This window comes from Haladaptatus sp. CMAA 1909, from assembly GCF_043952005.1.
Taxonomy (GTDB): Archaea; Halobacteriota; Halobacteria; order Halobacteriales; family Haladaptataceae; genus Haladaptatus.
On the sequence record NZ_JBIOAV010000005.1, the window covers coordinates 57,672 to 115,342 of the forward strand.

Annotated in this window: 36 protein-coding genes, 1 tRNA gene and 3 pseudogenes (1 of these 40 only partly in view); 17 read left to right on the forward strand and 23 right to left on the reverse strand. The window is 51.8% G+C overall.

The window, feature by feature from the left end:
- Positions 1-797 precede the first annotated feature (797 nt).
- Positions 798-1,277 carry a winged helix-turn-helix domain-containing protein gene (locus ACGYLY_RS26355; RefSeq protein WP_395285777.1) on the forward strand — a complete coding sequence of 160 codons (480 nt, stop codon included), beginning with the start codon at positions 798-800 and terminating at the stop codon, positions 1,275-1,277.
- Positions 1,278-1,292: 15 nt separating this feature from the next.
- Here the strand turns inward: ACGYLY_RS26355 and ACGYLY_RS26360 are convergent, their stop codons facing one another.
- Together ACGYLY_RS26360 and ACGYLY_RS26365 are read right to left on the reverse strand one after the other, a co-directional pair.
- Positions 1,293-2,270 (reverse strand): hypothetical protein, encoded by a 978-nt coding sequence (locus ACGYLY_RS26360; protein WP_395285776.1) that lies wholly within the window; start codon positions 2,268-2,270, stop codon positions 1,293-1,295.
- A 45-nt stretch (positions 2,271-2,315) separates the two neighbouring features.
- The gene (locus tag ACGYLY_RS26365) at positions 2,316-3,683 is read right to left on the reverse strand and encodes a TraM recognition domain-containing protein (RefSeq protein WP_395285775.1); all 1,368 of its coding nucleotides are present in this window, start codon (positions 3,681-3,683) and stop codon (positions 2,316-2,318) included.
- A gap of 236 nt (positions 3,684-3,919) precedes the next feature.
- On the opposite strand from ACGYLY_RS26365, the gene ACGYLY_RS26370 reads away from it, so the two are divergent.
- On the forward strand, positions 3,920-4,141 hold the full coding sequence (locus ACGYLY_RS26370) for a winged helix-turn-helix transcriptional regulator (RefSeq protein WP_395291304.1): 222 nt from the start codon (positions 3,920-3,922) through the stop codon (positions 4,139-4,141).
- A 4-nt stretch (positions 4,142-4,145) separates the two neighbouring features.
- Positions 4,146-4,433 (forward strand): hypothetical protein, encoded by a 288-nt coding sequence (locus ACGYLY_RS26375; protein WP_395285773.1) that lies wholly within the window; start codon positions 4,146-4,148, stop codon positions 4,431-4,433.
- 12 nt (positions 4,434-4,445) lie between these two features.
- Here the strand turns inward: ACGYLY_RS26375 and ACGYLY_RS26380 are convergent, their stop codons facing one another.
- The 3 genes and pseudogenes from ACGYLY_RS26380 to ACGYLY_RS26390 form a co-directional block, all read right to left on the reverse strand.
- Positions 4,446-4,601, reverse strand: coding sequence for a hypothetical protein (locus ACGYLY_RS26380; RefSeq protein ID WP_395285772.1), 156 nt, complete (start codon positions 4,599-4,601; stop codon positions 4,446-4,448).
- Positions 4,598-5,812, reverse strand: a complete 1,215-nt coding sequence (locus ACGYLY_RS26385; RefSeq protein WP_395285771.1) for a hypothetical protein — start codon at positions 5,810-5,812, stop codon at positions 4,598-4,600. Before ACGYLY_RS26385 ends, ACGYLY_RS26380 begins: the two co-directional genes overlap by 4 nt.
- Before the next feature lie 306 nt (positions 5,813-6,118).
- Positions 6,119-6,828, reverse strand: a pseudogene (locus ACGYLY_RS26390) (phosphoglycerol geranylgeranyltransferase).
- A 372-nt stretch (positions 6,829-7,200) separates the two neighbouring features.
- Between ACGYLY_RS26390 and ACGYLY_RS26395 the strand changes: the two are divergent.
- On the forward strand, positions 7,201-7,569 hold the full coding sequence (locus ACGYLY_RS26395) for a helix-turn-helix transcriptional regulator (protein WP_395285770.1): 369 nt from the start codon (positions 7,201-7,203) through the stop codon (positions 7,567-7,569).
- Between the two features lie 191 nt (positions 7,570-7,760).
- Here ACGYLY_RS26395 and ACGYLY_RS26400 read toward each other — a convergent pair whose 3' ends face one another.
- From ACGYLY_RS26400 to ACGYLY_RS26415, 4 genes and pseudogenes are all read right to left on the reverse strand, one after another.
- Positions 7,761-8,948 carry an iron-containing alcohol dehydrogenase family protein gene (locus ACGYLY_RS26400; RefSeq protein ID WP_395285769.1) on the reverse strand — a complete coding sequence of 396 codons (1,188 nt, stop codon included), beginning with the start codon at positions 8,946-8,948 and terminating at the stop codon, positions 7,761-7,763.
- A 200-nt stretch (positions 8,949-9,148) separates the two neighbouring features.
- The gene (locus ACGYLY_RS26405; protein WP_395291308.1) at positions 9,149-9,835 is read right to left on the reverse strand and encodes an MlrC C-terminal domain-containing protein; all 687 of its coding nucleotides are present in this window, start codon (positions 9,833-9,835) and stop codon (positions 9,149-9,151) included.
- Positions 9,818-10,629 (reverse strand): annotated as a pseudogene (locus ACGYLY_RS26410) (M81 family metallopeptidase); the annotation flags it as partial. The pseudogene ACGYLY_RS26410 and the gene ACGYLY_RS26405, both read right to left, overlap by 18 nt.
- Positions 10,630-10,631: 2 nt before the next feature.
- Positions 10,632-12,083 carry an aldehyde dehydrogenase family protein gene (locus ACGYLY_RS26415; RefSeq protein ID WP_395291305.1) on the reverse strand — a complete coding sequence of 484 codons (1,452 nt, stop codon included), beginning with the start codon at positions 12,081-12,083 and terminating at the stop codon, positions 10,632-10,634.
- A 656-nt stretch (positions 12,084-12,739) separates the two neighbouring features.
- Here ACGYLY_RS26415 and ACGYLY_RS26420 point away from each other — a divergent pair.
- Entirely contained in the window at positions 12,740-13,324 is a 585-nt protein-coding gene (locus ACGYLY_RS26420; protein ID WP_395285767.1) for a helix-turn-helix domain-containing protein, read from the forward strand.
- On the opposite strand, the gene ACGYLY_RS26425 is transcribed toward ACGYLY_RS26420, so the two are convergent.
- The 6 genes and pseudogenes from ACGYLY_RS26425 to ACGYLY_RS26450 form a co-directional block, all read right to left on the reverse strand.
- On the reverse strand, positions 13,321-14,652 hold the full coding sequence (locus ACGYLY_RS26425) for a glutamine synthetase family protein (RefSeq protein ID WP_395285766.1): 1,332 nt from the start codon (positions 14,650-14,652) through the stop codon (positions 13,321-13,323). The two genes, ACGYLY_RS26420 and ACGYLY_RS26425, sit on opposite strands and share 4 nt — an antisense overlap.
- 262 nt (positions 14,653-14,914) lie before the next feature.
- Entirely contained in the window at positions 14,915-16,456 is a 1,542-nt protein-coding gene (locus ACGYLY_RS26430; protein WP_395285765.1) for an amino acid permease, read from the reverse strand.
- A gap of 301 nt (positions 16,457-16,757) precedes the next feature.
- Positions 16,758-17,027 (reverse strand): metal-dependent hydrolase, encoded by a 270-nt coding sequence (locus ACGYLY_RS26435; RefSeq protein ID WP_395285764.1) that lies wholly within the window; start codon positions 17,025-17,027, stop codon positions 16,758-16,760.
- Between the two features lie 68 nt (positions 17,028-17,095).
- Complete coding sequence (locus tag ACGYLY_RS26440; protein WP_231188432.1) at positions 17,096-18,337, reverse strand: Cdc6/Cdc18 family protein; 1,242 nt, start codon at positions 18,335-18,337, stop codon at positions 17,096-17,098.
- 809 nt (positions 18,338-19,146) lie between these two features.
- A pseudogene (locus ACGYLY_RS26445) lies at positions 19,147-19,437 on the reverse strand (TATA-box-binding protein).
- Between the two features lie 137 nt (positions 19,438-19,574).
- A tRNA-OTHER gene (locus ACGYLY_RS26450) sits at positions 19,575-19,633 on the reverse strand.
- 876 nt (positions 19,634-20,509) lie between these two features.
- Here ACGYLY_RS26450 and tbsP point away from each other — a divergent pair.
- Positions 20,510-21,304, forward strand: a complete 795-nt coding sequence (gene tbsP / locus ACGYLY_RS26455) for a transcriptional regulator TbsP (protein WP_395285763.1) — start codon at positions 20,510-20,512, stop codon at positions 21,302-21,304.
- A gap of 405 nt (positions 21,305-21,709) precedes the next feature.
- Here tbsP and ACGYLY_RS26460 read toward each other — a convergent pair whose 3' ends face one another.
- The gene (locus tag ACGYLY_RS26460; RefSeq protein ID WP_395285762.1) at positions 21,710-22,189 is read right to left on the reverse strand and encodes an acyl-CoA dehydrogenase; all 480 of its coding nucleotides are present in this window, start codon (positions 22,187-22,189) and stop codon (positions 21,710-21,712) included.
- Positions 22,186-23,184, reverse strand: a complete 999-nt coding sequence (locus tag ACGYLY_RS26465; RefSeq protein WP_395285761.1) for a ParA family protein — start codon at positions 23,182-23,184, stop codon at positions 22,186-22,188. The genes ACGYLY_RS26460 and ACGYLY_RS26465 overlap by 4 nt, the downstream gene beginning before the upstream one ends.
- Before the next feature lie 719 nt (positions 23,185-23,903).
- On the opposite strand from ACGYLY_RS26465, the gene ACGYLY_RS26470 reads away from it, so the two are divergent.
- The gene (locus ACGYLY_RS26470; RefSeq protein WP_395285760.1) at positions 23,904-24,314 is read left to right on the forward strand and encodes a TRAM domain-containing protein; all 411 of its coding nucleotides are present in this window, start codon (positions 23,904-23,906) and stop codon (positions 24,312-24,314) included.
- Between the two features lie 313 nt (positions 24,315-24,627).
- On the opposite strand, the gene lrp is transcribed toward ACGYLY_RS26470, so the two are convergent.
- A complete protein-coding gene (lrp, locus tag ACGYLY_RS26475; RefSeq protein WP_395285759.1) occupies positions 24,628-25,086 on the reverse strand; it encodes an HTH-type transcriptional regulator Lrp in 459 nt (152 codons plus the stop codon).
- Positions 25,087-25,920: 834 nt separating this feature from the next.
- Between lrp and ACGYLY_RS26480 the strand changes: the two genes are divergently transcribed.
- From ACGYLY_RS26480 to ACGYLY_RS26500, 5 genes are all read left to right on the forward strand, one after another.
- On the forward strand, positions 25,921-26,331 hold the full coding sequence (locus ACGYLY_RS26480) for a cupin domain-containing protein (protein ID WP_231188439.1): 411 nt from the start codon (positions 25,921-25,923) through the stop codon (positions 26,329-26,331).
- 177 nt (positions 26,332-26,508) lie between these two features.
- The gene (locus ACGYLY_RS26485; RefSeq protein WP_395285758.1) at positions 26,509-27,342 is read left to right on the forward strand and encodes a phosphoenolpyruvate hydrolase family protein; all 834 of its coding nucleotides are present in this window, start codon (positions 26,509-26,511) and stop codon (positions 27,340-27,342) included.
- 307 nt (positions 27,343-27,649) lie between these two features.
- Entirely contained in the window at positions 27,650-29,248 is a 1,599-nt protein-coding gene (locus tag ACGYLY_RS26490) for a YIP1 family protein (protein WP_395285757.1), read from the forward strand.
- A gap of 135 nt (positions 29,249-29,383) precedes the next feature.
- Positions 29,384-30,655, forward strand: a complete 1,272-nt coding sequence (locus tag ACGYLY_RS26495; RefSeq protein ID WP_395285756.1) for a substrate-binding domain-containing protein — start codon at positions 29,384-29,386, stop codon at positions 30,653-30,655.
- A 9-nt stretch (positions 30,656-30,664) separates the two neighbouring features.
- Positions 30,665-31,474, forward strand: a complete 810-nt coding sequence (locus ACGYLY_RS26500) for an ATP-binding cassette domain-containing protein (protein WP_395285755.1) — start codon at positions 30,665-30,667, stop codon at positions 31,472-31,474.
- A gap of 62 nt (positions 31,475-31,536) precedes the next feature.
- Here the strand turns inward: ACGYLY_RS26500 and ACGYLY_RS26505 are convergent, their stop codons facing one another.
- Positions 31,537-34,563: an FAD-binding and (Fe-S)-binding domain-containing protein gene (locus ACGYLY_RS26505; protein WP_395285754.1), complete on the reverse strand. Its 3,027-nt coding sequence runs from the start codon at positions 34,561-34,563 to the stop codon at positions 31,537-31,539.
- A 376-nt stretch (positions 34,564-34,939) separates the two neighbouring features.
- On the opposite strand from ACGYLY_RS26505, the gene ACGYLY_RS26510 reads away from it, so the two are divergent.
- Positions 34,940-35,818 (forward strand): GAF domain-containing protein, encoded by an 879-nt coding sequence (locus ACGYLY_RS26510; protein ID WP_395285838.1) that lies wholly within the window; start codon positions 34,940-34,942, stop codon positions 35,816-35,818.
- Positions 35,819-36,007: 189 nt separating this feature from the next.
- Complete coding sequence (locus tag ACGYLY_RS26515; RefSeq protein WP_395285753.1) at positions 36,008-36,775, forward strand: IclR family transcriptional regulator; 768 nt, start codon at positions 36,008-36,010, stop codon at positions 36,773-36,775.
- Between the two features lie 96 nt (positions 36,776-36,871).
- On the opposite strand, the gene aceB is transcribed toward ACGYLY_RS26515, so the two are convergent.
- Positions 36,872-38,185: a malate synthase AceB gene (gene aceB / locus ACGYLY_RS26520; protein WP_395285752.1), complete on the reverse strand. Its 1,314-nt coding sequence runs from the start codon at positions 38,183-38,185 to the stop codon at positions 36,872-36,874.
- A 614-nt stretch (positions 38,186-38,799) separates the two neighbouring features.
- Here aceB and ACGYLY_RS26525 point away from each other — a divergent pair.
- Positions 38,800-43,497, forward strand: a complete 4,698-nt coding sequence (locus tag ACGYLY_RS26525) for a PVC-type heme-binding CxxCH protein (protein WP_395285751.1) — start codon at positions 38,800-38,802, stop codon at positions 43,495-43,497.
- 151 nt (positions 43,498-43,648) lie between these two features.
- Here ACGYLY_RS26525 and ACGYLY_RS26530 read toward each other — a convergent pair whose 3' ends face one another.
- A complete protein-coding gene (locus ACGYLY_RS26530) occupies positions 43,649-44,869 on the reverse strand; it encodes a Tm-1-like ATP-binding domain-containing protein (RefSeq protein ID WP_395285750.1) in 1,221 nt (406 codons plus the stop codon).
- Positions 44,870-45,386: 517 nt separating this feature from the next.
- Between ACGYLY_RS26530 and ACGYLY_RS26535 the strand changes: the two genes are divergently transcribed.
- Positions 45,387-49,316, forward strand: coding sequence for a family 16 glycoside hydrolase (locus ACGYLY_RS26535; RefSeq protein WP_395285749.1), 3,930 nt, complete (start codon positions 45,387-45,389; stop codon positions 49,314-49,316).
- Between the two features lie 952 nt (positions 49,317-50,268).
- Positions 50,269-51,027: a hypothetical protein gene (locus ACGYLY_RS26540; protein ID WP_395285748.1), complete on the forward strand. Its 759-nt coding sequence runs from the start codon at positions 50,269-50,271 to the stop codon at positions 51,025-51,027.
- A 554-nt stretch (positions 51,028-51,581) separates the two neighbouring features.
- Here the strand turns inward: ACGYLY_RS26540 and ACGYLY_RS26545 are convergent.
- Together ACGYLY_RS26545 and ACGYLY_RS26550 are read right to left on the reverse strand one after the other, a co-directional pair.
- Positions 51,582-55,604: a malectin domain-containing carbohydrate-binding protein gene (locus ACGYLY_RS26545; RefSeq protein WP_395285747.1), complete on the reverse strand. Its 4,023-nt coding sequence runs from the start codon at positions 55,602-55,604 to the stop codon at positions 51,582-51,584.
- Positions 55,605-56,196: 592 nt separating this feature from the next.
- Positions 56,197-57,671, reverse strand: the 3' portion of a protein-coding gene (locus tag ACGYLY_RS26550; RefSeq protein ID WP_395285746.1) for a dockerin type I domain-containing protein. 160 nt of this gene lie beyond the right edge of the window; 1,475 of the gene's 1,635 nt are visible here — the last part of the coding sequence; its start codon lies off the right edge, out of view — the gene reads right to left on this strand; its stop codon occupies positions 56,197-56,199.

Sequence of the window (57,671 nt, forward strand, 5' to 3'; positions counted from 1 at the left end):
TGGCTGTCACCCTCTCGTAACGCTGCCCCATCCTTGCTGTCGGTACTGTCGCCTAGCTTGTTCCTCGTCGTACTGTGCATCTCTCGTTTTCAGCCACCCTTCTCGCTCCCGCTACACTGTCCGTGTTTGGCTCACTCTCATTGACTGTCCCTGGTTCTCAGTGTGGCTGTCCCTCTACCTTCTGTTGTCAGCACCACCTTTGGGAAGCTAGGTCGCTCGGAGTTTCGGTCTTCTATTCGCACTTCCGGACTGTCCCATCCCGCGTTGGTCTCTGTTCTTCGGTTGCTGTTTTCGCATAGGGACTGTCGTTCTGTTCTCGCCCTGGTCCGTCGTGGTTTGTCTCTAGTGGACTGTCCTTGGTCTCGCTGTGATGCCTGTCGTTGCGTCGCTCTTGGTGGACTGTCCGGGGTGCTTCTCCATGGTGCTTCCGTCGCTTTTCGTCACATCATTTGGATACTGCTGGACGCTTTCTGGGGTGCCCATTTTCTCGCCCATTATGGGGTGCTGTCTTCACTTTGTCTCGGGGTGCCTGCCTGTCGCGCTTCATCTGACTCTTCTATCTCTGCTGGTTGATAATTTCGGGGTGCCACTACCTATGTCACAGCTGGTTTCCGCTCTTGCTCTCGGCAGAGTTTCTTCTGCTGTTCATCTATGTGTATCTTCTGTTAGTTTCTCGTAGGCCTGGTTTCCCTCTATTTCTTCGCCCCCCTTGTTTGGTAGGTGCTTTACCGTCGGAGTGATGTAGTCACGCCATATAGGGGGCTATATTTATGGCCTCACAGGGAAAATAACGCCTCATGAGCAATAGTTCAATCACTGAGATTTCAGATGGAACGGTGCCTACCTTCGAGGAGATGCAAGACCGCCTCGGTCATCCCCGCCGCAACATCCTCCAAGTATTATTGTCCGCTGATAATACTGCAGTGAACACCTCAGAACTACGGGAACACGCTGGCATTCCAACTGGCAGCATGACCCACCACATGGATCTACTGGAACGGTGGGAGTTAGTCGAAGAAATTGATCGGGTTCACATCGGCCAAGGATCACGGGCGATCGTGTGGCAGTTGACGGAACGGGGTGAGCAGTTCTGCGAGGACGGGTTGGAACTCGCCGCCAGAGATCTCGCCCATCCTAATGATGTGGAAGTGCTCTGGGAACGGATCGAAGAGCTCGAGGAAGAAGTTGAGACGCTACGCACCAAGCACGACAACGATATTGAGGACCTGCGTACACGGACCAAGAAGGTAATTCAGAAACTCAAAGAGAATTTGTAGTCCGCAAGCAGCCACTTAGAGGAACTCCGCCGCTTCGTCAATCACGTCCTCTCTCGCATCATCGACCTGCTGTTCCTCCGTTTGTATGGGCGTCTCATGAGTAGTGTTTAGCTCTGCGTTGGCTGTCACAGAATCTTCTTCGTCTACTGTATGCTTGATGAGGTTCGGGAGGTGAATGTTCGACGCGCCTTCCCGATAGAGCATGATGTCCATCGGTGTCGTCGTTTCTGGCGGAACCACAACCACGTCCCACTCGACGGTACTGAGGTCACCATCCATCTCGTACTCGGGGATGACCGGCGGCTTGATATTCTTCGTGCCACCGTCGGGGTACGCACTGGCATCGGTAAAGATGGCCGCCGCCGACGTGAATCGGGCATGTACTTCCCCCTTTCCATCTCGAAGTTCGTACTTATCTGTCTGCTTGTCATGCACCCAGACGTTTTCGCGTCCACCGGGGCGTGTCATCGTTTCGCCGTCAATTGTCAGCGTCTGCGTGCCCGTATAGAACCGACGCTCGTCCGTCACACTATGGTTGCTTCGGCAGCAGAACGGCTCGTGGGCAACCGTATCGTACACCTTCTCAGCCACCTCCTCGCGGGCAAAGAACAAGCACCGATTCCCGTCGTTGTATGCTTGTGCAAGATTCTTTACCGTCTGCGACGGTTGCGTACTGCCGGTCGTATGTTCGCTTTCGATATAGGCGTCATTCGTCCCGGCAAGGCGATTCAAGAGCGGGTGGTCCTCCCGGTAGCTGTTGACCGTATCCGCCACCGTCTCCGGGTCGTCGTCCGGCTCAACCATTAGTACGTCATCCAGCCGGGCAAGACCGTCGGGCATGGCTTCTCCAGTCTGCTCAGGAATCTCGAAGACAAATCCGAGTTGGGTCATTGGGATGTAGGCATCGGCCATCGGTGCCCAATGCTCGGCCTTTCCGTCGTTCTCCGAATCACCGATATTCAGGAATCCGGTATCAAGCGGCTTCACTTCCATCTCGTCCTCAACCTCGCGATGATCAAGGTGCGTATCGGGGACTCGCTACAAGACTTTGCGCCATGCTTTCCCGGCGTCAGTCACGTCGTCGCCGGGTAGATACCGATTCAACCGCTCAACACACGCCGCGATTTTCACCCACCCACCAGGATCCCCCTTCCGAATGCTCTCGTCGTAGACCGCTTTGAGCGTCTGATTCCGTAAGTGCTCGTCTGTTCCGACCGGGAGGTCTGCCGGATCGTCTGCCGTAGTGCCCTCGTTCAATTCGCCATACGGCAGTTCACGCTGAATTTCCGCGTCGGTAATCGGCGGACTGCCATACTGCTCAAGACTTCGGTGAATCACGTTCTCGGCCTCCGCTTCCGAGCGAAGCGGTGGATATGGTGCAAAGGTGTGAATCTTGAGCGGATCAGAGTACTGCATGCCGCCCTTGATCGGGATTCGCGTCCACACCTGGAAGTTTTCCGTCTCCATCAAATCCTCCTCGTTGTATCCCTTGAACAATTTCGCAACGGGTCGGGCGTCTTCGTCGTTCGGGAGGCGGAAGATCACCGGATTGTTGCAGTTCGCTTTGACAGCACTCAACACACCCGCTTCCTTGAGCTGCTCAGGATACTGGCAGACAATCGTCACCGAAAGACGCATCGAGCGGGCCCGTGCGAGCATGTTTTTGACGTCGAGATTCTGACTTGCGATGGCGTCGAACTCGTCGAAAATCGCGAAGAACGGCTCGTTCTCACCGTCCTCGAACGACCGATTCTGGACGGCACTCCAAATCGGGCGCATCACGCCAAGGGTGATCATCTGTTTAACGTCCTGATTCGACACGGGCGTGCGAACAATCACAATCTTGTTATCGTCGATGATCTTCTGAAAGTCGATCGAGCTCTCACGCTGGGCGATAATCCGGCGAATGACACCGTTCTCGACCCAGTTTTTCACCCGCGACAGGAGGGGACGAACAGCGTCATCGTCCATCTGAGCGATCTCGTTCACGAACTCCTTGATGTACGGATCTTCGACTTCCTCGGCGAACTGTTCGCGACGTTCCTGATTCAGAAGGACGAAATAGAAATCGATCACCGAGTAGTCTTTGTCCGATTTCATCATTGCTCGGCCCATGCTCTCGGTGATCGCCCGCATGCGCGGTCCCCAATAGTCGTCGTTATCGAGAATCGCTTTCAGGTTCTCGAGGCGATCCTCGATTTCCCGCTCTTGTTCGACCTGGTTATCTGTCTCGGGGATTTCGAGGAAGTTGATGCCGATGTCTCGCTCAAAGTCTTCGTCACCGGGTTCAATCCAAATCACGTCGTCGAGGCGGTTTTCTGGCAGCAGCTGGAGGAGTTCTTTCGAGTCGCGTGCCTTCGGGTCGAAGTAGACGAAGCCGTGGCCAGCGTACGCTAACTGTACCATCCAGTTCAGCAGTTCTGTCGTCTTCCCCGCACCAGTTGTTCCACAGACCCAGTTATGCTGGAAGAGTGAGCCGAACTCAATCGGTACTTGTGCTCACTCTCACATCTAGAGGGCTAGATAAATACCTTACGCACACACTGAGATGCCGTCTACTACCGGATACAGTCAGTGTGTCCGTAATCTATTTATGTCATATCCTAGGGCTGTACTACATGCTCCCACACAGTTCTGATCGAATGGTCTCTCTCACCGATGTCGATAAGGAGATTCTCGAAATACTCCGAGGTGGGCGAGCGACACAATCGTACATCGTCGACAAGACAGGCCGCTCGCGCCAATACGTCCACAATCGGCTCGGAATACTCACTGCTGCCGGATATCTCGAGAATATTCATCGAAAAACGGCCTTATACGAGTTAGTCGGCGATCCGCTTGCTGACGAGGAAAATGGAGGATAAGACGATGCGAATACCACCGTTGTCGATCGAAGCGCCGAACGAAACTGCACGAGATACCCTCCGCCGTCATTTCGCGATACTCATCGGCCTTGGGAAAATCGTTCTCGTCGGTATCATCATCCAGATTGTCGACCTTGGAACAACGGGCGTGATCGCGATGTACGTGCTCGGTTTAGAGGGAGCGAACGCTGGCTGGCTGGTGATTCTCTCGTGGTTCATCGCTGCGTACTTGATCAAACTCTACGGGCGGAGTATCTTCCCAGTGAATGCCGACCAATTCACTCGAATCTGAACCGCAGAATCCTCACGCGATTTGTTCCCCATCGAGAAACACGTTTGTGAGTGTCGCTCCACCGTTCCGAATGACTTGCGTCTTTGTCGCATCCCACCCAGGTGTGTTGATCACGAGGTCTTCGACAGTTGCCTGACCGACACCATCGTCGACGACGAGCGCTGTCATCGGGGTATCTTGATGGTCACCTCCACATTTTTGACCAGGGCTTTCTCGACAGCGTGAATCACCGTGAGCGACCATCCAGTCGGGTTTTTCTGAACGATTTTCGTATTCGAGACGGTGCATGTGCCGTCGTCGATGCGAATCGGGCGCTGCTCGTAGTAGAACTCATCACCAAACGAGCGATCAGTCACGACCACGCAATTGTGAATCCGTGAGCCATCACCACCGATGCGGATATTCGATGCTTGACTGTTTGCCGCGACACAGTTCACCACGTCGACCGTCCCATCGCCTGCTCCAGGATGGCCACCCTTGACGTAGATGCCGTTGTCTGGCCAGCCACCAAATAGCGAGTTCTCGACACGGAGATAACCCTGTGTCGCCGGATGCATTGTGATTCCCGACGTCGCCCATGACCGGCCAGCATACGGGCCACCATCGTAGGTGTCGCGAGTGTTGATCGTCTTCTGGTAGGTGAGACCACCAAACCGGAAATCGACGTTGTTCACGTGGGCTCGTGCTTCTTCCGTGGCAGGATTTACTCGAAGTGGCCCTTGACACCCGAGCGAATGCATTCCGACTTGGCGAAGCGAGCGAATTTCGGATGTTCCCGCCGTGTGGTGATTCAACACCTGCATCCCCTGGTTCTTCCCACGCCAATCGAGTGTGAACCCACCGAACACGAATTTGCCCTGATGCGGATCGTCAGGAATTCCGATTTTGAAGTGCTGGGCGGGACCGTGGAACTCGCCCTCCGAGACGTCGAAGCCTTTGATCGCGTCGACGCGGCCGTGAACGAGCGTTGCGTTCTGGCCGATGACCCCGATGTTTCGAAGCCCAACGCGGCGAACCTGACTGTTCAACTTGTAGCGTCCTGGGGGGAAGTAGAGCAGTGTGTCACTCCCGATTTCATGCTGGATAACGGGAGAGACATCTTCCTCACCGGTTGGATCTGCACCTGCCTTCGCCATATTCACGACATTTTGGAACTCTCCACGCCACTGCTTGGGGTCGATCGCACGAAAGTGACCGCTCGTTGTGTTCGTGCTGTTATTCGTCGGTCCTGCTGGTGGGACACTTCCACCGCTCGTGCTAGCCGGGAGGAGACAGCCAGCGAGCGCCGTCACTCCCGCACTTGCACCAGTTGCGAGAAACGCGCGTCTGTGTGTCGAGACGTCACTGGAGTCTTGCGTACTGCTCTCACGATCGTGCATCGGGTTCACCTCGTGAGCGCCCAGTGCTGGGTGTTTATACGAACAAGCAATCCGTTGTACTGCTCTAAATCGTCTTGAGTGCGGTTCATATCTAGAAAAATAATACTGTTTATGACTAGATAGTATTTATGGACAATCTAGAAAACCAATATAGAAGTAAAAAAAGAGACACAGGTCACTCGAAACGGCAGCCGTAAAGCCCGCCTAGAAAATTGGCAGGTTAGTATTATATACTAACATAGAAGCGACCACTTGCAGATTCACACTCGATCTTCTCAACCACTTCTTGGATCTTAGGGTAGACGATTATGACTCGTGATGCGCATCCTTCGCGCCACGAACAGTTCCTCGACTGCCTCGATACCTGCGTCGTGAAGTACATCACCGACAACAACTGTGTCAGCGACACTCGCCATCTCGTAGGCCGAGTCGTAGTCGTGAATCCCGCCTCCATAGAAGAGCTGCGCTGATGAGAGTGCATCTCGTGTGGCAGCGACAACAGCTGGATCACCAAGCACGCCGGAATACTCGAGATAAACGATCTGCTGGCCGAGGATCTGTTCGGCGAGTTCAGCATAAGCAACGACGTCATCCGTATCAAGGTCACAATCCGCTTGCGTGTACGTGGCGACTGCCGACGCGGGATTTAGGACGATATACGCTTCTGGATGCACGTAGTCCCACTCAAGATCCGAAGAGCGAACCCATTCGTGGTGTGCTCCTGTGATCAACAGTGGGTCATCGGCATTCAGAACGATCGGCAGCAAATAGCCAGAGAGTCCCTCGATATGGGATGACGACGGGTGGTAGGTCGGTTCGACTAAGATGGGAATCTCGGTAGACGCGAGTGCATCGAGAATCGGTTGCACGCGTGCTTCTGTGACGTTCGTAGTTCCCCCGATGATGATTGCATCCGTTCCTGTGTTAGCGATGTCAGCGTAGGTATCCCCGCCGTGGAGTGCTTTATCCGGGTCGACCTTCGTGACGTGCTTCCACTGCGCCCACACAGCCACCATAGCTCACTGTAATGCGATGACACGCAAACCACTTTCTTTCCGCAAAAATTGATCCACTTATGTTCACCATCTTAGCTCTCTGAGATATCCGTGCTTCACTCCCCGTTGTCGAAATGGAAGTCGTGTGTATCAGTTTGTTCAGGATTCTCCCCTGTTAGAAGTATTAGTCTCTATGAATATCAATTGGATTCCACAAAGCACTGTGAGGCAATTCCGACTCACCCCGAAGGTTTTCTCGGGGGATCAAAGCAACCAATACGCTTCTCTTCTCTCAAATAGAGTGTGTTGAGCACCAACTCTTCTACTCAGCTAGCACCATTTTGCTGTCGTAGTAATAGTAGATTTTAAGTATTGATGATTAGTCACTCCAGTATGACTAATTCAAAATCCGACCAGGACAATAGTGCTGCCACTGACGAGAACGAATCCGCTCATGATTTTGCATCGTATAATCTCCCGACCGACCTCACTGCCTTTCAGGCACACCTTTTGTGTCTTATCTACCGCTTAGGGCCCGCTGAGGGTGTCGATCTGCAGAAGGCGTTGGAAGATATCTATCCTGAGCCGATCAATCACGGTCGATTATATCCTGGCCTCGATCGACTCGTGGAGAAAGGGTTGATCTCGAAGCAGACGAAAGAAAGCGATAAGCGACGCAATGCGTATGCGACTGTCGGGAGGGGGGATTGGGCGGTCGAAGAGTATCACCGATTCATGCACGATATTGTGACGCCGGAGTAGTCATCAAAATGGACCTTGGTTCAGGGCCGCTAAGGAGACAGTTTGGCAGAAAATTGTACAACTGAGTGTCATTATCAATGCGGCTGCAGCACGCAAATCAACTCACGATCGAATACTGATAGTCAAGCCAGAACCCTGATTGTCAGCAGCTTCGAAGTGTACTGTTTATCCGATCTACGTTAGTTACAGGTTCAGAGGCGGGATTCATACTCGAATTCACCGTTGAACGCCCGTTCAAGGATGCTTTCCATATCGTCCTGATCCGTAATACGTGGATTGCCAGTGAGACTTCCGTCATTGAGTGCTTGCTCGGCTAGTTTTGGAATCGCTTCGCGCTCTGCCGCCGTGGCGTCTAACGTCTCGGGAATTCGAACCGAGTTGCCGAGTTCACGTACTGCGCGAACAGCCTTGTAGGCCTCCAATTGCGTCTGGCGGTCGATGGACTCACCGAGAGCCTCGGCAATAGTGCAGAACTCCTCGGGAACCTGTGGCAGGTTGTATTCCATTACGTACGGAAGAAGGATCGCATTGACCAATCCGTGCGGGACACCGAACTGGCCGCCGACTTGATGAGAGAGTGCATGCACCGCACCTAGCCCAGCACCGTTGAACGCCATACCTGCCTGCATGCTCGCTCTCGCCATCGCCGTTAGTGCGGCTGGATCGCCATTACGATACTCAACGGCACGAGGAAGATTCTCGCCGACCTTTTCGATCGAGTCGAGCGCGAGTGCAGAGGTCTGACTTTGCGCCTTAATTGAGACGTATGCTTCGATTGCATGTGTCAACACGTCCATCCCGGTCGCGGCTTTCACCGGCGGTGGAGCGCTCGCTGTCAGATCTGGGTCGATGAGTGCAAGGTCTGCGAGAAGTTTCACGTCCCCAATCTCTTCTTTGATGTTGGTCTCGGAATCCTTCACGATACACCAATGGCCAACCTCACTCCCAGTTCCGGATGTTGTCGGAATGTAGATACTCGGTGGGGGTGCCTTGTGGACATTTCCGCTGCCCTTGAAATCGAGAATATGACCGTCATTTGCTACGACGATCGACATGGCTTTCGCAGTGTCCAGCGATGATCCTCCACCGATCCCAATGACGAGATCTGCGTTAGCGTCGTCGTAAGCGTCCGCTGCCTCGTGAACGACTGTATCTGTCGGATCGGGTCGAACGCCGTCGAAGATCGCATACTCCTTTCCGGCCGACTCGATCGAATTGAGGACGGGATCGAGGACACCTGCTTCGCGAACACCCTTGTCGGTCACAAGGAGTGTTCGTTCCGCGTCGAGCTGTTCAACATATGCGCCAACCTCGTCTGATGCTCCACGTCCGAACACTACCCTGTTCGGCACGTTCCATTCGGTCAATCCTTGGTTCATTGTTATTGCTTTGTTTTCCGTGATTATCGCGAGTGCATGACCGTCACTGGGTTCCGAGTTCCGGCTCTATGTGAGATAGTACCAGTATTTAATCCATACCTGTTACGCCCCACACCTATGAGTGTTTAAGTGATGTCCTCCCGGACGGAATTAGCGGATCCCCCCCATGTAAAAGGAGAACGAAAGCAATGATAGCTCACCTAAGCGTCCTCGTCGAGTGGGTACAACGGACGTGGGATATGATCGTACTCAAAGCGAGACAGATCCGGCGAACAAAGCCCGGGTGCGGCCACCTCGCGAATCGTCTCAACTAGTGGTTCGAAACCGGCACGGTAGTGAACCGTGCTCTTGAGGACGATCATATTCACCCGCTCTAGTTGGAGGTCGTGTGCTCGGAACACTTCCGGATCATATGGCTGCTGTCGGTGCGACCCGACGATAATCTCGACACCATCGCACTCGAGAACGACCGTCTGACCAAACGTGACCTCGAGACCCGTCGACATCGGCCCTTTGTTCCGATACGTCCCATCAGAGATGTTCTGGACGGTGGCTTCTACTTCGATAGGATTGCCGTTGTCTTCGATGTGACCACCCAACTCGACAGTGACTCGTTCGCCGACACTCGCTTCGACCACCGCATCGACTACCGTCGGGTCGATAAGTGTCGCAACTACAACATCCCCGACCTTTGCATCGAGCAGTGCTTCGAGGAGGACTGTTCCATCTTGTGCGCTCCCGCCCCCCGGATTGTCTGCGATGTCGGCAAGAAGTAGCGGTTGGTCGTGATCTTCGTCCGCCCATACCGAGGCTTCGGCCGCCGCATCCTCGACAGTACTATACGACCGATCGAACTCGTGGCGTCGCTCATACGCCGACGTGGCCAGCTGTGTGCACGTCTCGCGCGTTTCCTCGATGTGTTCCGCATCAGAGACGCCGACGACGCTGAATCCTGCTTCTGGAACGTCGGCGTACGCGAACCCACCGAAAACCGAGATATTCGGAATATGGTCGTCTTCAGCATCGATCGCGTCAGTGAGGAGAGATTGCATTGGCTCAATCTCAGTTCGTAAAGGGGGGAGGGGTGGAAGGAGTGGTGCCCGCTCTACGACAACTCGTGGATCTATCTCGCCATCGAACGTCGATGCAAGCACTCGAGCCGCCTCCTCGCCAGTCTCGCCAATATCGACATGTGGGTAGGTATCGTAGCCGAACAACCCGTCAGCGTTCGCAGCCATCCGTTCGGTGACGTTCGCGTGAAGGTCGAGGGTTGCCAAGATGGGAATGTCTCCCGCAACCTTACGAACGCGCTCCAGAATTGAACCGTCACCATCTCGTTCATTCTCACTCACCATTGCACCGTGAAGTCCAAGCAAGACGCCATCCGGATTGGATCGCTCGATGTCGTCGACGAGCTGCGTGAGGAATGAATCGAGTGCCTCGGTAGTCACGATCCCGCCGGGCGTCGCGTTCCCGCCACGGTGGAAACGACGTCCCACGCGTGGTCGTCGGCGACTCGGATAAAACCGCCAATGTCAGTATTTGTTTCTCGAAATTCGGGGATGATATCGTCGCCGAAGAACAGCGAGGTATTTACAAATGCTTCATAATCGGTGGTGAGCGACGAGAACGTGTTCGTCTCGTGTTTGATTCGACCGATGACCACCGTCTTCGTCGACATCGTCAGAATGTATCCTCCATCTCGTCGTGTTCGATGACGACGCTATCTACTGTCGTGAACGCCTCGACACCCTCGTAGCCACCTTCCCGTCCGAGACCGCTCTCCTTATTTCCTCCCCAGGGGCTCTGAGGCATCGACACGGGGAACGTGTTGATCGTGACGAGACCGTGATCAAGTAGATCGGCAATGCGAGTCGCATGCAATCCGTCAGTCCAGATGGACGCTGCCAGCGCATACGGCGAGTTATTTGCTATCTCAACGGCTTCAGTGATAGACTCAACGCTCAGTATTGAGAGCACAGGACCAAATATCTCTTCGCACGCGATTTGCATGGTCGGTGTGACGTCGTCGAACACGGTCGGTTCGACAAAGTGACCATCCTGTAGATTTGGATTATCTGGGATATCGCCGCCAGTCCGAAGGGTTGCTCCCTCCTCTTGAGCCGTTTCGACGTAACCGAGGATATCATCCTGCGCTTGTGCCGAAATAACTGGCCCCATATCAGTTGCCGAGTCGAATCCAGAACCGAGGGTGATCCGTTCTGCTTTCTCGACCACTAGGTCAGTGAACTCTTTTTTCACGTCCTCATGGACAAGGGCACGTGAGGTGGCGACGCAGTTCTGTCCGGCATTCGAGAAAATTCCCTGTGCGACACCACGTGCTGCGTTTTCAATGTCGGTATCAGGGAGGACGATCGCCGGTGCCTTCCCTCCGAGCTCAAGGTCGACCGGCGTGATATTCGCTGCCGCCGCCTCCAGCACCTGCTGGCCGACTCTGGTCGAGCCAGTAAAGGTGATCGCATCAACACTAGGGTGGTCGCTCAGGGTTGCTCCGATCTCACTCCCTGACCCAGGGACGATGTTCACGACACCAGCGGGAAACTCCTCGACAAGGAACTTCCCGTACCACATCGTGGATAGTGGTGCCTGGCTCGGCGGTTTCGCAATGACTGTGTTCCCCGTCACAAGCGCGGCCGCAATCCCCCGTGACCCGAGGAGGAGTGGGTAGTTCCATGGGATGATGTGCGCCGTGACGCCGTACGGGACACGTTTCGTGTAGTTGAAGCGGTTCGTCGGTGTGGGAACAGTGTCTCCCCGAATTTTGTCCGCGATGCCCGCATAAAAGCGGAATTGCTGGGCAGTCTCCAGAACCTCACCCTTCGCCGTCGCGAGACATTTTCCAGTCTCTGCGACGAGGAGTTCGCTGAGTTCGTCCTGATTCGCTTCGATACGCTCTGCGACGGTGAGCAGCGCTCGTTCCCGCCGGTTGGGACTGCTTTCTGCCCACTTCTTCTGTGCGTCCGCCGCCGCCTCAACTGCGTCGATCGCATCCGTGCGTGTCCCGATTGAGACAGTACCGACGGTTTCACCCGTGGCAGGGTTTTCAACGCTGGATTCCTCCCCGTCTCTGGGCTCACCCGCGATTTGCATATCAAATGAGTGCATGTCACTCATATTCCCCGTATTCCGCCTAAGCGTTACTCGGTTGATGTGGGATTGTTTATAACCGTTAAACGGTGCCTGAAGCTTGCCACACTAATGGTGCTAATGAGATCACCATACTTGGCGATGCGATCATGTCAAAAGACGCTGCTCCGATGCTCTTTATTTCTCTTAGCTCTCGATAGTGATCTCGAATACACTCGTTGGGGTCGCTACTCAGGACTGACTGGATCTGCAAAAAATGCAGTAAGAAATTGCCAGACGCCAATGTGAACCGCCTTGGAGCGTGGACCCTGAGGGACCCACTCTACTCCGCCTATAGGTTCCGACCGAAAGACGAGCAGTAACGAGTCCCCGACAAGTCCGTACTGATTTGCATAACATGCGAGGACGTGTAGCATGAGGAAACCCTCGATGGCGTATGCGATCATCTGGACAATTGAATAGTTTGATTCCAACTACACGTATGTTCAACCGATTAGGGCATACTGATCCAGAGGTATATAGTGTTCAAACGGAATCTAGTCTGATTGTGATGATACAAAATGATCGAGTATTCATTTCGGATTGAACACAAAGGTTGCTGGACCGAGGGAATCAATGATGATTTCCCAAACTTACAGGCATCGATAATCTACTCCTATCTTATTCGGAAAACGAGTATTACAATGATCGAGGTAACACAAGTTGAGGAAGATGAGATCGACAACATCGTTGACTGGCTTCAAAACCACCCGATCATGAACACGAGTCGGTTGGTCAGTTATACGAAAGCCAGCAACCGAGCTATCATCTGTCTAGAAGGAGACTATGACGTAGATACGGAGCCTGTCCTGAACGTGTTGCTTCGGAATAGTTGCTTTCCAACGATTCCGGCGACAGTTGCCCATGGCCGCGAACACTGGGACGTTCTTTCTCCAACGCATCAGCATGTGAGTCAAGCCCATGAGGAACTACAGCAACTGGGCACTGTGGACATAGACTCGCTCTACTCGACCGGCTTTGAACAGATGTTTACGGGTTTGCTCGAAGTCAAGAAGGCCATCCAAGATCTCTCTTCCCGGCAACGTGAGGTGCTCTCGCTCGCGATTGAAGAGGGGTATTACGATTCGCCTCGATCATGTAACCTCGAAGATCTCGCCAAACTGGACCCCACGAGCGTCTCAACGGTCGGCGAGCACCTTCGACTTTCTGAGTCAAAAATCCTGAAAGCGATCGAACCAATGCTCGACCAACCTACTGAGGATGTCTAGAACTCGTCCAGATATTCGTCGTGCTCCCATTCAGACACATAGTTCATCGAGCGGTTGAACTCATCACGCTTGAGTTGTATGAATTCCTCGACGAGCGTCGAACCGAGCGCATCTGCGATGACCTTGTCGTCTTCGAGATGGTCGAGTGCCTCCCAGAGTGTACGGGGGAGACTCTCGTACTCCTCCTCGTATGCGTTTCTGATTGTCGGTTCTCCCGGATCAATTTCATTTCGGATGCCGTCTAGTCCGGCGGCGTACGAGGCCGCAATACCGAGATAAGGATTGCACGCCGAGTCTGGAACCCTGTGTTCGATGCGTGTCGCCGATCCGAGTTCAGGCGGTAGGCGAAGTACCGTCGAGCGGTTGTCGGGCCCCCACGCGATATTGACCGGTGCCCAGATACCGGGAAGGAGCCGTTTGTACGAGTTGACTGTTGGCGCACAGATAGCCGTTAGCGCCTTCATATGCTCCAGAAGTCCGCCAACGAAGTATCGTCCCGTCTCGGAGAGCCCAGACTTACCCGATGGATGTGTTCCTGCGGGGAACTTGATATCGTCAGTATTGCTCTCGAATTTGTTTTCCGATCTGTCGTGGTTCCAGAGACTGAGATGGAAATGCATCCCGTTGGCGTCTTCATCCGAGTGGGGGCGAGGCATGAGCGACGCCTTGTGATCGTGCTGTCGCGAGACGGACTTAATCATATGCCGGAGGAACATGATGGTATCCGCCGTCGTTAGGGCGTCATCATACTCGATGTTAATCTCGTACTGCCCTGGTTGAGACTCCTGGTGAACACCAAGGATGTTAGTTCCTGCCGCTTCCATTGCTTTCGTCCAATCCCGGATGAGCTCCGACCCCATATCGAGGGCATCAAGATCGTAGGAGCAACGGTCGTTAAATGGGACCCATCCACCCTCATCATCGGGGCTTAGGAGTGAGAACTCGGTCTCGACGCCGACGCATGCCCTGTATCCTTCCGATTCGAGGTCATCGAGAACGCTCCGTAATGCGCTCCGACTGCAGAGGTCGAAACGTGACCCGTCGACGTTGGTTAGTTCAGCAAAGACAGCAGCTGTATCATCGGCCCATTTCACTGGCGTCACTGAGTCGATGTCAGGCATGGCCATCATATCACCGGCTTCGGAACCGTATTTTGGATCGTTAAGAAGGCCGGGTTCGAGGGTCATTTCCGCAATCCCGTTTGCGAACCCGACCCCCTCTTCGGTTGCGTGTGCGGCCTCATCACCAGGCAAGGTAATGCCGCGGGCGACACCATTGAGGTCTGTCCAGACCAAGCGGACCGTTTCGTACTCTGAAAGGGAGGTCATTGAGACAATGTGACAAGGTGGGTTGGGAAGATAGTAGTTTACCCCCAAACATACGATTTATTAATAGTAAATTCAGATCTAGCACGCTTCAACGGGACCACACCAGGATGTGGTGCAACTCCCTCGTTTTGCAAGAAGCTATCCATAGCGGTGTCCTTTCGAAGATAAAAAATCACCTGAGCTGGCAACCAGAATAGCTCAACCACGTGCTGAATCTCCTTATGAGAATTTAGGAGGCTTCCCCCGCAGATAGTTAATCCGATTAGGGATCGCCACCAAGATCGCTATCAGCAGGGCTACTAGCAGTGCTACCAGAGTCACCACCAGCGTCGGTCGCATCGCTACTCCTTGTCTTTGCGCGATGGGCCAAGGCGATATCCTCCTCCGGCGAGCGAACCATTCGATGGCGACCTATTACGATGAAGTAGATGATACCGCCCACAAACCAGAGGGCAGCCCCGTAAACACCAAGCCGATAATCCGGGTTCAAAAAGAGGGCTACTAGGGTAACAACCGCAATGATGAGTCCGACGACCCCGCCGAATACACCTAGTGGTGCTTTATACGGTCGTTTAAGGTCCGGGTGATCGTTCCGCAATTTGAGAAACGCTAGGCACTGCATGACGTACGAGATCACAGCACCGAACACCGCCATGTTCAGCAGCATCGCTCCCACAGGACTGTCGCTCGGCACAAGCCAAATCACCACCGCCGCAGCGTAGCCTACCAGAGCGCCGACGATCAAAGCTATGTGCGGCGTCTTACGATCATCGTGAGTCGGAGACAGCCAACGTGGGAAGTAACCCGCTCGAGAAAGCGAGTAGATGTTCCGCCCGTACGCGTAAATGATAGCATGGAAACTCGCCACCAGACCGGCCACGGCGATCAGAGAGAGCAACGCTGGGCCTGTGCTCCCTGGGAAAATGGTTTTGAACGCAAGGAACAGTGGGTTGTCAGCCTGGCCCACCTCTGCAGCACCAGGTGGGATACCAGCGCTGAGGAACAACGTCAAAAACGCTGTGACCAGCAGTGTTCCGATACCCAGCATTGTGGCCTTGGGAAGATCTTCTTCGGGATTTTTTGCCTCTTCTGCCGCTAGTGGCAGTTCTTCGATTGCGAGGAAAAACCAAATCGCGAACGGCAAAGCCATGAAGATGCCCTTGATGCCGCGAGGCAAGATCTCACTTTGGCCTGGATCAGCGGGTACAGTCATTGCCAACTCAAGATTAAAGTGTGGAATTGCACCAATAAAGAAGACGGATAAGATGCCCAACGCGACGAAAGTGATGAAAACCGTGAACCAGAAGCTTTCCTTAACTCCCCACACGTTGAGGCCCACGAAGATGGCGTAGAATATCGCCCACCAGATTGGATCGGGCATCCCAAAGCTGAATAGTGCCTGCGTTACGGAGTTCATATAGCCAGAGATTCCGACTACGATGACGGCTGGAGTGATGACGTATTCCATGTTCTCGGCTAGACCAGTAATAAAACCGCCCCATGGGCCCAAAGCCGTGCGCCCGAACGAGTAGGCACCACCGGTGTGAGGCAGCGCTGGCGACATTTCTGCGATGGAGGAAGCGAGGCCTAAGTACATGACGGCGACTACAATCGTAGCAATCAGGAGGCCTACGAACCCACCGGCCGTGAGACCGAAGTTCCAGCCGAAGAAATCACCTGAAATGACGGCGCCAACACCAAGGGCCCATAAACCCAGGATCCCTACCTCCCGACTCAACTCACGGTCTTCAAAATAGCTATCATCAACGTCGTTGTATGTGACCCCTTCTTGCTTCTTTGGCATTGTTCCAGTCTATATCTCTTTTTTTCGAAGCATCATGATTGCGTCTCACATATGGGATTGTTTAACAAGGATCACTCTAAAGAATTATAGCATTGGTTTTTGATGGCGGGTAATACCAGTGTGGTTCGTACGGGGATGCGCATGCGACTAACGGACGGGGTGATAGGGCGGTTGAAGAGTATCACCGACTCATGCACGATATTGTGACGCCAAAGTAGCTATCAAAACATCTCTAACTGCTCGTCCTCTCTCTCTCGGCCTCATCACCGTCTATGATGGGACGTGATTCAAGTTGATTCTCTTACGGGAACGCTCCTGCGAACGGAGAGAGTACGATAATGACTGTCCCCATCGCGAGCACGCCAAGTAACAAGAAGACAGTGTTCGCGAGTGTGCTCGCCGCACGAAGGCATGACAGTGAGATCCGTCGCCGAGAGAACGGGAGGAACGGCTGGATACCACTGACCGTAATGATGTCGCCGGCAAGATGGACATAGATCCCGAGAATACCGATGACAAACCCGAGTCCGGCGAGTGTTCCAAGAGTGAATGCAGCAAGTTGCTCAGTCACGATTGTAATTTCTCTGGGAAGACACAAAGATGAAAATAAAACCACCCAACGGGAGGGTGTATGGGGTACTAATCATCAACTGAAGATAGAAAGTCGCGAATGCGAGAATCTTGTTCGAGAACGGATTTGACGATGTCTGGCTCCTCGAGGAGACGGTGCTTAGCGTGAACCCCCTGTCCACGTCCGCGGCCCCGGCGCTCTGATTGAATCACGTTCAAGAAATCGTGTTCTTTGAGGATCTCTTGAGTGCGACGTTCGGAGAGCATGTCGAGACCAGTACCACGTGCGATGTTCTGATAGCGACGATAGATTTCCTTGGTAGAGAACTCATCTGCTTGCTTGGACTCGGTGAGGTTAGTAAGTGCTAACAGAATTGTTTTCGCTTGCGTCGGAGCACCAGCAATCAGCTCTGCGAACCGATCGGCTTCGGTCTTTTTCTTCGCCTGACGAACGTGTTCATCAGTCACGGGCACAGTATCTGATTGAGTGGCAATACGGCCAGCATTTCGAAGAATATCGATTGCCTTGCGGGCATCGCCATGTTCTTGGGCTGCAAGAGCAGCGGTTAATGGAATAACGTCCCCCTCGAGGACGTCTTCACGAAATGCATCACGACGATTCTCAAGAATGTCGACAAGTTGGGTTGCATCATAGGCGGGAAAAACTAGCTCATCGCGTGCAAAACTGGATTTGACGCGTTCACCGAGTTCGTCAGCAAAATTGATCTTATTAGAAATGCCAACGATGCCGATATTCGAATTGGAAATTTGCTGATTTTCGCCAGCTCGAGATAGCTTTCGAAGGACTTCATCGTCTTCAAGAAGATCGATTTCATCGAGAATGAGAATCGCAACGTCACAGCAAGTATCGAGAACGTTCCAGAGACGACGATAGTAATCACCGGTTGCAAGCCCTCGTTCGGGAATTGTGATATTGCTTTGTGCAGGTTCGTTGATTTCACGCCCGATCGTCTTGACGACACCTGCTTCGGTATTTTGCTCACCGCAATCGACGTAAGCAGCTTTCACCGTAATGTCGTCTCGCTGAGCTTCGTTGATAACGCGTTCGGTCACACTTCGCGAAATCAGACTCTTGCCCGTACCTGTTTCACCAAAGATGAGAAGATGAGTCGGTTCACGTCCAAATATTGCAGGGTTGAGCGCTTCTGCAACTTGTTTCATATGCTTATCTCGACCAACGATCCGATCCGATCCTGGAATATGCTTGATTTTCAACAACTCTTCCCGAGCAAACACGGGGTCATCATATCGGAAGAGTGGGTCGCGGTCGTCTGATTCATCGGAAACCATGCGATTGACTACTACATATTCTTCATCCGTAATAAAGGGCGGGGGAGTCGCGGATGTAAGTCGGCGAGAATCACAGGTTCTAGCGGGGATTGATAGTGGTTTATGTTTTTTCTAGGGATTGGGTGGTATCGCGGATGAAACATCGAATAGCAGCCTTTCATCCCGTTGTCGGACACCCCTATCGCGTGTGTAAATACAAAGTAGACCAGCCACAAAAGACTCAACACGTGTAATAGAGAATTACTCGTGACCACAGGACGAGCGAAAACACACACACCACCATCGCGGATGTAACGGATTCATCGAAAGAGAAGAGAAGGCGTTTAACCTCCACAATATCCACATGGGGTTCATCTTCGAACATCAAAGTTGTCGGAATAGTCGACAACTTATAGATGTCGGATTAACACAATGAACTATACGAGACCGGATCATAAATAAGTTTGTGATAAGATTTAGATAACGTTAGAATATCTAACCGATGGGAGGTCATCGAGGATTACATTCGCGATGGTGGTGTCTCTCTCGTGTAGAACGACCGACCCATCACTTTCACAGTTACATCCGCGATGGTGGTGTGTGTGCCGACTGTAGGAGTACTCACGACTGGGAATCAAACTGTATCAGCATTTGGTCTTCACGTGACGACGAGGTACTGTGGAAATTCCAAAGCTCATGAGTCCATGACAATACTCAGAACAAACAAGTTCAGATGTGCTTGGCTGATGAACAATTCTTGAACGTTTGTACTCACTCTCGCCCTTCTTACCTTCTACATTCCCGAACTCGGAGGCTCGAACAAGTGTAAGCTACGTGCTCAGAAATCCCAGTCTCGCAAGCCGCGTTTTGACCTGCTCGAAACCAGTCTGATTTTCAGTTTCCGTTTTAGCGCCAGTAATGATGAGCCTTCCACTAGTGAACAGGAGTACGACAAGTGATATCTCTTCGCGTCAGTATACGAGCCCTGGAAATTGATCGGGATTGTATGTTCCACCAGTGAGATCAGCACCGAAACGAGCAACATCGAGTTCTTGATCAATCTCGGAAGTGGCGATGATATTTTCAGTGGTGATTTGTGCCGCTGCTGAACGGGATTTCATCGAATAACTATTACGCTCATTGATAATGATTCAATTGGCATATGGCTAGCATTGAACTGTGATAGTTCCGTTATTCGGCATGCAAGTATTACTAATAGCCTTCCTCAAGATGTCTCCTATTACAGTATCGCTTCGAGTGCGAGGGATGGGATTTGAACCCATGGACGCGCCGTTGGCCTAGCTTAGCAACCCTCGCGTCAATCAATTTTGCATAATTGTCTACCTTGACTTTATTGATTGACAATCACTCTCCGATACCGGTTTACATGAGTGATAGGTCATCTGGGACAACTTTTAAGGGAACGTAGACACGTATTCTAGTTCCATCTACTATCTCGAAGAATTAGCATAGAGCATGGGTCGCTTCTATTAGTCAAATTATGACGTAGAGATAAAGTTTAATGGCTCTTGTTACATGCTATCGTATACTATGATTAGTAGTGCCGAAGATCAAATAGAAATGCTTCAACGACATCTCGAGATATTCCAACATGTACTCACCTCCGAACCGATTGGTATCGTCAAACTTTCAAAGAAATCCGGCCATCCAAAACACAAAGTACGGTATTCGTTACGGATATTGGAGGACACGGATCTAATTATTCCGACAAACGACGGTGCGACAACGACTGATGAGAAATCCAAATTCGTCACGGAAACGAATAGCCGAATCGAGGAGCTAAAAAACCGATTTAGGGCAATGAAGATCGAAGAATAAGCGTTTTTATGGCAGTTTGATATGATTCTACTCTTGCGGCATTTTCCGGGATTAGTATAGTATACTAACCACTGATATCGGAGAATCACATTGCTTCGGAGAAGGTCACGAAGTTCTAACCAGCACATATCACTAAGTTCATTGTTTCTAACAACCCGAAATAACTAGAGAAATGAATGTATGAATACTTGGCAACCCGGTGAAGAAGTTCATCGCCCCAAAAAACCAAGAACAGATGCTAACAAATTTCAACATTGTTCTACTGAAATAGTCTCTTCCTTCCGCTGGTTTTAGCTTATGCCTATAATTGACAATGTGAACAAAACAAAGGATGTGTAGATAATCCATTGGGGTATGTCTACAGAAGTAGCCAGATTTGATCAGGAACTTGACGAGACTGTCCAAGCGCTTTTCGAAGAAACAGACTCTGTTCTAATTGTGAATCCGCCATCGGCGATGTTTCGAACGATCATAAAGATCGCAACATCGTTCGATGATGATCGTCCCGACTTGCAGGTGCTTGCGACATCGGAAGTATTGAAATCATCAACGGAGGACTTCATCCTTGCAAGTCAGGTAGCTGATTTGGTCGAACAAGACTTACTGGAACTCCGCACTGCAACTGACCTTGCACGCAGTTCTCTGCTTGTTAGTGATAATAAGATAGTGACGGTGATCTCATTGGATAATGAACTAACAGGTCTCCAATCAGCGGATGAAGAGTTAGTGGAGAACACCCAATCCGCGTTTTTCGACGCTTGGGAAGGAGGCGATTCATTCAGCTTGCGAACACCACCGCTTTCGCGTGTCCGTGAAACATTGAGAGAAGAGTTCGGAGATGAGGTCGAGAACGATTTCATGATGGTACTCGATTCTGTTGACACTGTTCCTGGCGAAGAAGATGAATTCGATGAAATCGCGATAGCGCTGTTGGTCGGCGCGAACAATGAAATACTGTTCTATGATATCAGCAAGTGGGGCGAAGACAGTGGTGTGGCAAGTAAAGCGACATTTTCCCGAATCAAAACTCGACTGGTAGATCGTGGTCTCATCGAGACGGAAATAGTACCGATCGATGTTGGCCGTCCACGGCTCCGGTTGCTCTTAGTTCCGGATGACTTAGAGGATGTTGAGCGTCTAACCGTGTGAAGGACGACGTATCGTAATTAGAATTGCTGATACCGATCCAGTCCTGATCTTAAAAAAGTCCCCTAATTAAATGACAAATTTGAGATGGTAAGAAGGGACATCAGTAGAATCGTGTACGTTAAACAGGTCATTAACCAAGTAGTTGGTCCTCTCAGTATGAACAGTACCCGTCGTCGGTATGCTTCTGACACAAGGTACACCGAGGAAACGTGGCTCCACCGGCGCCGAAGGCTCTGGGCTGAGCTGGCCTCTCAGCAATCAATCGATCACGCCTTCCACGAAAGTTCCAATTTGTGGATCTACTGTTTCAATCATCTGGTTTCTCCTACTAGGACCTTTCAGACAAGATAATGGAATTAGGGTTCCGCAGCAGTCACGGGTTACGAGCTATGGCGGAAACACTTCTTACTGAAATACACCATACCCCTCTTCTCGTAGTAGGTCGGCCACCTTTTCGGGATTTTGAAATGCAAATAAAAGTGCGGCCTCTCGTGCGTCTGTTTTAGCTACCTCATCAACATCCAGTTCTTTGGCGAGCCTATTTCGGAACGTTGGCTCGTCATTAGTCACTGCGTCTCGTACATGTAGCTCGAGCCGCTTGTCTCTTTCATCACCAATGTTACTTCGACGAATGTAGTAGGGGTATTCCTCTGATGGCGTATTCGTGACCAGCTCTGAATTTGATTGGCTGTTCTCAGTCTGTGTAGCTTCTTGCGATTGTTCGTGTCTGTTATCTACTGTTTCTTTTGGCGTCTCTTCTTTTTTCGACGTTTCCTGGTCGTCTATTTGGATCTCGGTGTCGTTTTGATCTTCACTTTCGTTTGCCTCCTCATCGTTGCTCCCGAAGTCCAGATTTCCAGAGCCTGATTTAAAGGAATTCGTCATACCTCGCTCACCTCGATTTCTTCCTGATCACGAAGATCAATTGTCCGAGTACCCCGTCCGTCGAAATCCAGCTCAAGTACCGGATCGACATCCATTCCAAATGTATCTGTTGCAACAAACACTGCGAGTTGGTAGAGATCGACGAGGGTTTCCACCTCCCGATCTCGAACTTTTCGGATACCGGGTTTACTACTACCACCTTCGCTGCCATCGTCCATCGTTTTCCACCCCTCCTCGACAACCTTGAAAGCCGAACCACGCGCCTCCCACATGTCGTCCATCATGCTTTCACGATCACCGATCACGACTGGTGTATCGAATGCATCACTGTTCTCGAAATAGCGTAGATATTGTTTGTGAGCGTTTGTTCGACGAACCCCCGATGGAACAACGCACGACAGGCCGATCTCGATATCGAGATTCCTCTGCATATTTACGACGAGCTCCTCTAGTCCGTCGAGGCTCAAACTGCCTTTCCCGGCTGGCTTAACGGGCGCGATGAGTGTACGCAACGCATATATCGCATTGTACAGTAGGTCTTCAGCTCGAGCGTTAGGATCAATGAGTATAGCGTCATACGATTCATTCAGGTTCTCTTTCTCCCATAGTAGCCGGTACAAGAGCTCGTATCGGGGGTAATCCTCCTTATTGATGTTCTTCATCCCACTTTCATAGGAAATCTTCTGCTCAAGATTCGAAGTGAAATCTCCCAGCATGTCGTGGCTTGGAACGACATCCACACCTTCGTCACTCGTTTCGATGAGATCCTCAAACGGTCCGTCTGGCATCTCGAGAATATGCTTGACGATGTTGTCTGCCTCGGGATCATTGCGGCTCTCACCGAGGTCGAACAGGCTCGTAAGATTTCCTTCCTGTGGATCCAGGTCGATAACTAATACATCTAGTCCCATCCGAACCAGTGGGACGGCTAGATTCGCCGTGAGCGTTGTTTTGTACGTCCCTCCAGACTCCGAATATACGACCGAGGTTATCATCTTGGTTCTCTGTTCTGCGCCTCTATTACATAAATCTACGTCAGACAATCGTGCCAGATGTCTCTGCCGCATGTCTGTACTGATTGTCTGTAACGACTTTCTGTCCTGTGTATCTGTACTGAAGGTATGTAATGGTTGTCTGTAACAGAGATATGTTCTGGAAAACTGTATGCTACCGTTGGCTGTTATCTGTAGAGGGGATATTTGTCTGTAACAGATAACTGTACCGAATATCTGTTCGGTAGTTCTATTATGGCTATTCCATAGACTCGCCAGCTATTAGAGAAGACTGTAAGCACCGACTTTCTACTATGAATTGCTGTGACCTATCGCTGTAATGTTATTTCGTGACAGTACTGATCTTCTCTCTCTGAACCACTGTAATACTCTGTCTCTCTCAATACGGCCGTGGTATTCAGGACAACCACATACATAAGTTACAGAAAAACAGTACAGATAACTGTTACAGATGGATTTTGGATCAGTGATAAAAGAGGCGAAAAGGGAAGAATCAAATCACCATTCCCTGAGATTTGTACGCTGATTCGGTATCCGCTATTGGCTCCCTCAATGAGGAATCGAATACAAACGTCGATCGCAGTGATTGATGCCATGGCCACTCTATAATAACATATATTTTGCATATTCTAGATGACTGCCGCACGATTCCAAGGGCATTAATACATATATTTATGATTGTGTAGCGTACGGAATCCGTTATGGAGATACCGGACGAACTACTGTGTTTGTTCACTGAGCGTATAGAGGAAAATAACAGATCCTATTGCGTCACAATTCCAGAACAAGAGATTACGAATGGAGACATTCGAGCGAATACCGACTATCGTGTTGCATTGCTCCGATCTAACCGATTAACCAAACCTCGATCGCGGACGGAGACCAGTAGCTCTGATACTGAATCGGGGCCTCCCGTCGAAGTTGGAGAATACCGAGACGTCGAGATCGAAGGCCTCGGTGATCAGGGCGATGGAATTGCCCGCATCGACCGTGGCTATATCATTTTTGTCCCAAATACGGAGAAGAATGAACGTGTGACTATCGAGATAGTCAATGTACAACCAAATGTCGCCTTTGGTGAAGTTGTTAAACGAGAAATAAATGCAGAATAATCCATGACGCAATGAGTCCGAGTAGTAATTCTGCGGGAACGACGTACATTGGTATTGGTCGTTATCGACTAGCAGATGAAAGCAGACGTCTGTGAGACGTCTACCCATCAACTACTTAGCAGACGTTCGTTTCTGAGCCGACGATAGTCCATGGCTATACGACGGCAATTGTGTGTTCATCATTCGCAGACATAATAATTACGATTGAACAGACCTGACTAATTGCTGGAGTAGAAAATCGGCATTCAAAATCAATTCTCCACTAAACCCCAGCTACCTTTAAATGCTAGTCCAATCGCTTCGTCTTTCTATTTCAATTTCTCATTCCGATATCGAATTGTTCGTATTCGGAAACAGAATTTAGGACAACACTGGTATTACTTTCGTTAATGTCCCTGTCTTTGAGTAAGGATTTTATTTTTCGGTTCATTTGGTCCGTATCTTCGAATCTTCCAATCGCGATGATGTCATGGTTCCCGGTCACCTCGTAGACACTGACCATCTGGTCTTCCCGTTGAAGTCGGTCTGTAACGTCCGGAAGTGCGGCACCTTCGACTTTGAGTTGAATGACGGCAGTCACATCATAGCCCAATGCGTCATAATCTACTATTGGTGAGAAGTCTATGATAGCACCGCTGTTCTGCAATTCATCGAGATGGTTTGAGATAGTCGTTACCGATACATCAAGATCACTAGCGAGGTCCCGAAGGCTGGCTCGTCCATCACTTTGTAGAGCGTTTAACAACTCGGTATCGAGATTTTCGTACGCCATTATTTACTATAGACAACCCCGATACAAATAGTTAAACGATAACGCAATATGCGACTGAATCTAGAGAGACCATAGCTAAAAAATTGAGACAACGGTATCTTTCTAACAACTAGTACGAAAACTATGGTATCGGACTTGCTCCACGAAAGCAATATTCACAATATGTAAATGAAGTGCCGCCAATTACTATCTAGTCAGTAATCACATGTGTTTCCCTATATAAGAAATAACGAACCTAATATCATGGAGATTTGCCTTGAATTATAGAATCGAGCGAAGGAATTACAGAATTAGTCCTGTAATACTTTCGCTCGATTGATCCCCTCTAGTCCACAATAAGAGAACAATAATCGGATCTATTCGGTATAGCACTCACCTGTATCTCAACCTCGTTACTGTCATTATATATTTGTATTTTGGACGATGGCGCGTCGGTGATAATTTCCATCATGAAAATACGGGTGGGCAATGGGATATCGACAAGTGACGTGTGAATATAGATATCGAGTGGGGGTCGACTGGTTTCAGAGGGAGGACTTGAAACTTGTCTTCAAGTAGGTTTCTTTCTCAAGCTAACTCGTAGAGAGTGCTTCTCCGCCTGGGTTATTTTATTACTCTTTATAGTACATTCACTGATACAACTCTTCAGGGATACTCTCGAACGACAGTAGAACGGGTCTATCGTCTACTGGCTGATTTTCATAATGAAAATCGGTGGGGATGAGAAAACCCCCATACTCCGAGTTTTTCATCTCGGCGCGAGGGACGATCATCCTTGAAATCATTCCACTGACCAAAATACTTAAACCAGCTTGCTGTATTACGATGGACGTTATGGACGAGAAAAAGAGATTCATTCGATCCGAGGATGTGGAGACAGTTCAACTCGATTGGGGGAACCTGAAATGGATGAACACACCCGAGATGACTGGGTCGGAGGCATTCAGTGCTGGTCTAGTAGTGCTGCAACCAGGAAAAGGTCATGAGCGTCATACTCACCCGGACAGCGAGGAGATTCTATATATCCTCAGTGGAGAAGGTGAACAAACAATCGCAGATGAAAAACGGTCGATAGGGCCCGGAGAGATGGTGTACATTCCCGCCGGTGTCGAACACAGTACGATGAACGACTCTTGGGAACCTCTTCGATTTCTAGCGATCTATGGGCCACCGGGACCAGAAGAAGAGATTCGAAACACTGCCGAAGCAACGGTCTTTCCACCGGGTGAATTCCCGGACTCCTGAGACAGGCCACCCTCATCCACGTATGATATCTACAGTTTGGCCGTGAGAGATTGCAGAGCTTGTCTTCTCGATGAATTCGAGGGCACGAGAGACGACTGTCCTGAGCAGAGGGGTAGTTCAGTACAGTGATAATTCTATCGAAATATTGAAGAGTGGTGGGAGAACGTATGTAGTTGGATGAAGTACTCACGTACGGAATCGCTTGACCGCCTAGAATCGACTATTGAATCGGGAGACCCTATTATCGGTGCTGGTGCCGGAACCGGAATCTCGGCCAAATTCGCAGAGCGTGGTGGGGTTGATCTCCTCATTATCTATAACTCCGGGAGATATCGAATGAACGGCCGTGGCTCATTAGCTGGGTTGTTGCCATACGGAGACGCAAACGAAATCGTCGTGGAGATGGGTCATGAAGTACTCCCCGTCGTTGAGGACACCCCTGTGCTAGCAGGTGTCAATGGTACTGATCCGTTCCGAGATATGGACGTGTTCTTGGAGGATTTACGCCGTCGTGGTTTCTCCGGTGTACAAAATTTCCCGACCGTCGGACTCATCGACGAAGACAGTACCTATCGTAAAAACCTCGAAGAGACTGGGATGGGCTACGACAAAGAAATAGAGATGATACGAAAGGCAGGAAATCAAGGAATGCTCACCTGTCCTTACGTTTTCACCGAGGAACAGGCAGCAGCAATGGCCGATGCGGATGCCGACGTAATCGTCTCACACATGGGGCTCACAACGTCGGGTGACATCGGTGCTGAAACGTCGCTTGACCTGGACGCTGCAGCCGAGCGCGTCCAGGCCCATCATGATGCAGCAAAAGAAGTCAAAGATGATATTATTGTCATTTGTCACGGTGGTCCGATAGCGTGGCCCGAAGATGCTGAGCATGTCCTTAATAATACTCAGGGGGTCACCGGCTTTTTCGGAGCGTCGAGTATCGAGCGACTTGCGACTGAGGATGCGATCGAAAATCAGGCGAGCAAATTCAAGAATATTGAATTCTGAGTAATATTTGGAATCCAATTGATGTTCTCCTACTGATGTTTTTTGAACGCAAGCAGATCCCCGTAAGCACGATATATCGTCTCTTTCTCGAAGTTCCCTCGCTGATCGTTCGATTCAAAGTCTCATCGATTCTGTGATCGGTGACAAATATATATTGCTGGGAAAGATATTTGTACCCTCATCTGAACTAAATGCATAGGTGTCGAAATTGGCAACAGAATCGAGGTCCACTCAGAACCGAATAGCTGCCCTCAGGTCATCGATCCTTGATCGGCGCGAATCAAGTGTCATGGTCGGATTAGTTGCGATGATCCTGTTGGGTATCTTCATCAATGCATCGTCGTTCCTCACACTCAACAATTTCGTACGAGTTCTCCGTGGTGCCGCTATCGTTGCGATGGTTGGCTATAGTATGTCCTTGCTGATGGTCACAGCGGAGTTCGACCTCTCGGTCGGATCGCTGATTGGCATCACCGCCGGGCTCGGAGCAGTTATGATTTCCAGCGGGTTCGATCCGATCTTCACCATCATACTGACAATTACACTCGGGACGATTTACGGCGTTACACAGGGATTGCTCGTAACCAAGTTCGGACTGCCTTCCCTGATAGTCACGATTGGGACACTGACGTTACTCCGGGGAGCACACTTCCTATTGTTAGGGGGACAAGCGGTCACAATCTCCGAAGAACAGGCAGGCCCGGTAATGAAAGCGATCGGCGGTACGTACAGTCTCCCATTTACGGTCACGGTGCCGTTCACGAATTTGGACTTGTTCACGATTCCTGTAATCCAGTATGCTGTTCCGTTCATTCATTCGGAGCCACAGCAGTTCGTCAGCTTTCCCGTACAGATCATTTGGGTACTTGTCCTTCTATTCGTTTTCCACCACATACTGTTCAAGACGACGTTTGGACGCCACGTTCGGGCGACGGGCGACAACATAAATTCTGCTGAAACAACCGGTCTCGATCCGGAGCGAATCAAAATCGCTTGCTTCGCCATCGTCGCTGCGGTCACATCGTTTGCGGGAATCTCACAACTCGCCTACATCGGGAGCGTTTCCCCGGGTACTGGATCCGGAACTGAATTGATCGTCATCGCAGCGGTAGTCCTCGGTGGGACGAAACTCACGGGAGGAGATGGGTCGATGACGGGCGTGCTAATGGGTGCGCTCATTCTTGGATTCGCACAGAATATCCTGACCCTTGGAGGGTTCGGGCCAAAATTCTCACGACTCATTACGGGACTCTTCATCATCGCAGCAATCGGCCTCGACACAGTCTTCTCCGAATTCTCACCAGAGCTCGTTCGGAACTGGTTTACGAATCCCTTGAAAAAGATGGTTGCGAGTCCGCGATCGTTCTTCCAAAACGAAGCTAACGAAAAGGGGCCCAATCTATCGATCGCGTTCATTGCGGTGTCGATCGTTGTTATCGGACTGCTCGTTTCGCTAATCATGATGTTGTCGGCAGTTTTCGCTCCCTCCTTTGCAGACCGATTCCTGTTCTTTATTGCAGAAGCGAATCTCTTGGGTGCAGTGATGGTAACCCTTCAGGTGTACCTCGTAATGGCACTCCTCACGCTTCTCGCGGTTATCACGGTCCACCTCACTGCGACACGCCTCGGCGGTACTGGTGATGTTGACAACACCATTGCTGCTGTCGGATATGGTCTAGCCCCGGCACTACTTCTGTTCATCCCGATCGTATTGCACGGATTCGCATTCCTTACTATCCTCGTGATAGTAACTCTGGCCATTATCGCAATTCTCGTCGCCGTGACGCTGTACATGGGCGTCAATTCCCTTCACAATTTGTCGTCGCGTGACGCGACGATTACGGTTGTCACCACATTTGGCGTCTGGCTCATAGTTTTGCTATACTTTGGTAGCAATATTAGATAGGCATAAAATATACTCGGAAAGCCATTCTTCAGTTCCCATCAACCGAATGAAAAAACTGATTCCCATCAAATGTCTATTCGAACATATAATGGAAAAAGAAATAAATTTAAGTCTCATAAACTATCTTTGATTATCATGGCGTTTGACCGTGACAAACTTCAGGAAGACGATACCTTTTCCATCGAGCTAGGGGTGTCGCGACGAAGCCTCATGAAACAGCTCAGTGCAGTCGGGGCTGTGTCCGCATCGGCCGGCTGTTCGAGTCTCTTACAGGACCAAGGGAACAAGAGCAGCGGGAGTGACGAGAACAACGGTGGCTCCGGTTCAAACGGAGGTGGTGCAGGACCACAAGACTTTGACTACTCTCGAATTCCGATGATCAAGCCGCCATCGGCACCCATTGACAACACAAAGCCAGCAACAGGAGTTGCACGACGTGCTGAGTTCGTGATCCAGAACGTCGCCAATCCCTTCTTTACTCCTCTCATCGCTGGGTTCAACGACGCTCTCAATCAGTTCGGATGGAAGGGTGGTGTAACCGGTCCGTCCGGTGACACACAGAGCCAAAGTAAACAGATCGAGATCATCAATACACTCGTGGACGAGTTGAAAAGTGGACAGGACGTACTGGTCACGACTATTTTGGACCGTCAAGCGTATCTCGCTCCGATTCAGCGAGCACTGGATAACGACATCGCGGTCGTGAACGGCCATTCGACTCCGGCGAAAAAAGATTGGAACAATGATTGGATGCGTGAGAAGCTCACCTACCGTGATCGGGGGGTTGTAATCCCGCACGTCGGCATCCGTGATAGAGAAGGTGGGATTGCGATGGCGGTAGAAGCATACAAACGAATGCAGGATAAGCTCGATGCCGACGAGTATAAGGTTTTGATCGGTAATGGTCTCCCCGGAAATCCAGCAGTCACCCGTCGGGTTGATCCTGGCGCACGCTCATACTTGGAAACGAAAGATGACGTGACTCTCATCGATGAAACTCTTGACGTCACCACTGACTTCGCCGAGGCTCAAAATCGTGTGGAGAGTCGACTGTCGGCTGATCAGGATATCAATGTGGTCATGGGTGCGGGATTCTGGACCGCTGTTGGCGCTTCCCAGGCCGTCGAAAGCGGGAGTGTCAGCCGTGATCTCGTCATTTGTGGGTTCGACCTCGTGGAAGCCGTTCTGACGAGTATCAAGGATGGGAGCGTCGACTTCACCATGGGCCAAGATCCATACGGACAAGGCTTCTTGAACGTCCCGCTCGCGTGGATGTATCAAGAGCGCGGGATCGAGATGAAACATCTAGAGTTCGGTGTCACCTTCGTCGACAAAGAGAACGTTGAGTACGCTCTGCAACGGAATACGTGGAGTGAACTTCGAAACTGGCAAAAGAGCAATTTCTAATCAGCACCTATGAGCGACACGATATCCGCAGGAAACGATACGACCAGCCCAAAGGATCGAACCGTTCTCCGAACGCAAGATCTGAGTAAAAGTTTCGGTGCAATTGAAGCCGTCAAAGATGTGAGCCTCGATATTCGAAAGGGGGAAATCCTCGCGATAGCAGGGGACAACGGGGCAGGAAAGTCCACGTACGTGAAGATGCTCTCGGGAATTCTCACACCAACTGCCGGACAGATTTATGTCCGGGAAAATGGCGTGGACCAGCCACGCCACTTCACGTCGTCAAAAGATGCAGAGAAAGCAGGCGTCGCGACCGTCTATCAAGGTCAGCATCTCACTCCGGCAAACACCGTTGCAACCAATATATTCCTCGGGCACGAACCACGCAAAACCGGACTGAGAGGATCACTGTTTCGTGAAATTGACGAAGAACGAATGATCGAAGAAAGTAATCAACTATTACACGAAATCGGGTTTGATTTCGATCCACGTTCTCTCGTTTCGGAGCTTTCTGGCGGACAACAACAGGCTGTCGCTGTCGCTCGGGCGTTGATTCGGGACCCACCGATCGTCATCCTAGACGAACCAACTTCGGAGGTTTCCACGACGGGGACGGACAAAATCATCGACCTCGTTAGAAAGATCCCTCAAGATGGTAAAGCCGGCATCCTCATATCCCACAAAATCGACATCGTTGTGGACGTTGCCGACCGAATTGCTGTGATGCGTGACGGTGAACTCGTCGAAGTTCTCGATAGTCGTACCAACGTCGACCGTATGGATATCGTATCCCGGATGCACAAAGAGCGAGAAGTATAACCTGCCTTCTCGTTCCAGAGTTCTCGAAACGGGACGTTCCTCCGGGAGTACCGTCCTAACTCTCAGGAGTCGAGCGCCTCGGACAGTTTCTCGATCGGATGTGGTGGACGGGACTCACCCGGTCGGTCGCCGAGTTGAGAGCGACACGACGCACCGGGAGCCGTTACGACATCCCCGTCACTCCGTTCGATCTGTCTAAATAAGATCTGACCGATCCCCTGTGAGAGCTCGTAATGTTCTGATTCGTAACCAAACGACCCTGCCATCCCACAGCAGCTGGAGTCGAGCGGATCGACGGCGTATCCTGCTCGCCGAAGCACCCCGACTGCGTGGTGATCCTTATTGGTGGCTTTCTGATTACAGTGACCATGGTACGTTAAAACCTCGTCAGGCGCGTCCAGTGTGAGTTTCTCATCAACTCGAAGCAAATCCAGATACTCCATGATCCCGTGAGCGGCGGATGAGACCGCGTCAACGTTTGCTCCGTCGAGCAAATCTCCGTATTCGTCCTGAAACATAACCGCATCAGAGGGCTCAACGAATACGATATTCCATCCCTTGTCGACATACGGCCGCAATATCTCGACGTTATGGTGTGCGCGGTCGTTCGCCACGTCTAGCATTCCCATCGAGAACGCTGCGCGTCCACTGGGGCGAAGGTTGTTGATGATCTGGACGTGAATGCCAGCCGTTTCGAGGACGCGGACTGCCGCTTTTCCGGGTGCCGGGTAGTTGTAGTTCGTGTATGTGTCGGGGAACAATATCACCTTCCCGTCAGCCTCACCGACCGAAACTGAGGAGCCACCACGTCTCGCGAACCATTCTTCGAGCGATTCGTTGCTGAACGTCGGAAGTTCGCGCTCTTTGGATATCCCGAACACCCTCTCCATCACGACTCGACTCCCCGGAACTTCGGATATGAGATTCGACAGCGGGGTCATCATACTACCGAACGCGGAAAGTCGATCGATGTTCCCGAATATACGCGTCCGAAGGCTTGGTGTCTCTTCCTGATGATATTGGTACTTGATCTCCGATTTGAGCTTCGCCATATCGACACCCGTCGGACAGTCACTTTTACATCCCTTACAGCCAACACAGAGGTCGAGCACCTCTTTCTGGAATCGGTCGGAGTAGATCTCTTCCTCCGACAGTTCTCCCGAGATCGCAGCTCGGAGCATATTCGCTCGACCGCGTGTGGTCTGAATCTCTTCTTTCGAGGCACGATACGTCGGACACATTACGTCAGAACTAGTCTGGCGGCACGTCCCACAACCGTTACACAGTTCGACGAGATGTGAAAATCCTCCCTCCTCGTCGAAGTCCAGGGCAGTTTGTGGTTCGATCGATTGGTATTCCCGTCCATAGCGGAGGTTTTCTCGCATGTCCGCACCGACACCCCGGTCATTGTTCGGTCCCGGATCATTCGTCCCGTCCCGATACACGACGTTACCGGGATTCATCATCCAGTCGGGATCGAAGGCTGTTTTGAGCCGCTTGAACGCCTCCCAGAGTTCCTCACCGTACATCTTAGGGTTGAACTCGGTCCGGGCCATCCCGTCGCCATGCTCGCCAGAGAAAGCACCGTGGTGTTCCAGAACGAGGTCGGTCACGTCGTCCGTGATCGAGTGCATCTTCTCAATTCCTTCGTTCTGTTTGAGAGTGAGGATTGGGCGGATATGTAGCGTGCCGGAACCAGCGTGGGCGAAATATGCGGCCGAGGTATTGTGTGCTTCGAGTATGGCCTCAAACCGCTGAACATACTCGGCGAGTTCTTCGGGTGGGACCGTCGCATCCTCGATGAATGGATACGGCTTTGGGTTCCCCTCTAAACTCATCAGCAACGGGATGGCGGCCTTCCGAAGCTTCCACATCCTATCTTGACTGTCCCCTGAGTAGGCTTCCAGCACCTCGAATGCTGCACCATTATCGACAAAGTGAGACGTCGTCTCGTCGATTGCCGCCTCGAAGTCGTCGACGAGTTCGTCGTCCCACTCGAGCAGTAGTGCCGCCTTTGAATCGTCGGGTATCGGTTCGGCGTACTCGGCATACCCCTCCGATTCACGAGCGAGGCGGAACACTTCGTCGTCCATTAGCTCCACAGCGCTAACGGGGAATTCGAGAGCCTCGGGCACCGCTTCCATCGCGTCCACGAGGTCATCGAAGCAATAGAGTGCTAATGCTGTCTCGCTAGGTTGTGTGACGAGCGAAACCGTCGCTTCGACGATTACTCCAAGTGTTCCTTCCGCACCGACAAAGAGTTTCGAGAGATTGATCACTTCGTCGCCATCGTCGTTTTCGTAGATGACTTTTTGCAGGTTGTATCCCGAGACCGAGCGCTTGAGTGACGGATATTTGTCTTCGATCTCCGATTGGTGGGATTCGACGATTTCCCGAACGGCTTGATAGATTCGCGCCTCCAAGCTGTTGCCACCGACGATCTCCTCGAACTCTTTGCTGTCCAAAACGACTTCACGGGTATGTATCAGTGACCCATCCGCGAGAATGACTTGGAGTTCTTCAGTATAGGCGTCAGTGATTCCGTATCGAACCGAGTGAGCGCCAGTCGAATTGTTACCGATCCCGCCACCGATGGTCGAGCGGTTCGACGAAGCTGGATCCGGCGCAAATTTCAAGCCCTCTTTCGCAAGACGGTCATCGAGATGGTCCTGTACACAACCGGGCTGGACCGTCGCTCGTTTGGCTTCGGGATCGACGCTGACGATATCGTCCATGTGCTTCGTGAAGTCGATGACGACGCAACCACGACCGACCGTCTGGCCGCCTAACGAGGAACCCGTCCCTCGCGGTAGGATGGGTATTCCATGGCTTGTTGCGACTTCGACAACCGCTTTAACGTCTTCCGAATCCCTTGGAAGGACGACTCCAGCGGGCCGTGCTTGGTAAACGCTACCGTCCGTTGCGTACAGTATCTGTGCGTATTCATCGAACTGCACCTCTCCGCCTACCTGGTCTCGCAGTTCTTCCGCCAGCGCTGAATACTGTTCGATGTCGGGACGGCTAGACGCCAGTTCCGTGGCCGATGTCTCTACTCCGGGGGGATTATAGAACTCGTCTTCGACTGCCATCGTTACTAATACACATACTTCCAAATTAAAGTCTATGGTTTCACGATATCAATCGATTATACTTCCGACGCAATCCGGGAGCGAACACGGATATCTAACGACACGAAACCATTGTAATCCTTCCTCTTAGATGCGATTTCTTTCACTGTTATTGCATCAAGCGATTACGATAATTCCTGATATGGTTTACTCGAATGGTACGGAGATAACGATAGCAGCAAGGGAATCTGTTGGTGGTTGGAGGACGTGAACACCTGCCTCAACCGGGATCAGATATGTACAGCATGAATTTAATCACTTGTGGGCGTAGGGTTTATCATCTAGTATTGGGTAATATTATTTCATGGATGATATGCTATCACAGGACAATAACGATATGACACAGTCGAATCCACTGCCGTCCGACGATCAGTACTTGGAGTTACTGGCAAGTGTGCAGAGACTCACCGGAATCGGCATTTGGTCGTATAATACCTCTACCACCGAACTGTGGTGGAGTAACCAGGCGAAGCGGATTCATGAGATCGATATAGAGCGGACGTTGACCCTTTCAGATGTTGTGGACCAATACACAGAACAGGACCAAGACCGGGTGGCGGAGAGGTTTAGCGACGCTATTGAAAACGCAAACCCGTTCGATATTGACGTAGAACTCACTGGAGAAGGAACGACTCCGAGATCGATACGATTGCATTGTGAACCCAAACGAAACGATGAGACCCTCGTTCTCTACGGTGTCGTCCGCGACTTAACCGATATAAAGCGGCGGGAGCAACGCATCGAAATCCTTCGTCGAACGAGCCAGCAGTTGCGCGGTGCAAGTTCAAAACAGGAGGTTGCCGAAATCCTCGCTAATGCAGCAAAAAACATCCTCGGTCTAGTCAATACGACGGTTCGATTGGTGAACGATAGCAGAAACGTCCTCCGTACGGTCGAAGCTACCGAAGAATGTCTCGAGCGTGCTGGCGACCGTCCGAACTACTCCATTGACGAGGCGACCCCCGCGGTACGAACGTACCTAACGAGCGAACCGGAGATTCACTCGGATCACCAAAACACTGCAGATGACCACGATCGAGGTGAACTCCAATCCGGGCTTTATGTTCCGATAGGAAGTCATGGCGTACTGAGCGCCGGTGACGTCGTCGTAGATGCTTTCAAGGAACACGATCTTGAGGCTGCCAGTCTACTTGGACAACTTGGAGCGGAAGCGATTACGCGTATCGGGTGGGTTAAACGCTCACGAGCGATATGAGACAGAGTATCTCAAAAATAAATCGAGAGTACTGAATTACATTCCAGAGAAAGACGATACTGTCCGATTATTTTGAGCTTCTCTGTGATATCTCTCCATTTCATCTCGGAGAGGATGTCAGTTCGGGTATTCGAAAAGTGGATTTACATTATGCGAATTATTATATGTTATGATGATAATTGTACGGATATGACCGGAGATATAACCGGACGACGCCTGAAAACGACTCGGACATCGTTAGAAATTCTCAGGCTCATCTTGGAACACGACGGGCTTAACCTCTCCGAGCTGGATAAGATGGTAAACAGTTCGAAAAGTTCTATTTGCAGCCACCTCAATACACTCCAAGATTGTCGATACCTCGTAAAAGACGGTAAAACCTACAACGTCGGATATCGGCTAGCCCTATTAGGTGACCGAACTAAGCATCGATACCCTGACCGTGAGGTCGTAAAGCAAGCGGTAGATCGACTAGCACGAGAATCCGATCAGGAAGCAAACTTTACCATCTTTGAACACGGCCGTCTCTTGATGTTCTATGGTTCGTCGGGGAACGCGGTAAGTGGTGGAAACGACATACAGTATCGATCGGAGTACTACTTACACAATACGGCCGCGGGAAAAGCCATCCTTGCCGAATTGGGTCACAGTCAAATCGAAGAAATCCTCAACCGATGGGGGTTGCCTCGTGAGTCGGAAGCGACGATTACGAACCGCGCGCAATTATACGAATCCTTGGAAGAAATTGCGGCCCGTGGCTACGCGACTGTTGATGAAGAATTCGCCCCCGGTTTGGTAGCAGTGGGTGCGCCAGTCCACGACGAAGACGGTGCGATTCTCGGTGGAATAAGCGTGGGAGGCCCAAAATATCAGATAGATTCAACGAAGACCGATCTCGAACTTGCGGGAAAGTTACTGGATGCCGTCGCACACCTCGAATCTCAGCTTCAGTCATAATCAAGTCGGTCACCCTACCGACTATTTTCTATTGGTCTGATGAACGATGGTTTCCCCTTTCTTAAAAAATGGGTGTGACGGAACAGCCGACCGAAATTAGTCGTCGTCTCCGAGGGCCATCGCGCGCTCAACGACATCAGACCCGTACATCTCTTCAATTTCTTCGTGTTGGTCCGGACGATGTGTATACACGTCTTGGAACAACGATATTGGCGTCTGAGCGGCTTGATACGTAGCCTCGTCCCACATTCGATCTTTGTTGACGTCTACCTCTACACCGTTGATGTCGAGCGTCGTTGACTGGGTCATCGCGATTGCTCCTTTTCCGTCTTCTTTAGCAGCCTCGAATTCGGACATCGAGTCGACGATATCGTCCATACTCGGGATATACGACGTCATCTTGAGCAATTCCTCGTGCAGTTCCTCACCGTCGAGTTCGTGTGTTTCTCCCTCTACTTCGAGCAGATAGTTTCCATCGTTTGTTATTTCGAGTGATAATTCGTCGCCGCTGTAACTCTGATAGCCGTTTTCACTGTCGAGTTCAATCTCTCTATTGCCGACATTCAGCAACCAGCTTCCACTTTCTGGCGGGAGTGGCGCTTCGTTTGCAGCGAGAACCTGTCCAGGAGTTAGTGACCAGATACCAGTCATGCCTTTGGCTCGGTTGTCGCTCATCCGCTCGTAATACCCCTCAATGTCACGGATGTCATCGTATGGGCCATCAACCGCAATGAGCCCAGCCGCGCTTGCACCGCGAGAAGTGTTGTGGCGAAGTTCAGGCCACGGCGGGAGTTTCCCGGTGGCAGTCATCGCTTGCATCGCCTTCGTGTAGTCCACCTGCCCGTCGACCAGTAAAAACAACCGCTCGAGGTTGTTCGACGGTTTCCCCATCTCCGTTCGTAATTCACCGGTGGCCAGTTCTGACTCGCCGCATTCAACGATTACGGACATTGAGAGGCTACCCTCTTCGAGTCCGTGTTCTTTTTCGATTATGGTGATGAACTCGTCCGCTTTCTTCCAGTCGTCGATATCACCAACCTCAGGGATAACGAATCCATCGATGTATTCGACAGCACCATTAGCAGGATCGGCCACCTGCATCATTTGCTGGAACCCTTGATGGCGAGTTGTAGGATTATCGCGGTGCCACACTATGCGGGGATGTATTTCTCCAGGGAAATCATCTCCATGTTTAGAAACGACACTCACGATGTTCTCCACACCTTCATCCCGCATCGATGGAGCCGTTGCATCCTCGTTGTCTGGAACCCAAACATCGGGGGCTTTCATTCCCTCAAGTTGCGCTGCACTTCGCAGCATCTTTGCAGAATCTGCTTGGCCTTCTACAGCAGTTGGTGAGGTGAAAAACGTTCGTACGAACTCACGCTCATCGCTATGTTTGCTTCTCATATTCTTCAAAGGTAACTGTTCACCATGTCGTATTAAATATTCACCTTCATTTAAAAAATCAAATGATTTGATAATACCGCTTCCAAACGGAGTTCAACTCGTTTCAATGGGAATAGATGGAAATCGTTTACATTATGTAAACCATGAGTTGGGAATTCAGCTCTAAATTCTTGGAGACAGAGTATCTTAAATACACTCAAATCCTCGCTTCGATGGTAATAACGGCTATAAGCTGTCTAATGAGGCTTCTCGCAGTTGATAAAGCCGCGAGTAAAAGGGACTGTTTTGAATCATTATTCCTCCTGTTCACAATCACATTACGATCCATTATCCGTTACACGGCTAGCCGTGTAATAGAACGCTTTCTGGGACCTCACTCAGCATTTATTTTCATTATGTAAATTATCTTCAGAAGGTTACCGCACCGTGCCTCCCTACCTCGTCGGAAGAGAACTAATCTAATTCAGAACTCAGAGTTGATAGTTGACTATCGAGCATCAGTGGCCAATTTACAATAGTGGATAATTATAATATATTAATGTTCTGCTATGGGAATTATTTGCGGGGATGGTATACGTAATGTATATTGCCTCTCTGTATTGTGTTGGGTTATCATGGCAAGCGGCGAAAACTCGACCGACCAGAGTAAAGTAAAGAACGGTGAATCGATTACAACGAGTCGAAGAGACTTGATGCGATTAGTCGGCGGTATCGGAGCAGCGGGAGTCATAGCAAATAACCAAATCGGTACGGGGATGGCAGCCAGCGACAGTGTAATCAAACTTGAAGCGATCAAACAGGATCCAACAAATTCCGAGTTAGAGTGGGACATCAACGATGACGGGAGCGTCAACTACGACGACGTCGTCGATTTGTTCCATGATTTCGAAAGCGATGAGATACAGAACAACCCGGAGGCGTACGATTTCAATCAAAACGATCAACTCGACTTCGATGATATCGTTACGTTATTCAAAGACATCGATGATCAGGATGAAGGGAACTACGCTTGGGCCGGTGTCAGCCCGGAAAATATCAATGGCGAAATAAACCCGACGCTCTCACTGACGGCGGGCAAAGATTACACCGTCGAGTGGACGAACACGACCGGAGGAGACCACAACTTCGTGATCGAGGACGCCGACGGTAACGAGGTTCTTTCGAGTGAGTTGATGGGGGAGAAAGGTTCGACCCAGACGGTCGAATTCACTGCAACTGATGAGATGGCCGTCTATTATTGCGAGTCTCACCCCATCTCTCAGCGCGGTAAGATTGAAACAAGCCCGGTAACAGAGCCCAGTGAAGACACCATTAGCGTTCTAATGATGGGTGGACCAGAGGGAGGAAGTCACAACGCGCCCGCACGCCAGCTCCAAATCACGGAATATCTGATGAACCGCAGTATCGAGGTCGCCTACACTGATCGATTGGACGATCTCAAACCTGACGTTCTCCACCGATACGACGCCTGGATCATGTACGACAACCGCTCGGGATTGACACAGTCCCAGGAAGATTCCATCATCGAATTCGTGGAAAGCGGCGGTGGGTTTATTCCGATTCATAGCGCATCGGCATGCTTCACCGAATCCGATGCGTACATCGACCTCGTCGGGGGGCAGTTCCAAGAACATGGGTACGGCGAAATGACCACCACGTTCGAGCAACCGAATCACCCTATTCTCTCCAATCTCGATCCCATCGTTTCGGAGGATGAAACCTACCGGCATACGAATCTCAACGACGATATCAACGTCCTTGCGTACGGTGATTTCCCTGACTACGGAAGTAACGAAGACCCCGAGCCATGGAGTTGGACCCGTACGCAGGGTGACGGGCGAGTATTCTATACCGCGTGGGGTCATGGGAGGGGAACATGGGCGACGGACGGATTCAAGAAACTCATCGAGAATGCCGTCCGTTGGGTGACTCGAAACGAAGATTCGATCGGGAACGATACGCGTGTCCTCGATCAATTGGAGTTTATCGAGGCAAATATACCGTACTACCCGCCACCGGAAGGCGGTCTTCTCCCGCGAGAGGTTCCCGAAGAGGTCGGCGAGGGAACGGACTGGAAGCGGATGCAACGGGCACTCGACCCCGAGGAGACGATCGACCGGATGATTATGCCGAAAGGATTCGACCTCCAGCCGTTTACGACCGAGGATATGCTCCCCGACGATGCACAGGGGAACATTCTGGATATGTCGTTCGATGACCAGGGACGGGTCTGGTTGGCGGTGACGAAGGACTATCCGAATAACCTCGGTGAAAATCAGGATAAAATCGTAATTGGTGAGGATACGAATGGTGATGGACAGGTCGATGACTTCTCCGTCTTCGCAGAGAATCTATCCATCCCGACGAGTATGGTCCTGGTTGAGAACGGCGTCATCGTCGCTCATCATAACGATCCATCCGAAAGCGGCCAGATGTTACTGATTCGGGATACGAACGGTGACGATCAAGCTGATGAACGACAGGTCCTTTTCTCTGGATTTGGCAACGGAGACACCCACGCTGGGCCGAACGAACTCGTTCACGGCATCGATAATTGGATCTGGGGTCAGGTCGGCTACTCTGGATTTGGCGGAACCGTCGCCGGCGAACAATACAACTTTAGCTCGTCCATCTACAGGTTCAAACTCGATACCTCGGACACAGTCACCGATTTCGAAATCGTCGGCGGCTTACCCGGAAACCAAGCCGGTCTCGGGATCACCGAGGAGGGCCTCGTCTTTGGGTCGGCCGCGACGTCCGGACGTCCCAGTAATTACGTAGCGATTCCGGATCAATACTACGAATTGATTAATGGCACGTCACCAACCGATTTTGGACCGGCGTCGGACACGAATCGGTTCCTTCCGGTCACCGATCGGGTTCGACAGGTTGACCGGCACGGTGGGTACACCGCAGCCACTGGCCACACTATCTACACCGCTCGGAAGTATCCCAGGAAGTATTGGAACAACACCGCATTCGTCGGAGATGGGACAGGGAACCTTCTCGGGACATTCTATCTGCAGCAGAATGGTGCAGGCTACAATACGCACTACGCTCACAACTTCGCAGGGAGCATCGATGCGTGGTCTGCACCATCGTATTCAGCTGTCGGTCCTGACGGGTTACTCTGGTTCATCGATTGGTACAATTACATCTATCAGCATAACCCGACGCCGGATGGATTCGAAAACGGACCAGGTAACGCCTACATTACCGAGTTGCGAGATCACGCCACATCCCGGATTTACCGCGCCACGTACGACGACGAGACGGGGTATCAGCCCAAGGATCTGAGCGACGCTACTCCCTCGGATCTGGTGGCTGCGCTATCCGATGACAATATGTTCTGGCGGCGCACTGCACAGCGTAAACTGGTCGAACGAGGTGAAAGCGACGTCGTCTCCGACCTCGTTTCGCTGGTTACCAGCGAATCCGTCGACGAGATCGGACTTGACCCAGGTGCAATTCATGCGCTCTGGACACTCGATGGTTTGGGCGCTCTTTCTGCCGAGTCCGGAAATGATTCGGCGATAGACGCTTCGATTAATGCCCTGGCCCATTCGTCCGCTGGGGTTCGTCTCACGGCACTTCGAGTTGTTCCGACAACATCGGAAACCCGAGATGCGATTCTCGACAACGACTTGTTGAACGATGATGACCAGCGAGTTGCGATGTGGGCACTACTTACGCTCGCGGAGACACCCGAATCCGATATGTCTGGTGAAGCAGTTTATCAGATGATTAGTTCCGAATCCAACTACGAGGACAACATTCTGGTTGACGCCGCATCAGTTGCTGGTGCCCAGCATGCCGATGGTTTCATCGGTGCATACGAGGCGAATGAGGACACCGACACTAGCCCGCCGGATTTGGACGATCAGCCGAATCTGTTCCAAAATCCATCGATGGAGGAACCTGCTGGTGGATCAGTAATGCCAGTCAGTTGGTCGACGACGACATACACTGGAAGTGCTGATTTCACTTACGAGGACACTGGATATGATGGAGAAAACTGCGTTCGTATCCATTCCGATGATGGGGCAGACGCATCGTGGAACACCTCATTTTCGGTCGAGCCGAATACGGACTACACCCTTAGTGGTTGGATTAAAACGGATAATCTCCAGCCGGTCGATGGGTCCGGTTTCGGAGAGGGACCATTGGGAGCAACGTTCAACGTCGAGCAGATCGCCAACACCGGTTCCGGTACGCAATGGGATACGATTCCGGATGGACTGACCGGGACGAACGATTGGACAAAAATCGACATCACGATCAACAGTGGCGATCACGAGGAGCTTTCTCTCAACCTCTTGTATGGTGGCTACGGGGAGGCAACCGGAACAGCGTGGTTCGATAGCATCTCGTTTACTGACCCGAATGGTAATAACGCGATAACCAATCCCTCGTTTGAAGAAGACGATTCTTCAGGTTCTCAAGCAGATCTCCCCGCTAACTGGGAACCGGAAACGTACGGGGGGACAGCTGAATTCTCGTACACCTCCGACGTCGCCAGATCTGGTGAGGACAGCGTCCGAATCGACTCGACCGATGGCGCAGACGCGTCATGGACTCAATTCGTTGAGTTAGAACCGAACTCCCAGTATCGATTCCGTGCGTGGGTGCGAACCTCGGATGATTTCCACAACACCGGAGATTCGTACGGTGTCACTCTTAACGTTCACTCACTCGGACGGGATTCCGTCACAGACTCGTACGCAGAACCCGTCGATGGATGGAAAATGTTGGAGACGACCTTCACAACCGGGGGAAGTTCTTCCGAGTTACAGCTCAATCTCCTCTTTGGCGGTTGGGGGAACGCGGTCGGAACCGTCTGGTTCGACGATGCAGAACTGAAGAAGGTCGGTGGTTTCGGAAACGGCCTCGAGGTCGTCTACCAGCGTGTGATGACCCACGTCGAGTCCAGCGGAAATGACGATGACGATTCCGACGACACCACAGTCATCGACCCCGATACTACTATCGAACTGGAAGTCGAAAGCAATGAGGAATGGACAGGCGTTGCACCGGCCTCTATCGAGGGAGAAGGGAATCCGACACTCACCCTAGAGCCGGACGCAGAGTACACCGTCGAGTGGACCAACCGGAACGGTGCTCCACACAACTTCGAGATAGTGGACAGTGACGACGAGGTTGTTCAAGACGTTTCGACCCCGTATCTAGCCACTGAAGGAGAGTCACAAACGGTTTCCTTTACGTCAACCGACGAAATCGCAGAGTACGTCTGTAGAGCCCACAATCTCAGAATGAGGGGCACTGTCGAATTCGCTGGAAGTGATAGTAACTGATGCTAGCGTGAAGGACTATCTCTCGATCTACAACGATATTTCGATGGTCAACCGTTCTAAGTATACAGTATGGACCATACACAGAAGCTCTATCTAATTCTTCGCCACGTCCTTGGAGTGGTCGATGGACGAAAAGAGACTGTCCGACAGTTCACTCTACGATTCCAACGTCACGCATATAGGAATCAAGCTCCTTCGCAATCGCTCGTGCAAATTTCGTATCGTTGATGTGGGCATCGACTTCTACTAATTTCACATCGTCATCGATGTGACCTCGAAGAGAATCGAATAACGCCTCATCCGATTCGAACTCGTGGAAATCCTCTCCTTCATCATCAAGCATGGATACCCCTTGTAAGGGTAGCACGAGCCCAGTCGGTCCCGTTGCGGCGTTGAGTTTCTCGGCGATAATTCGGCCGAGTTCTCGATTTTCCTCCGCCGTCGTTCGCATGAGTGTTACCTGCGGGTTGTGGACGTGAAAATGACGGTCAGCAAATTTTTCGGGTATCGAATCCTTTGGGCCGAAATTAACCATGTCGAGTGCCCCGGTCGAGACAACTTGGGGAATTCCTCGCTCCGCAGCGGCGTCGAGGCGTTTCGGACCAGCACTCAACACACCGCCGACCAATTCATCTGCCCATTCCGTCGTGGTCACGTCCAAAACTCCATCGATCATACCTTCCCTGATGAGTTGTTCCATCGCTTGTCCACCAGTCCCGGTTGCGTGAAAGACGATCGTTTCGTATCCCCGTTCTTCGAGCCACGCGCGTGCTTCTTGAACGCAGGGTGTAGTGACACCAAACATCGACAGCCCGATTGTCGGTCGGTCTTCGACGGTAACGCCGGGGTCATTTGTTACCATCCCAACCATGGCGAGTACAGCATTGGAAATGACGGTGCCCGAAAGATGATTGATACCCTCGATATCCGCGACGGAATACATCATCATGATATCTTGGGTGCTCACGTACGGTTCCGTATCGCCGGAGGCGACTGTCGATACCATCAATTTGGGAACGCCAATGGGCAATGCACGCATCGCTGTCGTCGCAACTGATGTGTTTCCCGACCCTCCCAATCCGAGGATGCCATCGAGTGTACCCTCATCGTGGTATCGAGAAACGATGGCTGCTGCACCTTCTCCCATTGCCTCGATCGCTTTGCCTCGGTCTCGTTCGTCCCGGAGGGATTTTAGGTTGCTCCCCCCTGCCTCGGCCACCTCCTTTGCCGTTGTGTCCGGTTCGATTTCCGGTTCACCTACCACACCGGTGTCGATGATATGGACGTCAACAGCTTGTGATTCGAGGATATTTCGAGCAAAGTCGATTTCTTCTCCTTTGGTATCCAATGTTCCGACGATGACGACGCTCATTGGCCGTCTCCCCTCTGACTGTACCATTTCACTGTCCATCGGTTGACTCGGATATTCTGGTTGCTCAGGTCGAGTGCCCACCACGATGGTGATACCGCGTCACAAAACTTTCTAGCCGACTGTTTCATACGATACTATTACCGTGATGGTTATTCAATACTCGGATTCATACAATCCTATTTAAACGAATAGTAAACCAATCCGACGTCTCTACTCCTATTTCAGATCCCAAAACGTCGGCCTCGATTGAATTTCAATAACCGATTGACTGTACTATTCTCTATATCTGTACTTGAGTATGGGGCGCCATATAATCATTTTCTGTCGAATAATAGCGTTCTATGCCGTACTTCGTTATACCTTGCATGCCGTTATGATTTTTACTTAATAATTTCACAGTTAATCATCTTCAGCCGTCGATTTGTTATGCAGAAAGTTCTGTATGGCTATGGGTAATTGCTAGTAATGGACCATCTACTCATTTACAATTTATATTTTTACCATAAAAAAATTACTTATGATTGTAGTAACATCTGAATTTGTGGATAATCAAAATTCAAGGACGAGCAGTAGAGCTCGTACTGGAAGCGTTAATAGACGAAAAGTATTACAAGCGATTGGAGGTCTCGGGGCAATCGGTCTCTCCGGTATTTCAGGGAATGCAGTCGCTGCCACCGACGAAGATGAATGGATACAACTCTTTAACGGGGAGGATCTCGATAACTGGACGCGGAAATTCACTGGAAAGCCTCCCGGAGAAGGGCATAAAAACACCTTCTCCGTTGAAGATGGGCTACTCAAAGTGAACTACGACGAGTACGACGAGTGGAATGGCGTCTTCGGCCATCTCTTCTACGAGAACGAGTTCTCCCATTATATTCTGCGCGCCGAGTACCGTTTCGTCGGGGAGCAAGTATCCGGCGCACCCTCGTGGGCCCGTAGAAATAACGGGTTGATGGTTCACGGCCAAACCCCCGAGGAGATGGGAATCGACCAGGACTATCCCGACTCTATCGAGGTTCAACTGCTCGGCGAAGAGGCAGGTACGGACAACGAGCGCACGACCGCCAACGTCTGCACTCCGGGGACGAACATCTTCATGGACGGTGAGCTACACGAACAACACTGTACCAATTCCAACTCGGACACCTACCGAGGCGATGAGTGGGTAACCGTCACCGTTGTCGTCCGTGGCAATCAGGCGATCCGTCATATCGTCGAGGACGACGGCGTGGTCGTGAGCTACACGAACCCGCAACTGAACAGCGGTGTTCCGCTCGAAGCCGGCACGATTTCCATCCAATCAGAGAGTCATCCGACCGAGTTCCGCTCGATCGAAGTGAAGCAACTCGATCCGGACTCGCCTATTGGTGACGGCGATCCAACTGACACTACCCCCGTCTGGAGCAGCTATTCAAAGACGGAACTTGCATCCAGTCTCGAACGGCCAATGGCAATCGAGGTTGCACCTGATGGCCGCGTATTCTTCACCACACGTGGTCCACCTGCAAACGGCGACGGAACTGGAACCGCGAAAATTCGGGTGGTCGACCCCGAAATGACAGAAATCACGACTGCCCTGGAGAAGGAAGTCTATCTTAGCGGCGAGGATGGAATGCAGGGCATCGTTCTCGACCCGAATTTCGACCAAAACGGTTGGTTGTATGTCTATTATTCCGTCTCGACCGAGGGTACCGGGGAAGATCCCCACAAGCAACTGTCCCGATTCACTGTCGATGGGGACACCATCGACCCCTCCTCTGAAGTACACATCCTTCGAGTGCCGGCCGCACCCGAGCCGTGTTGTCACGTCGGGGGTGATCTCGAGTTCGGACCGGAGGGCCACCTCTACATCTCGGTTGGGGATGATACCAGTCCGTTCGAATCGGATGGTTTCTCACCGATCGATGAGCGCGACGGTCGAGTGTTGTACGACGCCCAACGTTCAGCCGGCAATACGGCGGATCTTCGGGGTGGTATCCTCCGAATCACTCCACAGGACGATGGCTCGTACACGGTTCCCGATGACAACTTGTTCACTGAAGCACAGGGCTACGGTGAGGAACTTGACGAGGGGCTGGTCCGCGAGGAGATCTACATTATGGGTTGTCGTAATCCTTTCCGGATGGGCATTGATGATGAGACTGGCGTCCTGTATTGGGGAGAGTACGGCCCCGATTCACGACAATGGGACGCTCAACGCGGACCCACCGGAATCGTGGAGTTCAACCGAGCGAGCGAAGCCGGATACTATGGCTGGCCGTATGTTATCGGGCCAAGCCTCCCGTATATCGACGGTGAATTCGTAGACGCGGATAACTCTCGAGGCTACATCTTCGATTCGACCGGAGAGCCATTCGACCCCGAGAACTTGGTCAACGAATCCCCGAACAATGATGGACTCACGGAATTGCCAACTCCCAACGAGGCGACCATCTGGTATCCGTATTCGTGGGATACGCTCTTGAGTTCACCACCGGACTACGCAACGGAGTACCTCCCCGACGAGCCACCGTTCCCCGAAATGGAAGGAGGGGCTCCGATGGGCGGCCCGGTGTATAACATTGAAAACTATTCCGGGGACCAAGCCCTCGCCGACTACTTCGATAACAGGCATTTCATCGCAGAATGGGGTGCTGACTGGATCAAAACCGTCTCCTATGATGAGAACGGCGAAATACTCGATATCGACCCGTTCATGCCGAACGAGACGTTCCTATCGCCGATGGATATGACCATCGGACCGGAGGGAGCATTGTACCTCCTTGAGTGGGGAATGGGATACTCAACTCCGGGAACCGAAAAGTCCGGCATTTACAAAATCACAGGAGGTGCGGCCGCAGTCGTGTCGGTCAGCCTCGAGAGTGGCACACTTGGTCCGGAAGAAACTACGACAGCGACAGTTTCCGTTCAAAACACCTCTAACAGTGAACTGTCGGATGTACAGCTCTCGCTTGAGTCTGGCAGTGATCAAGTCCAGGTTACTCCTCCTTCGGAGACGATCATCGATTCTCTCGAACCACGCGAGAGTCAGTCGATCGAGTTTGAGGTCTCGACCGGCAGCGACCCCGCTCAAGGGACGTACACAATAGAGGCTAATGCGATGTTCACTCACGACGGCGATGATAAGCAAACCGCCTCGAGTACCACTATCACCATCTTCAATGGTGAACCAATTGAGGAGGGCTTGGAAGCACATCTCCCGTTTGACGGCGACACGCCTACGAACACCGTTACCGGTAACGATGCAACCATTCAGGGCGACGTCACGACTGGTGAGTCGGGAGTCGTCGGCAACGCCTACGAGTTCCACACCAATCAGGAGACCGGGGTCGAGATTCCACCAGAGGATGCCGAAGCTGGTGACGGGGTGACTACCGAACCTCTACCGCTCAATGGGGAAGGCGCAACAGCTGGTGCCTGGATCAACTATACGGATCACGAACAATGGGCTAGAATACCGTTCCAAGTCGGCGGTTCGATTGAAGATGGTCCGACGGACGGTTGGGATCTTGAATTCAATTCAAACGGATCTGTGATTTATCCTCAGCTCTGGCAAAACGGTAACACCGGTCGTGGTGGTGGCGGTACGGAGATTGCGATCGATCCAGAGACGTGGTACTTCGTCGTAATGGTCGTTGATGGTGGCGATGCGAGACTCCATGTATTCGACCAGGATGGCGAACTCGACGCCTCACCCCAGACTTGGACCGGTGGCTCACGAACTCAATCCGACGCCGAACCACTCAACATCGGTGTTGGTCAGGGCTACGATATGGCTGGCCGTGTCGATGACGTCTGGGCATACTCCCGGGCGCTCTCCGAGCCGGAGGTCGAGCAATTGTACACGCAATCGCTCGAAGGAGATAACGACAATGGTGGAGTCATCGAACCAGGAACGACTATCAAGCTAGGCGGTACGATCACCGGATGGACTGGTCAAGCACCGAGTTCAATTGAGGGAGACACTAACCCGACATTGTTGCTCCAAGCAGGTGAGGATTACACGGTTACGTGGGAGAACATCGATGGAGCACCGCACGACTTCTACGTCCTCGATGCCCAAGGTGAGGAGATGGTTGGAACTGAGCTCGTACGAGATGAGGGGAAGACAGCGTCGGTTACCTTCACTGCCTCGGAAGAGATGGCCGAGTACTACTGTTCGGTACATCCGACTCGGATGCGTGGTGGGATGTCGATTCAGTCCAACAATGACGGTGACGATCGGCCACCAGTGATCGTTGGTGATTCACGTCCGACTGATCCGGATGGTGATGGACTGTACGAAGACGTTGACGGTGACGGTGAAGTCACGTACAACGATGTGGTGGCGCTGTTCGATAACTTCGAGAGCTCGGCAGTCCAAAACAACCCCGAAGCGTTCGACTTCAATCAGAATGGACAACTGGACTTCGATGACATCATAGAGCTCTTCAACTCTATGTAAGTGATCATCCAATAACCAATATTCGTATTTTATCTTCTGTCGAAGCTAATGAACACGGTATTTTTTCGACGGCGAAAAGATTCAGCACTCGTTCCCGAGATACTGAATTCATGAGAACAAACTATTTCGTAGGGTTCCTTTGTGATTTCTATATTCGATAAACGAACCAGAGTTCACTGAAGATGAAAAACATAAATTATTTTTGTAACTGCACGGTGTTGTTGGAAATACTACAATCACATCTGGCAATAATTATTCACTTATTGGAGATATTTAGTCGCGTCATTCGTGTCTGCCAAATAATATTTGTTCGATACTTTGTGGATGAATAACCGTTAATCTCTGAATTCTGGTCAGATACATCTTTACCTATGGGAAGGTTGACAACACCACCACGTGTACAGATAATTGAAATTTGTCGAAAACGCATCCGGTAGAATATAGTCTGATGGGTGACAGATTATGACTGTCTCGATATTGTTCCCATTTGAATCTAGCCACGTTATTTTATCTTTTTCAAATGAATGACGAGATGGGGGATACTCGTAGAGCTACTGGAAGTGGTTAGACGTCATATGCTGCGATTAGTCAGAACATAACACTATTCTGACCACAACAATTAAATAATGAGGGTCTAATAATATATTCGCGTATTATGATACCAAAGCGCAAGTCCAGAATTATTTTGAGTGGCCTGCTAGTATCGATACTGCTTGTCAGTGTCGTTGCAGGTGGCTTCACAACCCAGGGAATATTGCAACAACAGTCTCCACAGATTTCATCGAATAGCTCCGACCTCGGCGTCGGTGAGACGGGAACTGTTGAAATCACTGCTTCAGAGCTTCCGAACGGACTTTCAGGATTTAATTTCATAGTCCGATTAGAGAACCCGGATGTCGCGACGATTACTGATGCGAAAGTCTCGGACGAGTTTGGCATCTCCGAGGTTGAGGTGAGCGATGATGGATCCGAAGTGTTCCTCAAGGCGGCCGATCTCGGGAGGAATATTCAAAATGGTTCGTCGGACGTCCCGATCGCCACTCTCGAAGTGAAGGGTGAGCAAGCAGGACAAACCGGTGTCGAGTTTGTGGATCAGAATATCGACTCCGAGGATGGCAGCCCGGCTGACCTCAGTTTAGTCGGTGGGACGATTTCGGTCGGAGATGAAACGACGACCACGACGACTACTACGACGACCACTACTACAACGACTACCACCGCACCGCCGGACGACAACGACGACACTACGACCACCACAACTACCACCGCACCGCCGGACGATAACGACGACACCACGACCACCACTACAACGACTACCACCGCACCGCCGGACGATAACGACGACACTACGACCACCACAACTACCACTGCACCGCCGAACAACGGTGACGACAACGGTACGACCGCACCACCGAATAACGGGGACGACAACGGTACCACTGCACCACCGAACAACGGTGACGACAACGGCACGACTGCACCACCGAACAACGGCAACAGCGGTGATGACGATAATAAAGCGGTGGACGACGATTGTGATGGATTGAGCAACCAGGAAGAGATGGAACTCGGAACGGATCCGAGCAATGTCGATACTGATGGTGACGGACTCACTGACGGTGAAGAAGTCAATCAGTACGGAACGAATCCGACCAAAACGGATTCGGACTGCGACGGGACTCCCGACAACGAGGAAGTCGCAGACTCCTAAACTCTACTATTTCATTTTCAACGGATGTCCTCGGAGTGGAGAGTGGAAACCAACCTGCGATAGTTCTCGAGTACATTACGGCATCGTAACTACCACGCCAATCGTTCGGTGTGTCGTTCGTTACCGATTTCGATCGACGTGTTCATCGTGAGAGTCGATGTCAGCGAGTCGGTGAGCTCCTTTGTGTTGTTGACTTCGGTGATTGCTACGACCGGATATCGTCCATCTTGGCAATGTCGATTTCCTAACTATTGGGTCGTAGGGGATTAGTGCCGACCCCGTACCGACTGTAGCGCACGGATGATAACGGGACTTGACGCCGACCTTGCCATCGCGACCCCATGCCTCCATACGTCCGGGTGTTTGTCAACCGATCTCTTTCTCTCGAACGGCTCTTCGGGGTCGTCTCAAGTAGCGAATTGGCACGCTTCTCCGAGGCCTGCTATATTCTCCCGTCCTAGAGCCTTATCGGGATGAGGGCCGAACGTAAGCTCGACGAAGTCCAGGTAGCGATCGACTTCGTAATCAAAAAAGCGAAAAGATGGCGAAGTGGCTTACAGGGAGCGGAAGAATTTAACGATGTCAGCGAAGTCCACTCGGCCGTTATCGTTGAAGTCGTAAGCGCTCGGGTTGTCCTGCACCGCGTCCTCTTCGATGTTGTCGAAGAGATCAACCACGTCGTCGTAGTTGGCATCGCCATCACCGTTAATGTCCTCGTACTTACCGTCGCCATCTGGATCGGTTGGCGGCGAGTCGCCAGTCACCGGCGGGAGATTGTCATCGCCACCGGTCTTCACCTCGATGTTACCGCGCATCTGGGTTGGATGGACCGAACAGAAGTACTCTGCCATCGCCTCGGTGACGGTGAACTCGACGGTTTTGGTCTCTCCTTGACTGTTCATGATGTCGCTGTCAAAGAGCGTCTCACCGTCCGCATCGCTGATGTCGAAGTCGTGGGGGTAGCCATCATTGTTCTCCCACTTCACGGTGTAACTCTCGCCCGCCTGCAAGGGGAGAGTCGGGTTGTTCTGGCCTTCGATCCTGCTCGGTGCCTGACCGGTCCACCCGGAGATTTGGGCACCCAACTCGATCGTCGTTTCCGGATCGATGACGTCCGAGTCGCCACTACCGTCCGACGGCCGGATTGCGAACCCACTGAACTTGGAGTTGTCCGACTGCGTTTCCGTACTGATGTTCAGGACGCTGTCGGTGACCTCGACGGTAACCGTCTTCTTCAGTGCGGTGTACCGATCGGTTTCGGCCATAATATCGAGCGGCGAATAGACGGATTGACCCTCGACTAAGACGTTGAATACTCGGTCACCCTCGGTAAGCGACGAGTTCGTCTCTGCGAAGTAGAGAGTCACGTCATACGTTCCATTCTCAACGCCGACGTTGTACGAGAGATCACCGCCGTGATGCTCGCTCTGATAGAGTGCGTCGTGCTCGGTACCCGCAATCGATTCATCGGTCGAGTAGGTACCCACCGCAGTGTTGGTTCCACTTGCGTTCGGATTCCCGAAGACACGGACGCCTTCGCCTGTCTCCGAGGAGAACTCGATTCCATCGATCGTAACGGAGGCGTCTCCGCCACCGGAATTGAAGCCGAACGGTACCGACACCGTCTCGGTTGGAGCAGGGCCTTCAGCCTCGCGGATCGCGAAGCCGCTAAACTTGGAGTTGTCCGACAGTGTTTCCGTACTGATGGTCAGCGTTCCATCGGATACTTCGATTCCTTTGAACGTTCGCGAGACGGCCGTATTCGTCCCGGCCTCGCCAGCGATATCGAACTCCGAGAGAACCTCTTCATCTTCAATGGAGACGTTAAAGACCCGGTCTCCTTCTCCGAGTCCCGTGTTGGTCTCCGCGAAGTAGAGGGTCACGTCGTAGAATCCGTTATCGATCGCGACGTCGAACGAGAGATTACCGCCGAACGCCTCCGTTTGGTAGAGCGCGTCGTGTTCAGTCCCGTCGATCGGATTGGGGGGGTCGGGGTACAGGTTCGTCGTCGCCGCGGTTCCGGTCGAACTCGCGCTCGAATCCCCGTACATGGACACGGCGGGTGAGTTCCCGACGTACTCGAGTCCGTCGATAGAGACTGAACCATCAAGCAATTCACCGCCAGCATCGAAGCCGAACGGCGCGGATACCGGTTGAACTTCTTGACGTTCGATTCGCGAGAGTTTCGAACCCTCACCGGAGAATGCTCCGTACTCCGCGACATAGAGCATTCCTTCGGGTCCGATTTCGATGTCGATGGGTGCCTGGAGTTGAATGTTCGAGGCGAGTGGTTTGATCTCGGAGATCGCTCCTTCGGCGACATCGCCGTTCTCGAACGAGACCGTTCTGATCCAGCCAGCACCCCACTCCGCGATGATATACTCACCATCGAGCCATGGTGGGAGTCCTCGCTCGGTATAGCTGTCTTGATGGCGGAAGACCGGTCCACCGATCGGTGCTCCTCCTTGGAAGTCCGGGAACGGTACCTCGTCCGGGAGATCGTAGTCCGATGGGACGTCCTCGCGGGCCGAATCCCAGTTTCCGGGATACCATATGAGCGGATCTCTGGCCGGTGGAAGCTGTTCGATCCCGCCGCTGTGTGGCGAATCGTTGATCGGTGCGCTCTTATCGAAGAGCCCATTCGACGTTTCGGTCTCGTAATCGTAGTCGTAGAAGGGGTACGGACCTGTGAAGTGCGGCCACCCGTAGTTACCGGCGCTCGTCGCACGGTTGAACTCGTTGAAACCGGGTGGACCACGTGCATCGCTCCAAGTCCGCGAGTCGGCCGAATAGTCGCCCCAGAAGAGCGTCCCTGTCTCCAGATCGACGCCCGCCTGATACGGATTGCGGACTCCCATAATATAGATCTCTGGAAGCACGGTCCCTTCTTCGCGTGCATCGGCGTACTCGGAACCAGTGAAGAGATTTCCATCGGGAATCGAGTACGATCCGTCGTCTTCGGGGATGATCCGCAAGATCTTCCCGCGGAAATCGGCTGTGTTCGCGGCCGTCCGTTGAGCGTCGAAGTAGTCGCGATCTTCACGCTCATCAAGAGGCGCGAACCCATTGTCGGCGGGTACCTTCGAGTAGGAGTTGTCACCAGTGGTGAGGTAGAGTTGCTCACCATCGGGCCCCCACTGAATATCGCCACCCATGTGACAGCACGTATCACGCTGGATGGGGACGCGAAGGAGTTCCGTCTCCGAGGCAGGATCGATTTCACCGTCGACCATGGTGACACGCGACAGGAGGTTGTACGGGTTCCCGATCGACTCACTCGGCGGACGTGCGACATCATCGCCTGTGTCGCCTGCGTTGTTGAGATACTCTAGCTCTTCATCGTTCTCGGCGACTGCTTCGTTCGAGGGAGAATAGTAGATGTAAATCCAGCCGTTTTCCTCGAAATTGGGATCAAGGGAGATTCCCTGTCCGCCGTGCTCCATGTTGATTCCGGTGAAGACGTCCTTCTGGAATGCGACGGTGTCCTCGCCACTTTCGGGATCGATCATTCCGAGTTCCATCGTCCCGCCAACCACGCCTGCGAAATAATCTCCGCGGGTGACGTAAAATACCCGTCCGTCATCGGCGACGGCGAGGTCAATGAGATTATCCATGCGGTCGCTGAGAACCGTCTTGCTGTAACTCACCCCGTCTTCGGGGGGCTCCGGCATGGGTTCGGGATAGACTGGAAGCTTGAAGTCGAGAGTCCGTTCCTCCTCGCCGGTGGTGTATGCCGACGACGCGTCCAACAAATACGGCCCACTGTCAGCGCTTGGACGTGTCACACTCCAGGAAGCAGGTTGTGACTCACCAGCAGCGAGGCGGTCGAAGCGCGTCCCCTGTTGTGCAGTCACCGTAACATCCGAATCGCTCGGCGGCGAGAGTGCGAGTTCACCCCCGGTCATGGCCGAGTCGTAGCCGTTGGTGACGGTTGCTTCGATCGTACTGGTGAGACTTTCAGCGGTCAGTTGGTCGCCGTCGAACGTGACGACCGATTCCGGAGTTGGAACCGATTCGTACCAGACATTACGGAATTGAACTGGCTGGCCATGGTTCTGGATTTGGATCGGTGCCTCGACGGGATGCGGACTGTAATCGGCGACGTCTCGATAGACGGTCGGTCCGTTGAGGACTATTTGACTCTGAACCAGTACGTCGTTCCAATAGACGGTCACGACACCCGGCGAATCAAGCTCGCCATCGTCGGTAAACCGGGGTGCTCGCCATACGATGTCGTACTTCTGCCACTTCCCTTTTGGGAGACTTGCGTTGACCAACGGCGGGTGCTGTCCGAAGACAGATGCCGCATATCCATCGGGGAACGTGGGATTCTCGTAATTGTTGAGAATCTGAATCTCGTAGCGGTTCGCCAGGAAAAACCCGCTGTTTCCAGGCTCTTGGCCGGAACCTTCGACGCTAGACGGCGTCTTCCACTCGATGTGATAGTGTCCATCACCAAAGCCATCCTTGCTAACAAGAGGTTCGTCACCGACGACAACGTAGTTGTCCTTGACTTCCCAGGTATCCGAGTTTTCCCAGTCACTTAGCGAAATCGTTCCGTTGTCGCCGTCGCCCATAAGAACGGTAGCGTCGGACGGAGGATTGGAAAAGGATAGTTCGCCCGGATCAACGGCGGGCGGATGGGGCCGACACGCGTCGTGGACTTGCCACGGGGAGTCGGGTAACTGTGGTGTGTCATTGAATCCCGGTCCCTCACAGGAGCTGGGATAGCTGTTTCCAGTGCTGACATCGTGGTTCGCGATGGCTGGGGACGTAAACCCGCTGGCTATCGTGAGCCCAGCAGCACCGAGTACTGATCGGCGTGAAATTTTGTGTTTATCCATAACGTATGGACCATTAACGTCAATGGTAAGGAGAGCAAATAAATCATTCCCCTCCATCGATAAATTCGACACTAATTGTGAGGAATTTAATGGTTGAGGAGGAGTGCTGAATTTCGTTATCGTCTGGCAATGAACCACAGCAGTGATCCCTTTAAATCACGTCGGTTCCAGTCCCCCGCGCGAGATGATTAGGGGCATTGCAATACGATTCCTATCCAGAGAAGGCGGCACGTTTCAACCCCGATATCGGGCAGAAGTCGCTAAATAGATCGGTCGCTACTGACTGTGAGGAAGTCTTGAAAAAATTACCAGGGGTTCTTCCCGGTTATGCCGCTTGTCCCATCGACTGGAAGAGCGAAACAATGTCGTTGTACGACACTTCCCCACTTCCATCGAAGTCGTACTCTTCACTGTACTGCTGGATCGCAGCATCGTTGAAGTTCTGGAACAACACCACTACGTCGTTGTACGTGACACTACCGTCACCGTCAACGTCTTCGTACATGCCGTCACCATCGGGATCAGTCGGGAGTTGGGCCCCCGTCACCGGAATCACATGGTGAACTGAAAGCTGATCTCCAGACGCATTGACCGCAATGGAGTTTCCGCTGTCGTCTTCGAATCGATCCACGTCGGTCACGTTCACGTTCGCGTTCCCGTCTTCGGTACCGCGAAGTTCGACCGTCGCGATCGTCACGTTTTCAGCGCCCGGTTCGATGTTCTTCTCGATATCCACTGCACGGAGCATCACCGTCTTTCTATCATCTCCGAATTCAGGAGCCAGGTTCAAGTCGAGGTCATCTCCGTATGATGCACCCACGATTTCCGCACTACCACTGACGCCGACCGTCATGTTGAATCCGGAGAGTCCTTCGGGGACTTCCGAGACGACTACATCAGCGGTTGTCGTGTTATCGTCGGTGATGTGATTGCGCTCTAGCTCCACACTGACATCTGCACTGGATTCGTTCCCATCTCCTGGCGGCGCTTGTTCTTCGACTGTAATCTGGCCGCTATCCGTTTCGGGATTGATTGCGTTACCCTCGTCGTCATCAGCGTTCGAGACACTCTGAACGTTCAAGGCGGTCATTCCGGCAGACCCACCTTCGATTTCGACGGATGCCAGCGAGATATTGGTCGCGCCCGATTGAATCGTTTCGTTCAGGTCAACACCACGAAGACGGACGGTGGAGTTGTCCTCTCCGATTACGACCTCGCTGATTCCGAAGGCACCATCGACAGACGCCCCGGTAATGTTCGCCACAGACCCATCCGCAAGGCCGAGCGTCACATCATATCCGGCAAGTCCGTTGGGAGCACTCGACATCATAACCTGAGTACTCGTCGAGGAACCCTCCTCCACAGTTGCATCACCGACACTGACGGTCGGGGTAGATTGGTTAGGCGATTCGACCGAAATCTGACCGCTGCTGGAATTCACACTGATGGAGTTTCCATCATCGTCGTCGACACGAGTGACGTTTTCTACACTCAGCGTGGCCGTACCTGCTGAATTTCCTTTGACCTCGACTGATGCGAGTGACACACCACTTGCGCCCGGTTGCGTTTCGTTGTTCAGGTCAAGCCCACGGAGATGGACGCTGGAACCGTCGTCACTGACCTCAACGTCGCTAATGCCAAAGCTGTCACTGACTGACGCGTTGGTGATGGTTGCAACAGACCCATCATCGAGGCTCAACGTGATATCATAGCCAGAAAGGCCAGTAGGGACATCTGACATCGAGACATCGACTGCAGTCGTATCTCCAGTGGAGACTGTCGCATCGCTCACGTTTACCG

Coding starts and splice junctions, on each gene's coding strand:
- ACGYLY_RS26355 (WP_395285777.1), top strand. CDS start 798: ATGAGCAATAGTTCAATCACTGAGATTTCAGATGGAACGGTGCCTACC.
- ACGYLY_RS26360 (WP_395285776.1), bottom strand. CDS start 2,270: ATGGAAGTGAAGCCGCTTGATACCGGATTCCTGAATATCGGTGATTCG.
- ACGYLY_RS26365 (WP_395285775.1), bottom strand. CDS start 3,683: ATGGTACAGTTAGCGTACGCTGGCCACGGCTTCGTCTACTTCGACCCG.
- ACGYLY_RS26370 (WP_395291304.1), top strand. CDS start 3,920: ATGGTCTCTCTCACCGATGTCGATAAGGAGATTCTCGAAATACTCCGA.
- ACGYLY_RS26375 (WP_395285773.1), top strand. CDS start 4,146: ATGCGAATACCACCGTTGTCGATCGAAGCGCCGAACGAAACTGCACGA.
- ACGYLY_RS26380 (WP_395285772.1), bottom strand. CDS start 4,601: ATGACAGCGCTCGTCGTCGACGATGGTGTCGGTCAGGCAACTGTCGAA.
- ACGYLY_RS26385 (WP_395285771.1), bottom strand. CDS start 5,812: ATGCACGATCGTGAGAGCAGTACGCAAGACTCCAGTGACGTCTCGACA.
- ACGYLY_RS26395 (WP_395285770.1), top strand. CDS start 7,201: ATGACTAATTCAAAATCCGACCAGGACAATAGTGCTGCCACTGACGAG.
- ACGYLY_RS26400 (WP_395285769.1), bottom strand. CDS start 8,948: ATGAACCAAGGATTGACCGAATGGAACGTGCCGAACAGGGTAGTGTTC.
- ACGYLY_RS26415 (WP_395291305.1), bottom strand. CDS start 12,083: ATGAGTGACATGCACTCATTTGATATGCAAATCGCGGGTGAGCCCAGA.
- ACGYLY_RS26420 (WP_395285767.1), top strand. CDS start 12,740: ATGATCGAGGTAACACAAGTTGAGGAAGATGAGATCGACAACATCGTT.
- ACGYLY_RS26425 (WP_395285766.1), bottom strand. CDS start 14,652: ATGACCTCCCTTTCAGAGTACGAAACGGTCCGCTTGGTCTGGACAGAC.
- ACGYLY_RS26430 (WP_395285765.1), bottom strand. CDS start 16,456: ATGCCAAAGAAGCAAGAAGGGGTCACATACAACGACGTTGATGATAGC.
- ACGYLY_RS26440 (WP_231188432.1), bottom strand. CDS start 18,337: ATGGTTTCCGATGAATCAGACGACCGCGACCCACTCTTCCGATATGAT.
- tbsP (WP_395285763.1), top strand. CDS start 20,510: ATGTCTACAGAAGTAGCCAGATTTGATCAGGAACTTGACGAGACTGTC.
- ACGYLY_RS26460 (WP_395285762.1), bottom strand. CDS start 22,189: ATGACGAATTCCTTTAAATCAGGCTCTGGAAATCTGGACTTCGGGAGC.
- ACGYLY_RS26465 (WP_395285761.1), bottom strand. CDS start 23,184: ATGATAACCTCGGTCGTATATTCGGAGTCTGGAGGGACGTACAAAACA.
- ACGYLY_RS26470 (WP_395285760.1), top strand. CDS start 23,904: ATGGAGATACCGGACGAACTACTGTGTTTGTTCACTGAGCGTATAGAG.
- lrp (WP_395285759.1), bottom strand. CDS start 25,086: ATGGCGTACGAAAATCTCGATACCGAGTTGTTAAACGCTCTACAAAGT.
- ACGYLY_RS26480 (WP_231188439.1), top strand. CDS start 25,921: ATGGACGAGAAAAAGAGATTCATTCGATCCGAGGATGTGGAGACAGTT.
- ACGYLY_RS26485 (WP_395285758.1), top strand. CDS start 26,509: ATGAAGTACTCACGTACGGAATCGCTTGACCGCCTAGAATCGACTATT.
- ACGYLY_RS26490 (WP_395285757.1), top strand. CDS start 27,650: ATGATCCTGTTGGGTATCTTCATCAATGCATCGTCGTTCCTCACACTC.
- ACGYLY_RS26495 (WP_395285756.1), top strand. CDS start 29,384: ATGGCGTTTGACCGTGACAAACTTCAGGAAGACGATACCTTTTCCATC.
- ACGYLY_RS26500 (WP_395285755.1), top strand. CDS start 30,665: ATGAGCGACACGATATCCGCAGGAAACGATACGACCAGCCCAAAGGAT.
- ACGYLY_RS26505 (WP_395285754.1), bottom strand. CDS start 34,563: ATGGCAGTCGAAGACGAGTTCTATAATCCCCCCGGAGTAGAGACATCG.
- ACGYLY_RS26510 (WP_395285838.1), top strand. CDS start 34,940: ATGACACAGTCGAATCCACTGCCGTCCGACGATCAGTACTTGGAGTTA.
- ACGYLY_RS26515 (WP_395285753.1), top strand. CDS start 36,008: ATGACCGGAGATATAACCGGACGACGCCTGAAAACGACTCGGACATCG.
- aceB (WP_395285752.1), bottom strand. CDS start 38,185: ATGAGAAGCAAACATAGCGATGAGCGTGAGTTCGTACGAACGTTTTTC.
- ACGYLY_RS26525 (WP_395285751.1), top strand. CDS start 38,800: ATGGCAAGCGGCGAAAACTCGACCGACCAGAGTAAAGTAAAGAACGGT.
- ACGYLY_RS26530 (WP_395285750.1), bottom strand. CDS start 44,869: ATGAGCGTCGTCATCGTCGGAACATTGGATACCAAAGGAGAAGAAATC.
- ACGYLY_RS26535 (WP_395285749.1), top strand. CDS start 45,387: ATGATTGTAGTAACATCTGAATTTGTGGATAATCAAAATTCAAGGACG.
- ACGYLY_RS26545 (WP_395285747.1), bottom strand. CDS start 55,604: ATGGGCGACGGCGACAACGGAACGATTTCGCTAAGTGACTGGGAAAAC.